The sequence below is a fragment of the Falsiroseomonas sp. E2-1-a4 genome, assembly GCF_051433165.1.
Lineage (GTDB): Bacteria > Pseudomonadota > Alphaproteobacteria > Acetobacterales > Acetobacteraceae > Falsiroseomonas.
In genome coordinates this window covers 110,627-158,300 of record NZ_JBHMFS010000013.1, presented here as the reverse complement: position 1 = coordinate 158,300, position 47,674 = coordinate 110,627, and the positions used below count along the sequence as shown (strand labels likewise).

Genomic DNA, 47,674 nt, shown 5'->3' with positions numbered 1-47,674 from the left:
AGAACAATGTCTCGTCCGAGGCCAGAACCCTGACCACCGGCACCACCGCATCGCTGCGAGGGAGGAGACCGTCGCCGTAGCGGCGGGGGAGAGCATCTAGCGGATCTCTCCGCGTTTTGCAACCCCGCCTTTCCGGCGCCCCGACCAGAACCGTGTGGCTCGTCGTCGGTGGGGGGCTTCTACGGCCCAGGACGGGGGGAGTCAACACGGGGTCGTACATGGCGTCACATGGCTGCCATAACTCCCAACCCCTTGACATTGCTGCCGACGTTACATTGCCGATCCGCCTTTTCGGTTGACTTGCCGGCCCGTCCCCAAGAAGTTCCCCGCCGGGACCACTCGGGACATGACAACAGTATGATTTCCAACCTGCGCCTCGCCCTTTGCCTTTGCGCCGCCTTTGCGGTCCCTGCGGCGCACGCCACGGCATTGGAGCCTCCTGCCGAGGCGCAGCGAATCGTCACCGTGGAACCTGGCGATACGCTGGGGGGCCTGCTCGGGGATGCAGGCGTCGAAGCCGCGGAGGCAAATGCGGCGATCGCCGCCCTTACTCCGGTGTTCGAGCCGCGCCGCCTGGCCGTAGGGCAGGAGGTCGGGCTGCGACTGGATGCGGATAACATCCTTATCGGCCTCGAGATCGAACCGCGCCCCGGCCATACCATTGCCCTGCAACGCCAGGATGAGGGATGGGCGGTGCAGGAGGTGGTGACCCCTCGGCTGCGGCACCTCGCGCGCGTCGATGCGGAGGTCTCCAGCGGCGTTTTCTCCGCCCTCACCCGCGCCGGCCTGCCCGCGCCGCTCACCCATTCGTTGATCCGCGCCCTGTCGCATGAGGTGGATTTCCAGCGAGACCTGCGGCCGGGCGACCAGGTCTCGGTCGCTTTCGAAAGGCTGCGCGGGCCGAATGGCGACCTGCTCGGTCATGGCCAGCTGCATTATGCGGCGCTCAGCCTGTCGGGGCGTCTGCTTGAGGTCTGGCGCCATGCCGGGCCGGACGGCAATGTCGCCTGGTACCGCGCTGATGGGCGGCCGCTGCGCGCCGGCTTCATGCGGACCCCGCTGGACGGCGCCCGCCTGACCTCCGGCTTCGGCATGCGGCGCCACCCGATTCTGGGCTACAGCCGCCGCCACACCGGGCTGGACTTCGCCGCCCCCACCGGCACGCCCATCTTCGCGGCGGCCGACGGTACGGTGGCCTCCGTGCGATACGAACGCGGCTATGGCCGCACCGTGCGGCTGCAGCATCCGGGCGGGGTGGAGACCGTCTATGCACATATGTCGCGCTTCACCCGCGGGCTGCGGGCCGGGGCGCGAGTGCGGCAGGGCGCGGTGATCGGCGCGGTGGGCTCCACCGGCATGTCGACCGGCCCACATCTCCACTACGAAATCCACATTGCCGGGGTGCCGCAGAACCCCGCCCGCGTGGCGCTTCCGGGCGGCGCCCCGCTGCGAGGCCGCGAACTCACTGCTTTCCAGAACAGCCGGCTCGCCCTGGGCCAGCATCTGGCGGCCCTCACCACCAGCACCACCGAGGTCGCGCTGGCCGCCGACTGAGCCCCGCTCAGTCGCCGCGCGCCAGGCTTTCCTCCAGCGGTGTCTCGGGGGAAAGCCGGCTGGGCAGCAATTCGCCGCGCCGTTCCAGCAGCGGGTGCGCCACCATCGCGAAATGCGCGCCGATCCGGCGCAGGTCGCGCACCGCATCCAGCAGCAGCCCGGCCGCGGCGCCGCCCTCCGCCGCGCTGCGGTCCGCCGCCTCCGCCATCCGGGCCAGGGCCAGACGCTCGGCCTCCCGCAGCGCCTCCTTTTCCCGCACCAGGCGGCGGGCGGCCTCGGCGTCTTCCCGCATGAAGACCGCGACGGCGAGGCGGAGCTGCGCCTGCAGGCGCAGATGCAGCGCGGCCAGCTCGGCGGCGATCTCGGCGGGCAGCACCAGGCCGCGGCGCAGGCGTTTGGTCGCCAGCCCGCCCAGGTCGCGGTCCAGCACATCCCCCGCATGTTCCAGGGAAACGGCAAAGGCGCGGATCTCGGCCAGGCGCCGTGCTTCCTCCTCCCCCAATATCTCCGGCGGAATCCGGGCCAGGTAGAACTGCACCTGGCGATGCAGCCGATCCACCACGTCATCCAACCGCTTTGCCGCCTTGGGACCCTCGCGGGTGCCGTCCTGGAAAGCGGCGGCGGAAGCGGCGAGCATCGCCTCCACCGCATCGGCAATCCGCAGCACCTCCCGCGCGCCATTCGCCAGGGCCACCGGCGGGGTCTCCAACGCGCCAGTGTCCAGATAGCGGGCGGCGCCGGCATCCTCCGCCTGCGGCCGGTCCGGTACCCAGCGCTGCAGCAGGCCGGCCAGCGGGCCGAGCAGCGGCCAGGCCAGCAAGGCGGTGCCCAGGTTGAAGGCCAGGTGCGCCTGCGCCGCCGTAAGGGCCGTCACGCTGCCCAGCAGGGTCGCGGCCTGCGGCAGCAGCGCCAGCACGATCGCCGCCCCCACCACCCGATTCGCAAGATTGCCGAGCGCCACGCGCAGCCGGGCGCGGTCTGGCCCGGCCTCCCCCATCGCGGCCAGCAGCGGGTTCAGCGCGCTGCCGAGATTGGCGCCCAGCACCATGGCGATGCAGGCCTCCGCCCCCACCGCGCCGGACGCCGCCAGCGCCGCGATGAACAGCATGGCCGCAACCGAGGAATGCGCCGCCCAAGCCAGCACCGCCGCCACCAGCAGGTTGGGCAACGGCATCGCAGCGATCGCCCCCAGCACCTGGCGCAGCGCCGGCGAGGCCTCGACCGGCGCCATCGCCTGCCCGATCAAATGCAGGGCGGTCAGCATCAGCCCGAGCCCGATCGCGACCCGCCCGAGATCCCGCACCCGCCCCGCCGCGCCGCGCCGGAAGCTGACGACGCCGCCCAGGATCAGGGCCGGCGCCAGGAAGCCGGTCGGGAAGGACAGCACCAGCACGATCAGCGCCGTGCCCAGATTGGCGCCCAACATGCCGGCCAGCGCCGGCGCCAGCGCCACGCCCGCGCCGGCCGCGAAGCTGCCGAGCATCAGCGCCGTCGCGGTGGAGGATTGCAGCGCGGCGGTAATCGCCAACCCCGCCAGCACCGCCCGCCCGCGCCCGCCGAGGCCCACGCCCAGCACATGGCGCAGCCGCATCCCGAAGCCGCGCTGCACGCCGGACTGCACCATGTGCAGCCCCCACAGCAGCAGCGCAGCATGACCGGCCAGTTCCACCAGTAGCAGCGCCTGCAACAACGGATGCACCTCCAACGGAAAGCGGATGTCATAAAACTGCAATAATGCAGATTAGACCCCTCCCCGCCGGTTTCAAACAGCCATCGCGGCCTTCGGTTCAGGATCACCGCCTCGGGATGTGATGGATCTTCCGTAACCCCTTCCCACCGAAGCAGGCGGCGTCCATCTTGCGCTGATGAACTGGACCCTCATCCTCGGCGCCGTCGGCTGCCTCGCTGCCTGCATGGTGGCGGCCTCCTCTGGCGCGATCTTCAAGCCGGGGGCCTGGTATGCCGGCCTTCGCAAGCCCTGGTGGAACCCGCCGAACTGGCTGTTTCCGATCGCCTGGTCGCTCCTGTTCCTGATGATGGCGGCAGCCGGCTTCCTGGTGTGGCGAGAGGATGGTCTGGGCCTGCCAATGCTGGTCTGGGCCGGGCAGCTCGTGCTGAATTCGGGCTGGTCGGCGGTGTTCTTCGGCCTGCGCAAACTGGGCTGGGCGACGATCGAGGCCATTGTGCTTTGGGCCGCCATCCTCGCCTGCATCCTGCTGTTCGCGCCGATCTCCGCCACCGCCGCCTGGCTGATGGTGCCCTATCTGGCCTGGGTCAGCTTCGCCGTTTTCCTGACCTACACGATGTGGCGGCTGAACCCCGGGCCGCACCCGGTGATGCGCCGCGACGAGGTCGGCAACCTGACCCAGCGGGCGGAGATGTAGCTGTCGGGTTGCTCGGCACCACGCCGGCGATTGCTCTACCTCAGCGCGCGGCGCGCCCTGGTGCGGGCCGGGGCGGCGTGTGGCGCCGGATGCTGCCATCCCGCTGCGGCACGACGATGGGCGCCACCTCCACCCGCGCCGTGCCGCTGCGCCGCATACCCAGCTCGGTGGCGGTGCGCGGGCTGACATCGATGATCCGGTGGCGCGATCGCGGCCCTCGATCCTCGATCCGCACCCGAGCGGACTGCCCGGTCGCCAGATTCGTCACGCGTGCGATGGTGCCAAGCGGCAGGGTGCGGCTGGCGGCGGAGTTGGAGCGCGCATCGAAACGCGACCCATTGGCCATGCGCCTGCCGTCGAAACGGTGATGGTAGAAGGACGCCTCGCCCCGCTGGATGCGGCCGGAGGTATCATCACCGGGCCGGACGCTTTCGGGCCGGGCGCTTTCCGGATTCGCCGCGGCGGGAACGGCGCAGAGCAAGGCCACCCCCGTCAGCGCCGAGAGCCATTTCGTTGGACCGCACATCGAAACCCCCTCGCTGCTGTCACCGAACAGGACGCGAGGCGGCCGCAAGGGTTCCGTCAGTCCGCCCAGTACAGCCGGTCCGGGTTGTCCACCGTCACCCGGCGGATCAGCGTCGGGTCATCCGTCATCGCGCCGAGCAGATCCACCAGATCGCCATCATTCGGCATGTCGCCCGCAATGTTCGGGTGCGGCCAATCGGTGCCCCACAGGCAGCGATCGGGCGCCGCCGCCAGTAGCGCCTGGGCGAAGGGCACCGAATCCAGGAAGGGCGCACCGGCCGAGGAAACCCGCTCCGACCCGCATATCTTCACCCAGGCCAGGGGGTTCTTCATCAACTCCAGAAGCTGCCGGAAGGCCGGCTGCGCCACGCCGTCCTTCGCCTTCACCCGGCCCATATGATCGATGACGAAGGGGATTCGGATGGCGGCGATGGTCTCCGCCATCGGCACGATGTCCTGCGCGTCCAGGTGCAGCACCACATGCCAGCCCAGCGCCTCGCATTGCGACAGCACGCGCTGGAAGACCTCCATCTCCGGCATGCCGCCCAGGTGGCGGACGAAGTTGAAGCGCACGCCGCGGATGCCGCCTTCATGCAGCCGGGCGAGTTCCGCATCCGTCACGCCCTTCTCCACCACCGCGACGCCGCGCATGGTGCCGCCGGACCGGGCAATGCCGTCCAGCGTCACCGTCATGTCGCTGCCGTGGCAGGAGGCATGGACGATGACGGCGCGGGAGATGCCGAGCTTGCGGTGCAGCGCCACCAGCCCCTCAAACGGTGCATCGGGCGGCGTGTAGGCGCGGTCCTCCGCGTAGGGGAACACGGCGCCCGGGCCGAAGACGTGGCAATGCGCGTCGCAGGCGCCGGGCGGCAGCACCAGGCGAGGGGCGCGGGTATCCGGGTCCGGGCCCTTGCAGGTGGGAATCTCTTTCTTCACTGACGGGGAATCCCTGCCTTCTCAATCACTTCCGTCCAGCGTGCGGTGTCGGCGCGCAGCAGTTCGCCCATCGCCGCCGCCGTGCCGCCGCGCGGCTCCACGCCCACCTGGGTCAGCGCCACGCGCAATTCGGTGCTGCCCAGCGCCTCATTCACCGCGGCGTTGAGGGCGGTAATGGCCTCGGGCGGCGTGCCGGTGCGGGCGACCAGGGCGTTCCAACTGGCGACGTCGTAATCCGGCACCCCGGCCTCCGTCAGCGTCGGCACATCCGGCAGGTTCTCCGCCCGCGTCGCGGAGGTCACGGCCAGCACGCGCAGCGCGCCGGCCCGGATCTGGCCCATGATCGGGCCGCTGATCTCGAAGGCCGCATCCACATCGCCGCGGATCACCGCCGTGGTCAGCGCCGGCGTGGCGGGGAAGGCGATGGTCTCGAACTGCGTGCCGGAGCGAATCTTGAACAGCTCCGCCGACAGGTTCTGGGTGCTGCCCGCGGTGATGCTGCCGATGTTCAGCCGCCCCGGATTGGCCCGCAGCCGCGCCAGCAGCCCGGCAATATCCCGGTCCGGCGAATTCGGCGCCACCACGATGGCGATGGGAAAGGCGCCCATGGTGACCACGGGGGCGAAATCCGTCAGCGGATCGAAGGGCAATTGCCGGAACAGCGCCTTGCTGATCGCGGTGCCGTTGGAGGCGACGAGCAGCGTATGCCCATCCGCCGGGGCAGCCATCAATTGCTGCCCGGCGACGATGCCGCCGGCGCCCGGGCGATTGTCGATCACCACCGGCTGGCCCAGCCGTTCGGCCATGCGCTGCGCCACCGCCCGCGCCGTGAGGTCCGCGACCCCGCCAGGCCCGAACGGCACGACGATGCGGATCGGGCGCTGCGGCGCCCAGGCCGAGGGGGCGGATTGCGCGCGGGCGGTGCCGATTGCCGGCAGCGCCAAGGCGGCGCCAAGGGCGGCGCGGCGGGTGAGGTGCATCATGCGCCTATTCATTCGTCACATTGGCGCGGCGGATCACGTCGCCCCAGCGCACACGCTCCGCGATGATCAGGTCGCGGAACTGCTCCGGCGTGCCCGGCGCGGCATCGGCGCCCTCGGCGGCCAGGCGCGGCTTCAGCTTCTCGCTTTGCAGCGCCCGCGTGCTGGCCTGGTTGATGCGGTCGATGATCGGGCGCGGGGTGCCGGCGGGGGCCACCAGCCCATACCACTGCACCGCATCGAAGCCCGTGACGCCCTGCTCATCCAGCGTCGGGATATCCGCGGCGCTGGACAGCCGCGTCAGGGAGGAAACGCCGATGGCGCGCAGCAGGCCGGCGCGCACCGGCGGCAGGATGGGCGGGCCGCCCGTCATCGTCATGTCGATCTGGCCGCCGATAAGGTCGTTCATCATCGGGCCGGTGCCGCGATAGGGCACATGCACCAGCTCGATCCCCGTCGCCAGGCAGAAGGCCACCACGGCGGTATGCGCGGCGGATCCGTTGCCGCCGGAGCCATAGGTGATGGTGCCCGGCGCCGCCTTGGCGCGGGCGATCAGCTCCTGGACATTGGTGATCGGCAGCTTGCGCGTGTTCACCGCCAGGATGTTGGCGACATTGGCCACCAGCACGATCGGCGCGAAGGAGGTGACGGTGTCATAGGACAGGTTGCGGTAGAGGGACGGGTTCACCGCCAGAGTGCCGATATGGCCCATCATCAGCGTGTAGCCATCCGGCGCCGCGCGCGCGACGATCTCGCTGCCCAGCGTGCCGCCGGCGCCGGCGCGATTTTCCACCACGAAGGGCTGGCCGAAGGCTTCCTGCAATTCCGCGCCCATGGCGCGGGCCAGGATGTCCGTGCTGCCGCCGGGGGTGAAGGGCACCACCAGCCGCACCGACCGTTCGGGCCAATTGCCCTGGGCGTGCAGGATGCCCGGGGTTGCAAGAATGGGTGTGGCGAGCAGGCCGGCGCCGGCGAGCAATGCGCGACGTGGCAGATGCGGGCTGGTCATGGGGTTTCCTCCGCTTGGATCAGCGCGCCTTCGCGCGTCAATTCGTTGATTTCCTGGTCCGACAATCCGGCCTCGGCCAGCACGTCAGGCCCCGCGGCGCCGAGGCGCTGCGCGGCGGGCAGGCTCGGTGCCATGCCGCCGGACAGAATGTTGGGCGCGCCGATGGCGAAGGTCGCACCCTCGGTCGGGTGCTCCTCCTCCCGCACCATGCCGGTGGCGCGGAGGTGTGGGTCGGTCAGCAGGGATTCGAGGGTGTTGTAGGGCATCGCCGGCACGTCATGCTGGGTGAACAGCGCAAGCCATTCGGCGGTGGTCTTGCCCACCAGCGCGGTGGCGCGCAGCGCGAAGTATTCCTTGGTATGCGCGGTGCGGGCGGCGACCTTGCCGAAGCGCGGGTCCTCGATGAGTTCGGGGCGGCCGATGGCGCGGAAGAAGCCATGCGCCTGCGCGTCGGTGTTGGCGGAGACGGCGATGAAGCCGTCCGAGGTCTTCAAGGGCCGCGCCTCCGGACTCAGCACCCGCTGGTCGCCCGGCGGGCCAAGCGCCGGGCGGAAGGACATCGGGCCGAGATGTTCCTGCAGCACGAAGGCCGCCATGTTCTCGAACATCGGGATTTCGAGGCTCTCGCCGCGCCCGGTCTTTTCCCGCCGATACAGGGCAAAGCCGATCTGCTGGGCGGCGATCAGGCCGCAGACATGGTCGGCGACCAGCATCGGCACATAGCGCGGCTCACCGGTGCTGGCCTCGAAACAGCCGGCGATGCCGGAGACGCCCTGGATGACCGTGTCGTAGGCCGGTTTGCCGGCATAGGGGCCATCGGTGCGGAAACCGACGATGGAGCAATGGATCAGCCGCGGCAATTTTTCGGCCATGGTCACCGCATCCACGCCGAGCCGCTTCTGCGCCTCCGGCCGGATGTTGGTCACCAGTATGTCGCAGCGCGCCGCGATGCGCGCCAGCACCGCCTTGGCGCGCGGATGCTTCAGGTCCAGGCAGATGGAGCGCTTTCCGCGGTTGAAGTTCAGGAACTTCCCCGCCATGCCCGGCGTGCGTCCCTTGCCGCCGAGCTTGCGCAGCAGGTCGCCCTCCGGGCTTTCCAGCTTAATGACCTCCGCCCCCTGTTCCGCCAGCACCCCGGTGCAGACCGGGCCGACGACGACGGAGGACAGGTCCAGCACGCGCAGCCCATCGAGCGGCCCGCTCATCCTCAGACGAGCTCTTCGAGGGCCTGCGGGAACAGGCGCATATAGGCCTCGCCATGGACCATCGGCTTGCCGGAATTGCGGCCGCCCTGCATGCCGCGATTCAGCGCGACACGTTCGTAATAGGCCCAGAGGTGCTTCTGCGCCGGCAAGCATTGGAAGGCCTTGAACTTGGTCTCCCAGACCTCGGAGATGTTCAGCAGCACATCCGGCTTGAAGTCGCATTGCTCGGGCTGGTGCGGCTCGAACAGGAACATGGCGGGGGCGGAATAGGTGTAGTCCGCCTGCGGCTTGTGGCCCATCGCCTGGGCGATGATGCGCGCCTGTTGGGCGAAATGCGCGGCGTCCGGGTGGTCGAAGTTGTACGGGTCCTTCAATGCATGGCTCAGCACGAAACTGGGGTTCAAATCCCGGAAAATGTCGATGGCGCGGTCGAGCATCGCGGGCGTGTTGACCAGCGGATAGTCGCCGGCATCCATGAACTCGATCTCGGCGCCGAGCACGGCGGCGGCCGCCTCGGCCTCCGCCTTGCGGCCGGCCTTCACGGATTCCAGCGTTGCGCCCTTCTCCTTCCAGGCGAACTGGCTTTCGCCGCGCTCGCCATAGGACAGGCAGAGGATCTTCATGCGGTAGCCGCGCTTGGCATGCAGCGCGATGGCGCCACCGGCGCGCCAGACGAAATCGCCCGGATGGGCGGTGATGACGAGACCGGTTTTTTGCATGTGATTCCTCGGGGCTGGCACGGTTGGGCCGGAGAATGGCCCCCGCCGCCGGATGCGACAAATGGAAAGAACGGCGTGACTATGCCCTTTTGTGCATACCGTCAGCGCCGGGCGGCCGCTCCGCGGCCTTGGCGCACGGAATGCCCGTCTCAAGCGGCAGGCGCCACCTTGTCCTTCGGCCGCGTCCGGAAATGCCGGCGCAGCAATGCCAGCATCGCCTCCGCCGCCGGAGACAGCGGCACCCCGCGGCGGGACACCACGCCCAACCGCCGCAGCACCCCCGGATCGCGCAGCGGCACCGCCACCACGCCGGCAGACCCGCTGGCATCAACCGCCAGTCGCGGCACCACCGCCAGTGCCAGGCCGGATTCCACCATGCTGATGGCGGTGGCCAAATGCTGCACCTCATACCGCCAATCCATCGCATCCCGCCTGGCGCCCAGCGCCTCGTCCAAAAGGGCGCGGTTGCCGGTATGGGGCGCCACGCGCACCATCGGGCGGCCTTCCAGATCGGCCCAGGACAGATGCGGGCGGGTCGCGAACTCATGCGCGGCGGGGCAGGCGACGACGAAGGCCTCGGTCAGCAGCGGCACGATATCCAGGTCCCACCGATTGGCCGACACGATGGTGATGCCGAACTCCGCATCGCCGCGCGCCACGCCATCGGCGATCTCGCTGGCCGAGTGATCGAAGACTTTCACCATCACCGCCGGATGGGTCCGCGCGAATTCCACCAGCAGGCGCGGGATGTGGTGCACGGCGATGGTCGGCAGGCAGCCGATGGTCACCGATTCCTCGCCCCGCCCGGCGCCGGCGCGCAATTCGGAGAGCACCGCGACCAGCGCCTCCACCGGCCCCCGCGCCCGGCCTGCCAGTTCCAGGCCTGCCGGCGTCAGCGTCACCTGCCTGGTGGTGCGCGCCAGCAGGCGGCAGCCCAGCGCTTCCTCGAATTTGCGGATGCGATGCGACAGCCCGGTCTGTGACAGGTTCAGATGCGCCGCCGCCTTGCGGAAAGACCCGCGCTCCGCGATCGAGAGAAAGGCTTCCAGCCCGAGGAAATCGACCGCCATCTCAGGCCGTGCGCCCCTGGTCGAGCACGATGCAGATCTGGCCCGCGTCGATCGTCACGTCCCAGACCAGCAGCGGTTCCCAGCAGGGCTCCGCGGTGGCGCGGCCGGTGCGGATATCGAAGCGGCCGGCATGGGCGGCGCATTCCACCTCATCACCCAGCACGCGGCCCTCACCCAGATGGCCCGGCCCGTGGCTGCACGCATTCTGCGTGACGAAGAAAACGCCGCCGAGGTTGAACACCGCGAAGTCGCCCTCCGCCGTTTCCACCTTGCGGCCCTCGCCTTCCGGCACGTGGGTGGTCGGGCACAGGCGCAGCATCACTCCGCCGCCGGCCGCAGCCGCCCCGGCAGGGCGAGGCCGGTCAGGTCGCTCACGCGCGAAAAACCGCGCCGGGTGCAGAAGGCCTCAAGCCCCTCCAGCACGCCGAGCATGGCGTTCGGACTCACAAAACTTGCTGTGCCCACCTGCACCGCGCTGGCACCGGCCATCAGGAATTCAACCGCATCCTCCGCGCTGGCGATGCCGCCCACGCCAATCACCGGAATCCGCACCGCCTGCGCGCATTGCCAGACCAGGCGCAGCGCAATCGGCTTGAAGGCCGGGCCGGAAAACCCGCCCATCCCCGCGCCCAACTTCGGCGCCATCCGCTCGATGTCGATGGCGAGGCCCAGAATTGTGTTGGCCACCACCACCGCATCCGCCCCCGCCTCCTCCACCGCCCGCGCGACCGCGGCGATGTCCGCCGTGTTGGGCGACAGCTTGGCCCAGAGCGGCAGCGCGCAGGCCGCGCGCATGGCGGCGATGGCAGCGCCGGCGGAGTGCGGGTGCATGGCGAAGGCGCGGCCATCCTCCTCCAGATTGGGGCAGGAAATGTTGGCCTCGATGGCGGCCACGCCGGGTGTCGCCGCCAGCCTGGCCGCCGCTTCGGCAAAGGCCGCCACTGAATCGGCTGAGAGTGAGGCCACCAGCGGCGGCGTGAAGCGGCGCCATTCCGCCATCGCGTGCTCGCAGAAATGCGCCAGCCCCTTGCCAGGGATGCCGATGGAATTCAGCACGCCCGCCTCGGTCTCGCACAGGCGCGGCAGCGGATTGCCTTCCCGGTACTGCGGCGTGACGGATTTGGTGACCAGCGCGCCGAGCCGGTTCAAGTCAAACACCTGCGCCAGTTCCGGCCCGAAAGTGCCCGACGCCGGCATCACCGGATTGGCCAGCACCAGGCCACCGATGCGGACCGCCATGTTCACCATGCCAGCGCCGCCTGCAGGTCGAAGACCGGCCCCTCCGCGCAGACGCGCAAATTCTGCACCTGCCCATCTGGCGCCCGGATCTGCCGCACGCAGCAGAAACACATGCCGAGGCCACAGCCCATCTGCTGTTCCAGCGCGATCTGCCCGGGAATGCCATATTCGGCCGCCAGCCGTTGCAGCAGCAGGAACAGCCGGTTCGACCCGCAGGTGAACACGGCATCCGGCCGCGCCGCGCCCGCGAACTGCGCCCGCAACAACGCCTCCACCGCCGGCACCGCGCTGCTGCCGTCGCTGTCGAACACCGCGGTGATGGCGGCGCCGGACTCACCGGAAAATTCCGCGGCCATCAGGTCTTCCGGCGCCTGCGCCGACAGCACCGCCTGCACCGCGATGCCCCGCGCCGCGGCGGCTTCCGTAAGCGGCGCCAGCGTGGCGAGGCCGACGCCGCGCGCCAGGATCAGGATGCGCCGCCACCCCGGCTCCAGCCGGAACCCCTGCCCCAACGGCCCGAGCAGCGACAGCCGGTCCCCCACCCGCAGCGCCGCCAGCGCCGCCGTACCGCGGCCCTTCACATGCAGCAGGAAGCCGAGATTTCGGCCCGCCCCGCAGCGCCAGATGCTCATCGGCCGCCGCAGATAGGGGCCATTGCCTGCCCCGTCCCGGCACAACAGGTGAAAGAACTGGCCCGGATGGCTGGCGGCGGAAAGCTCGGGCGCGTCGAGCAGCAGCCGGTGGTAGCGGCGCCCGACCGGCGTACTGTCCACCACCCGCGCCGCCGCCTCCACCACCGGATGCATGCCGCGTTACCGCAGCAGGCTGCGGTTGCGCCGTGGCGTCGGCCCGCGGAAGCGCGCGGAAGGCGCCTCCCCCAGCCCGAAGCGCAGCCCGAGCCGGCGCAGCCGCGCCTTGCGCCAGGCCAGCGCCGCCAGCGCCAAATCCCCGATCGCCATGCCCTGCAAGACCGCCAGCACGTTCTGCGAGGCGTCGCCCCGCCCCGGCGCCAGCCCCGCCGCCACCAGCCCGAGATCCGGCCCCACCTTCCGCGCCAGCGCCATTTCCGTGGTCGCGCCGCTGGTGATCCAGGCCCCCAGATTGCCGCCGGGCCGGCTGAAATCGGTGCTGTCCACGAAGAACGCTCCGGCCCAGCCGAGCACATCCGCATCCACATCCGCCTGCCCCAGCGCGACCAGCGTGGCGCCCGGTTGCAGATCGGCCGCGCGGATCACCGGCGCCTCCGCGCTGCTGACGGTGATGACAAGCCCGGCCCGGGCCGCAGCCTCCGCCGGGCTGGCCGCCGGCAGCACGGCAAGGCCGCCCTTGTGGCCGGCGCAGAAGGCCTCCACCGCCTGCGCCCGCCGTGCCGCGACATGCAGCGTGGTCAGGCCCGGCAGGGCCAGGGCCAGCGCCGCCGGCAGGTGGCCCGCGATGCGGCCGGCGCCGATCACCGCCGCATCCGTCACGCCCGGCGCCACCAGCAGCTTGGCCGCCAGCGCCGCCGTGCTGGCGGTGCGCAGCGACCGCAGCCAGGACGCCTCGATCAGCGCGAGCGGCTGGCCCTTGGTGTCCGCCATCCAGAACCAGTCTCGCGCCGCCTCGCCTTCCGACAGCAGGCGGAAGCCGGCCAGCCCCGATTCCGGCAGCACGGCGCCCTTCACCCGGAACTGGGCGCCTGCCGTGGCAAGGCGCAGGCTGGGCGGGTCGGACAGCACCTGGCGGGCTTGGCCGTATTCGCGCCAGGCCTCCTCAACCGCGTCCAGCGCCTCCTCCGGAGCGACCAGCCCCTCGGCTTCGCCGGCTCGGAGGATGAGGAAATCGTCGTTGTCCATGCGGCGCCCGGCCCAGTGTGCGCCGCGATGGTGGGGCGGCGCGGGCGGAATGCCAAGGGCTTATGGGTTGCCACCTGCGCCACCCTGGGCAAGCCTGCCGGCATGGATCGTATAGCCCCCGACCTTGCCGATCTGGCCCGCCGCATCTTCGAGGACCTGCGCACGGCGGACCATGACGGCACCGGCATCACGCGGGAGACCTACAGCCTGGCCGAGACGGCCGCGATGCGGCGGATCGAGAAGCTGGCGCTGCAAGCCGGGCTGACCACGGAATGGGATGCCGCCGCCAACCTCCACATCACCCTGCCCGGCACCGACCCGTCCCTGCCCGCCGCCGCCTGCGGCTCGCACCTGGACAGCGTGCCACAAGGCGGCAATTTCGACGGCACGGCAGGGGTGATCGCCGGGCTTCTGGCGCTGCTGGGCGCGCAACGTGCAGGCCCGCGCCTGCGAACCCTGATGCTGCTGGTGCTGCGGGGGGAGGAGAGCGCCTGGTTCGGCCGGCCGTACCTCGGTTCCTCCGCCCTGTTCGGCGCCTTCGACCCGAAATGGCTCGACCTGCCCGGCCTGCAGGACTCCGCCCGGACGCTGCGCGACGCCATGGCCGGTGAGGGCGCGGATACCGCCGCCATCGCGGCCCGCCAGAAGCTGCTGGACCCCGCGAGGATTTCCCATTTCGTGGAACTGCATATCGAGCAGGGGCCGGTGATGGTGGCGCGCGGCGTGCCCGTCGGCCTCGTCTCCGGCATCCGCGGGAACTTTCGGCACCCCGCCGCCCGCTGTGTGGGGGAGGCCGCGCATTCCGGCGCGGTGCCGCGCTGGCTGCGGCGGGATGCGGTGCTGGGGGCGGCGGACCTCGCCATGCGGCTCGACGCAAGCTGGCGCACGCTGTTGGAGCGTGGCGAGGATCTGGTGATGACTTTTGGCATCTTCACCACCGACCCGCGCGAACACGCCATGACCCGCGTGCCCGGGGAGGTGCGCTTCAGCCTTGAGTATCGCAGCGAGAGCGAGGCGACGCTGGCGGATTTCCTCGAACTGGCGGAATCGGAAGCCGCTGAGATCGCGCGCGAGCGCCGCGTGCGGATCGAGCTCGGCCCAGCCGTCCGCACCCCGCCCGCCGTGATGGACCCGCGGCTGCTGGCCCTGGCGCAGCGGCTTTGCACGGAAGGCCAGATGCCGCATGAGGTGCTGGCCAGCGGCGCCGGCCATGACGCGGCGATCTTCGCCAACGCCGGCGTGCCCAGCGCCATGGTCTTCGTCCGCAACGAGCACGGCAGCCACAACCCGCGGGAGGCGATGGAGATGGATGATTTTCTCGAAGGCGCCGCGGTGCTGCAGGCCCTGCTGCTGCACGGTGCGGAGGCCGTTTCACGATGACCGGGATGGAGCAAGAGATCGGCCGCCGCACGGCGCGCATCCTGCTGGACACCGGCAGCATCCTGCTGCGGCCGGATCGGCCCTTCATGCTGTCCTCCGGCTGGGCCAGCCCGGCCTATCTCGACATGCCGCGCGCCCTGTCCTTTCCCCTGGCACGCCGCGCGCTGCTGGCAGGCGCCGAGGACCGCATCCTGGCGGAAGTCGGCTTCGATGGCTTCGACGCGGTGGCGGCCACCGAGCAGGGCGGCATCGCCATCGGCGCCATGCTGGCCGAACGTTTTCATCTCCCCTTCGTCACTGTCCGCAAGCGGGCGCAGGGTTTCGGCGCGGACGCGCATATCGAAGGCGCGCTGCGGCCCGGCGCGCGCACGCTGCTGGTCAGCGATGTCACCACCGATGGCCGCAGCAAGGCCGGCTATTCCCGCGCCCTGACGCGGGCGGGGGCGGAGGTCACGCAAATCTTCGTGCTGTTCAAATGGGGCATCTTCGACCGCGTCGTGACCGACATCGCCGATGTCGGTGCGAAGTTGTTCGCGCTGGCCACCTGGGAAGACGTGCTGCCCGAGGCCGAAGCCCGCGCCGCCCTGCCGCCCGCGGCGCTGGCCGAGCTGCGCCGCTACCTGGCCGACCCCTTCGCTTGGTCCGCCGCCCATGGCGGGCTGGCGGCGCCGGGTTAGGTCAGGCGGCCAGTTCCACGCCGGAGACGACGATCAGAGCGCCGCAGCGCAACGTCTCCCGCAAGGCGGTCCAGGCCATCGCCATTTCCGCCAGCGGTGCCGGCGCCAGACTCACGGTGAGCCTTGCGCCAGATGGCATCTCCAGCACCGGGCTGCCATGCAGCACGGCCAGCGCCGCACCGAGCGCGGCCTGGGCTGCCAATTCGTCCCCATCCTCCGCCGTCAGCAGGTAGATCAGCTCCAGCCCCAGGCCGGGCCGGGCGGCGCGGGTGCCGTCCGGGTCGAAGCCGAGCGGCCGGTTATTGGCCAGCCGTGCATCCGGGCGCAGATGCAGCAGCCGCAGCGCAATACCCTCCGCCCCCTCCGCCGGGGAGAGCATGACCGGGCGCGAAGGCTGCACCCGGTCCCGCAGCAGCGCCACCAGCGCGGCGGAGGCCTCGGCGATGGAGGTGGTCTTGTCCTGGCCTGTCATCGCCCTGTCTCCGCCGTACTGTGGGATGCTGTCTGGATCAGCGACGCATGCGGACGTGGCGCAGTTCCAGATCCTCATTCGCCCGCAGCGGCAGTTCCGCCACCGTGTCGCGCACGGCGAAGATCTGCGGCTCCTGGTGCAGCGGGATCATCGGCAGCAGTTCCTGGAACCGCGCCCAGTACTGGCCCGCCAGGTCCTGCCGCTTCGCCTGGTCCGTCTCCACCGCGATCTGGCGCAGCAATTCGGCCATGCGGTCATCCTGGAAGCCGCCCCAGTTGAAGGACCCCTCGCCCAGCAATTCGCGGCCCGGATTGGTGATGTCGAAATTCCCGGGCGTCCAGCCGAGCAGGTAGAACATGTATTCCTTGTTCGCGCCGCGTTGCAGGAAGCGGCCGAAGGGAATGCTCTCCAGCCGCGCCTGGATGCCGACGCGCTGCAACATGCCGACGGCGGCCTGGCAGATCGCCTCGTCATTCACGTAGCGGTTGTTCGGGCAGCTCAGCGTGATGGCGAAGCCGTTCGGGAAGCCGGCTTCCGTCAGCAGGCGGCGCGCGGCGGCGGCATCGAAGGGCAGGCGCTGGTTCTGCGCCTCGACGAAGCCGCTGATGGCGGTGCCGATCGGCAGGCCGGAGGCGACGGTGGCGTTGCGCAGGATCACCCGCGTGATCGTGCCCATGTCGATCGCCTGGTACATGGCACGGCGCACGCGCACGTCGCGCAGCGGGTTCGGCGTGCCCGGCGCATCGGCATTCTCGGCGCGGTTCACGTCGAAGGCGAAGTAGATGGTGCGCGCCGTGGGGCCCTGGATCAGCCGCAGGCCCTGCGCCTGGGATACGCGCGGCACATCCTGCAACGGCACATGGTACATCGCGTCCAATTCGCGCGACAGGATGGCGGCGACGCGGGTCGGCGCGCTGGCCACCGGGCGGAACACGGCGCGGGTGATGCCGTGCTGCGCCTGGTCCCACCAATCCGGATTCGGCACCAGCACGGTGCGCTCATCCGCCAGGCGCTCCGTCACCCGGAAGGGGCCGGTGCCATTGGCGTTGAGCTGCGGGAAGGTGCTTGTCGCACCCGGCTGGCCGGCGCGCGCCACGGCCATGGCGTTGTTCGCCTCGATCCACACCTTGGACGTGATGAAGAACAGCGTCAGATCCTGCAACAGGATCGGGTTCGGGCCGCGCGTCTCGAATTCCACCGTGTGGTCGTCGATGGCCCGCACCGCGGCGACCGACTGCACGACATAGGCCATGTCGTTCTGCTTCACACGCTCCGCCGCGTGCACCACGTCGGCGGCCGTGAAGGCCTCGCCGCCATGAAACTTCACGTTGCGGCGCAGGTGGAAGCGCCAGGTGGTGGGGGAGGTCATCTCCCACCGCTCGGCCAGGGCCGGGGAGAGCGCGCCATTCGGCTCGCGCCGCACCAGCGGCTCATACACGTTGGACTTCATGGCGTTGGTGACGCCATGGTTGTTGGCGTGCGGGTCGAGGCCGAGGATGTCGTTGGCGGTCGCCCAGGTGAAGGTGGCGGCCTGCGCGGCTGGCGCGGCGGCCAGCATCGGGCCGGTGATCAGCGCACCGAACGCCAGCGCGCCGAGGGCGCCGCGCAGCGTCATGCGGGTGGTTGTACGCAACATTGTGCCTTTGTTCCCTGTCTTGGCAGGGCGGCAGGATGGGCGAGCCACCCGCATTCTGTCCAGCGCATCACTGTTGCCGCGATGCAGCATCGCAGGGGGGTTCAGCCCGGCGATCGGTCCAGGAAGCGCTGCATCACCTTTTGGGACGCGCCGTCACTGAACGCCTCCCGGTGCAGGCGGCGGGCGGCGGCGAAGGTGTCGTCGAAGCCGGGCTGAGTCACCTCCCGGAACCGCTGCTTGTTCAGGCGGAAGGCGAGCTTCGGCTTGGCCGCCAGCTCGGCGGCGATGCGCAGCGCGGTGGGGCGCACCTGATCCGCCGGCACCAGATGGTGCAGCAGGCCCAGGCGGTGGCATTCCTCCGCCTCCATCATCCGGCCGGTCAGCACCAGTTCCGTCGCGCGCGACAGGCCGAGCATCTCGCGGATGATCCAGAAGCCGGTGGCGCTGACGATGCCGGAATTGATCTCCGGCTGGCCCATCTTCGACCCGGCATGGCCGACGCGGATGTCGCACAGCAGCGCGACCTGGAAGGCGGATCCGGCGGCCAGGCCGTTCAGCGCGCAGACCATCGGCTTGTCGAAGGCGCGGATGGCGCCGTACAGCGCGCGCCATTCCTCGATCCAGCCCTCGGCGCGGTCGCCGTCGAAATTCTTGCCCTCGTTCAGATCCTGGCCGGCGCAGAAGGCGCGCTCGCCGGTCCCGGTCAGCACCACGGCCTGCACCTCCGCATCCGCTGCGGCGTCCGCCAGCAGCGCCAGCAGCCGCGCGCGCATCGGCGCGTCCCAGGCGTTCAGGCGCTTCGGGCGGTTCAGGGTGATGATGCGGAGGCCGGATTCGGTGGTGGCCAGCACATGGTCTTCGGCGGTCTCGGACATGTTGCTCCTGCCTGGCGGCGGCGTTACCCAAGCGGATAGCCGCAATCAGGGTGCGATCAAAGTGTCCGAGGGCTTTCTTGAATTGCTGCGGGCGGCGGTGGCGGCGGAGCCGGAGCGCGTCTTCGCCCGCACGGCGGAGGCCACGCTGACGCTTTCGGCCCTGGATGCGGACAGCGATGCGCTGGCCGCCGGGCTGCGCGCGCGCGGCGTGGCGCGGGGGGACAGGGTGGCGGCGGTGCTGCCGAATGCGCTCGAATCCCTGGCTCTGATCTTTGGCATGGCCAAGGCCGGCATCGTCTGGGTGCCGCTGAACCCGCAGCAGACCGGCGCCGGCTTGCAGCACATCCTGTCCCTGACCCGGCCCAGGCTGGTGCTGCGGGAGGGTGAGGCCGCGGGGCTGCGCGCCCCCGGCGGCTTCCACGAGGCGCCGCCCGGGCCGGCGGAGGATTTCGCCATCTGCACCACCTCCGGCACCACCGGCCCGCCCAAGGGCGTCCGCGTCTCCCACCGCATGCTGCGCCTGGCGGGCGAGGGCGTGGCACTGGTGGCGGATGCGCGGGATGGCGATGTGATGTTCATGTGGGAACCGCTGCACCATATCGGCGGCGTGCAGATGGTGGTGCTGCCGCTGCTGCGGCGCGCGGTGCTGCATCTGGTGCCGCGCTTCAGCGCCAGCCGCTTCTGGGGCGAGGTCATCGCCGCGGGCGCCACGCATCTGCACTATCTCGGCGGCATATTGCAGATCCTGCTGAAGCAGGACCCCTCGCCGGCGGAGCGCGCCCACAACATCCGCACCGCCTGGGGCGGCGGCTGCCCGGCGGAGCTTTGGCCCCAGGTGCAGGCACGCTTCGGCATGGCGCTGCGCGAATGCTACGGCATGACGGAGGCGTCCTCCTTCTCCACCTTCAATGCGGATGGAACGCCGGGCTCGGTTGGCCGCGCCATGCCGTGGTTCGAGGTTTCGGTGGTGGACGAGGCGGCCCAGGCGCTGCCGCCCGGCATCCGGGGCGAGATCGTGGTCCGCGCCAGGGAGAGGCTGGCGCTGACCCAGGGCTACCTCGACAACCCGGAAGCCACGGCGAAGGCGCTGCGCGACGGCGCGCTGCATACCGGCGATTCCGGCAGCCTCGATGCCGCCGGCAATCTGTTCTTTCACGGCCGCATGACCGACAGCGTGCGGGTGCGGGGGGAGAATGTGGCGGCGTGGGAGGTGGAGACCATCGCGAGCCAGCACCCCGACGTGGCCGATTGCGCCATGATCGGTGTCGCCGCCGAGATCGGCGAGCAAGAGATCAAGCTGTTCCTGCAACCGCGCGCGGGCGCCACACTGGATCTGGCCGCCTTCGATGCCTGGCTCGCCCCGCGCCTCGCGCGCTACCAGCGCCCCCGCTACCTGGCGCTGGTGCAGGAATTCCCGCGCACGCCGAGCCAGCGCATCCAGAAATTTGCGCTACCGACCGGCAAGGGGGATGGCCTCGACACGCGCAGCTGACCGCAAAGCGAAGAAATTAAAAAAGGCTTATCGTTTTTGCGTTCACTGTCGGATCGATCCTGTTGTCGCGCGATCGTGATGTGGCGCGGTGGAGCAACCCGAGCCCGATACGGCACGTTCCTGCCATCATGCCGCAGTGCCGCATGCGCGCTGCCATCTGCAGGAATGCAATCGATGACTGAGCGTGAATTAGACCAGAAAATGGCGGAATTGGACCGCCTGCTGAATGACCCCGAAACGCGCATGGACCCGCACAAGGTCTGGGCGCTTCTGGCGGAGATCAGCCGGCAGACCATGTCCTCGGCCATCGCCCCGGGCCGTTCCGGCGGCATGGGTTCGGCGACGCGCGCGGCGTAGCCGTCAGGCCTTCCGCGCCGCGATCAGGAATTCGCGGTTGCCTTCCGGCCCCAGCAGCGGGCTGGCCTCGACGCCCAGCACCCGCCAGCCGGGCAATTCGCCCCACCAGTGGCGGATGCCGGCGCAGACGCTGTCATGCACCCGAGCATCCCGCACCACGCCGCCCTTGGCGACATTCGGCCCGACCTCGAATTGCGGCTTTATCAGCGCCACGGCCCAGCCGCCCGGCGCGACAAGCCCGAGCGAGGCGGGCAGGACGGTCCGCAGGCCGATGAAGCTGGCATCGCAGACCACGGCGTCCGGCGCTTCGGGGATGTTGGTCGTGTCGATGTAGCGGGCATTGGTCCGCTCCATCACCACCACCCGCGGGTCGTTTCGCAGCTTCCAGGCGAGCTGGCCGTGCCCGACATCCACGGCAAACACCTTCGCCGCGCCATTGTGCAGCAGCACATCGGTGAAGCCGCCGGTGGAGGCGCCGACATCCAGCGCGGTGATCCCGGCGCAATCCAGCCGAAAATGCGCGATGGCATGGGCCAGCTTCACCCCGCCGCGGGATACCCAGGGATGGTCCTGGCCGCGCACCTCAAGCGGCTGGCCCTCCTTGATGAAATCGCCGGCCTTGGTGACCCGCGCCTCGCCGGAGAACACCTTGCCGGCCAGGATCAGCGCCTGCGCCCGCGTGCGGCTTTCCGCCAGGCCCCGATCCACCAGGGCCTGGTCCGCGCGCTGCTTCGGGGTGCCGCCCATCAGGCGGCGAAACGCGTGAGGGCGGTGCGGTCCACGGTAATGCCCAGCCCCGGCCCCTGCGGCACCCGCACGACGCCGCCGGCAAAACCGATCGGCTCCGCCAGCAGCGCGTCCCGCACCGGGTGCGGGGAGCGGTCCAGCTCCAGCAGCGGCGGGCGGGGGAACAGGCCAGGCGGGTTGTCCGGGATCACCGCCAGCAGGTGCAGGGACGCGGCCAGCGCCACGCCGGTGCCCCAGACATGGGGGTTGATCCGCACGCCGAAGGCATTGGCCATGTCCGCGATCTTCTTCAGTTCGGATATGCCGCCACAGGCCGCCACATCGGGCTGCAGGATATCCGCCACGCGCCGCGTGATCATGTCCCGGAAGCCCCAGCGGGTGAAGCTCGCCTCCCCGCCCGCGACCGGAATCGGCTGGCCGCGCTTCACCTCCAGATAGCCGTCGAGGTCCTCCGGCTGCACCGGCTCCTCGAACCAGCCGATGTCGCAATCGGCGACGGCGCGGCCGAAGGCGATGGCGGCCGGCACGTCATAGGCATGGTTGCAATCCACCAGCAGCCCGACGTTCGGGCCGATGGCGTGCCGAAAATCCTTCGTCAGCGCGATATCCTCTGCCAGGCTCCAGCCCGTCTTCAGCTTGAGGATGGAAAAGCCATCCTCCAGCCGCGCTTCCGCTTCCTCCGTCAGATAGCCAAGATGGTCGGGGCGTTCGCGGCGGTAGAAGCCGGTGGCATAGGCCTGCACCTCGGTCCGCAGCGGCCCGCCCAGCAGCTTGTGCACCGGCAGGCCGAGCGCCTGGCCGGCAATGTCCCACAACGCGATGTCGAGTGCCGAGATCGCCTCGATCACCAGGCCGCGCTGACCGTGGTCGCGCAGCCGGTTGTACATCGCCTGCCACAGCGCCTCTCGCGCCATGGCGTCCTGGCCGACCAGCAGGGGGGCGAGCCAGGCGCAGATCGGCGCGGTCAGCTCCGGCGGCCCGAAGGCCTCGCCCCAGCCGACGATCCCGTCCTCCGTCACCACCTCCACCAGCATGGCCCCGCGCCGGCGGTACCAGGCCTGGGAATAGGCGAAGGGCTCCGCCAGATCCGCCATCAGCACATGCGGCGTGACGGAGCGGATGCGGGTGGCGCGCATCAGGCGCGCGCCGGCTCGGCCTTGGCGTGCTCCATGCCCAGCGCGGCCTGTGCGGTGGCGACGATGTGCCGCGCGTTCAGCCCGGCGTGGTCGTACTGCACCTTCGGCGCGGCGTGGTCGATGAAGGTGTCCGGCAGCACCATCGGCCGGAATTTCGTCTGCCCGTCCAGCAGGCCCTTCCACAGCAGATGATGCGCGACAAGGCTGCCGAAGCCGCCGACGGAGCCTTCCTCGATGGTGATCAGCACCTCATGGTGCCGGGCCAGCTGCTCCACCAGTGCGGTATCCAGCGGCTTGGCGAAGCGGGCATCGGCCACGGTGCAGGACAGGCCCTGCGCCGCCAGCTCATCCGCCGCCTTCATGCATTCGGCGAGCCTGGCGCCATAGGACAGGATGGCGACCGTATTGCCCTCCCGCAGCACCCGCCCACGGCCGAGTTCCAGCGGCGTGCCGCGTGCCGGCAGGACCAGGCCGAGGCCCTCGCCGCGCGGGTAGCGGAAGCCACTCGGCCGGTCGTCGATCTGCGCGGCGGTGGCCACCATGTGCATGAGCTCCACCTCATCGGCGGCCGCCATCAGCACCATGTTCGGCAGGCAGCCGAGATAGGCGATGTCGAAGCTGCCGGCATGGGTGGCGCCATCCGCCCCCACCAGCCCGGCGCGATCCATGGCGAAGCGCACCGGCAGGGATTGCAGCGCCACGTCATGCACCACCTGGTCGTAGGCACGCTGGAGGAAGGTGGAATAGATCGCGACGAAGGGCTTCAGCCCCTCCGTCGCCATGCCGGCGGCGAAGGTAACCGCGTGCTGTTCGGCGATGCCCACATCGAAGCAGCGCTTCGGGTATTTCTTGGCGAAGGCATCCAGCCCGGTGCCCGCGGGCATCGCCGCGTTGATGGAAACCACACGCTCGTCGGCGTCTGCCTCCGCGATCAGGGCGTTCGAAAAGACCTTGGTGTAGCTGGGGGGGCCGGGCGGGGCCTTGGCCTGTTCGCCGGTGATGACGTTGAATTTCTGGACGCCGTGATACTTGTCGGCGCTCGCCTCGGCCGGGGCGTAGCCCTTGCCCTTCTGCGTGACGACATGCAGCAGGATCGGCTGGTCTTCCTCCGCATCGCGCAGGTTCCGCAGCACCGGCAGCAGATGGTCCAGATCGTGGCCGTCGATCGGGCCGACGTAATAGAAGCCCATTTCCTCGAACAATGTGCCGCCGGTCAGCAGGCCGCGGGCGAATTCCTCCGCCCGGCGCGCGGTGCGCTCGATCGGGCGGGGGAAGCGCTTGGCCAGCCGCCCCATCAGGTCGCGCACGGACAGGAAGGGGCGGGAGGAGATCAGCCGCGACAGATAGGCCGACATCGCACCCACGGGCGGCGCGATCGACATGTCGTTGTCGTTCAGGATGACGATCAGCCGCGCCTTGGCCGCGCCGGCATTGTTCATCGCCTCATAGGCCATGCCGGCGGACATGGAGCCATCGCCGATCACGGCGATGACGTGCCGCTCATCGCCCTTCAGCTCGCGGGCCATCGCCATGCCGAGGCCGGCGGAGATGGAGGTGGAGGAATGCGCCGCGCCGAACGGATCGTATTCGGATTCCGACCGCCGGGTGAAGCCGGACAGGCCGCCTTCCACCCGCAGGGTGCGGATGCGGTCGCGACGGCCGGTAAGGATTTTGTGCGGGTAGGCCTGGTGGCCGACATCCCAGATCAGCCGGTCGCGCGGCGTCTCGAACACCGCATGCACCGCGACGGTCAGTTCCACCACGCCGAGCGAGGCGCCCAGATGCCCGCCGGTCTGGCTGACGGCGTCGATCGTCTCGGCGCGCAACTCCTCCGCCAGTTGCTTGAGCTGCTCCCCCGAATAGTTGCGGAGATCGGCCGGTGTGCGGACGCGATCGAGCAGCGGGGTCACGGGGGGCGCCATGGTTGTCAGCTCTTCCTCTCGATGGTGTAGGCAGCCAGATCCCGCAACAGGTCGGCACGATCACCGAAGCTGTCCAGATGGTCCCGTGCCTGGGCCACCAGCCGTTCCGCTTGCATGCGGGCCCTCTCCAGCCCCAGCAGGCCGAGCAGCGTGGCCTTGCCGGCTTCCGCGTCCTTGCCGGTGCGCTTCCCGGTTTCCGCCGCGCTGGCGGTCGCGTCCAGTAGATCATCCGCGATCTGGAACGCCGCGCCGATATCGCGCCCGAAGGCGGCCAAAGCATGGCGCTGGGCGGAGGGCGCCTTGCCGAGGATGGCGCCGGCTTCCGCCGAGAATTCGATCAGCCGCCCGGTCTTGAGCAATTGCAGCCTTCCAACCTGGACCTCGTCCAATGGTTCCGCCGCGGATTCGGCCAGCATGTCCAGCATCTGCCCGCCGCACATGCCGCGCGCGCCGGCGGCCTTGGCCAAGCAGCGCACCAGCTCGATCCGCACGGCGGTATCGGCATGGGTTTCCTCATCCGCCAGCACCCCGAAGGCCATCGCCTGCAGCGCATCCCCGGCGATGATGGCGGTGGCCTCGTCGAAGGCCTTGTGCACGGTGGGCTTGCCGCGGCGAAGGTCGTCATCATCCATCGCCGGCAGATCGTCATGCACCAGCGAATAGGCGTGCAGCATCTCGATGGAAGCCGCGACACGCAGGGCAGCCTGGCGGGAGACGCCGAATTGCCGCGCGCCCTCCAGCACCAGGAAGCCGCGCAGCCGCTTGCCGCCGCCGATCACGGCGTAGCGCATGGCCGCCAGCAAGGGCGCCTCCGGCCCTTCGGCCTGGGGCAGGATATGGTCGAGGGTGGCGTCGATCTCGGTGGCGGCCTGGGCGAGCGCGGTTCGCAGCGGGGACATCGGGGCGGTATCGGGCATCAGGCCATGTCACGCAGGCTGGCGGCGGTGCCGGGGGGCGATTCGACGATGGCCTGCACCTTCGCCTCCGCCTCCGCCAGCTTGGACTCACAATGGCGGCGCAATTGGGCGCCGCGTTCATAGGCTGCCACCGCTTCCTCCAGCTTGCCCTTGCCCGATTCCAGGTCTTTCACAATCCCCTCCAGCTCCGCCAGCGCCTCCTCGAAGGAAAGGGAGGCAACGGGCCTTGCCGTGTCAGGCTGAGTTGACATCAGACTTGTCTTCCATGGGAAGGGTAAATGTGGTGGCCGGTTGAACCGCGCCTGTAAAACCCACCATCAGGCGCGCATCAAGGCCCGCACATGGGCCGCCGTGGAAAGCGCCAGCGCCTCCAGATCGTAGCCGCCTTCCAGCAGACTCACCAGCCGCCCGCCGCAATGCAGATCTGCCAGGGCGCAGAGCTTTTCCGTCAGCCAGGCGAAATCCGCCTCCCGCACCCGGAGCTGCGCTAGCGGGTCGCTGGCATGGGCGTCAAATCCGGCGGACACGACGATGAGGTCGGGGGCGAAACTGTCAAGCGCGGGTAACAGCGTGTCCTGCCAGGCAGCCCGGAAGGCAGCGCCATCGGCGCCGGGCGGCAGGGTGGCGTTGAAGATGTTGCCGACGCCGGTTTCCTGCACATCGCCGGTGCCAGGATAGCACGGCCATTGATGGCTGCTGGCGAAGAACAGGGTGGCCTCGGCCTCGAAGCAGGCCTGGGTGCCGTTGCCGTGATGGACATCGAAATCCACCACCGCCACGCGGGTCAGGCCATGCGCCGCCTGGGCGTGCCGCGCCGCCACCGCCGCATTGGCGAACAGACAAAAACCCATCGGCCGGTTCGGTTCGGCATGGTGGCCGGGCGGGCGGGTGGCGCAGAAGACGCGCCGCACCTCCCCACTGCAGACCGCATCCACCGCGGCCACCGCGGCACCGGCGGCGCGCAAGGCGGCCTCGGCGCTGCCCGCGCTCATCAGCGTGTCGCCATCCAGCGCCACACGCTCCTCGCCTTCCGGCCTGATGCCGATGATGGCGTCCACATAGCCGGCGGGGTGCACCCGCAGCAGTTGCTCCACCGTGGCCAGCGGCGCCTCCGCCCGGATCAGCTCGGTGAACTCCCCGGCATCGAGGGCGCGCAGCACCGCGCGCAGCCGGTCCGGGCATTCCGGATGACCCTCCCCGGGGTCATGGCGCAGGCAGGCGAGGTGGGTGAACAGCAGCACGCTCATGGGTCGGCATCGGCCTTCGGGGCTGGGTCTTCGCGCTTCCGCAGGGTGAAGCGGAACTGGCCCTTATCCTCGGAGAAACCGACCAGCGCGTGCCCGGTTTCCGCGGCATAGGCGCGGAAATCCTTCACGCTGGCCGGGTCCGTCGCCAGTACCACCAGCCGCGCGCCGGCAGGCAGCGACCGCAGCGCCTTGTTCGCCTTCAGCACCGGCAGGGGGCAGGTCAGGCCCTGGACATCCAACAGCGTTTCGCTCATCCGCTGAATCCACCACCGCGCGGCCGAAAGGGCAAGCGCGCTTGCCGCGCGGGCCGGCGGGCGCCAATTTGCCTGGCATGAACTGGCGCATCGGCATCGATCTCGGCGGCACCAAGGTGGAGGTGGCGGCGCTGGACCCCGGCGGCACGCTGCGCCTGCGCCGCCGGCTGCCCACGCCCCCCACCTACCCCGAAACGGTGCAGCGCATCGCGGAGATGGTGGCGACGGCGGAGGCCGAAATCGGCGCGACAGCCACCATCGGCTGCGGCATCCCCGGCAGCGTCAGCCCCGCCACCGGCCTGATCCGCGGCGCCAATTCCACCTTCCTCAATGGCCAGCCCCTCGCCGCCGACCTCGCCGCCCGCATCGGCCGCCCCGTGCGCCTGTCCAACGACGCCAACTGCCTCGCGATGAGCGAATTCCACGACACGCCGGGCAGCGGCTTCGCGGTGATCCTCGGCACCGGGGTCGGCGGCGGGCTGGTGCTGAACGGCCGCTTGGTTGAAGGGCGCAACCGGGTGGCTGGCGAATGGGGCCACACCCCCTTGCCCTGGATGACCGCCACCGAATTCCCCGGCCCCGCCTGCTGGTGCGGCCAGCGCGGCTGCATCGAGACCTTTCTGTGCGGCCCGGCCCTGGCGGCGGATGCGGATGGCCCCGGCGCGCGCGATGCCGCTGGCCTGCCCGCCCGCGCCGCCGCCGGCGATGCGGTGGCGCAGGCGGCGCTGGACCGGCATGTGGACCGGCTGGCGCGGGCGCTGGCGGGCGTGATCAACCTGCTGGACCCGGAGGTGATCGTGCTCGGCGGCGGCCTGTCCAACATGGCGCATCTGTATGAGGCGCTGCCCCGCCTGATTCCGCGCCACGTCTTCTCCGACACCTGCACCACCCCGGTGGTCCAGGCCCGGCACGGCGACAGTTCCGGCGTGCTCGGAGCGGCGCGGCTGTGGTGACGCGCCAGGCGATCGCGGACCTGCTTATGGCCGGCGCGGTGGCGCTGATGCTGGTGGCGATGTGGCATCTGCTGCACGCCATGGTCTCAGGGTTTCACGCGGTGCGCGCCGGGCATGGCGGTGCCTGGCTGCTGTGGGATGCGCAGCGCTTCCACGATGCCAGCCGCGCCCCGCCGGCCGCCCAGCCACATGTGCGGGCGGTGACGGCCCGCTTCCGCCGCCTGTGGCCTTGGATGCTGGCGGCGATGGCGCTGGCCATTCCGGCGGCGATCCTGGCGCCCGCCTGATGCCCGCGCCCTGATGCCCGCCCTCTGCCGGGATTGCCTGGCCCGCGACCCGCCCGGCGCCACCTGCCCGGCCTGCGGCAGCCGGCGCATCATCCGCCACGATGCGCTGTTCGACCTGCACATCGCGCACATCGACTGCGACGCCTTCTACGCCAGCATCGAGAAGCGCGACCGCCCCGAATTGCTCGCCCGCCCCGTGATCGTCGGCGGCGGGCGCCGCGGCGTGGTGGCGGCCGCCTGCTACATCGCCCGCACCAGCGGCGTGCGCAGCGCCATGCCGATGTTCAAGGCCCTCGCCGCCTGCCCGGATGCCGTGGTGATCAAGCCGGACATGGCCAAATACGTCGCCGTGGCGCGCGAGATGCGGGAGATGATGGAGGCGCTGACCCCCCTGGTGCAGCCGCTTTCGATCGATGAGGCGGTGCTGGACCTCTCGGGCACGGAGGCGCTGCACCGCGCCCCGCCGGCCGTGGTGCTGGCCCGCTTCGCGCGGGCGGTGGAACAGCGCCTCCGCATAACCGTCTCCATCGGCCTGGCGCCCAACCGCCTACTGGCGAAGCTGACGGCGGAACGCGACAAGCCGCGCGGCTTCGCGGTGCTGGGGGCGGAGGCGGCGGAATGGCTGGCCCCGCAACCCGTGGGGCTGCTGCCCGGGGTGGGGCCGGCGCTGGCGAAGAAACTCGGCGCCGCCGGCTTCACCCGGCTCGGCCAATTGGCGGCGCTGGAGGTGCGGGAGGCCGCGCGGCGCTTCGGCGAGGACGGCCCCAGCCTGGTGGCCCGCGCCCGCGGCGAGGATACGCGCCGCGTGGACCCGGCGCGGGCTGTGAAAAGCATCTCCGCCGAGACCACCTTCGACACTGATCTGCGGAGCCTGGCGGAGCTGGAAGTGCCGCTGTGGCGGCTGTGCGAGAAGCTCGGCCGGCGGCTTTCGGAAAAAGGGCTGGCGGCGGCGGGGGTGGTGCTGAAGCTGAAGACGGCGAATTTCGAAAGCCGCACCCGGACCGTGCGCCTCGGCCGGCCGACGAAACTGCCCGAGATGCTGTTCCGCGCGGCCCAGCCGATGCTGGCCAAGGAGGCGACGGGAGCGGCGTTTCGCCTGATTGGCGTGGGGTCTCAGCCGCTAGCGCCGGGGGATGCGGCGGATCTACCCGATCTGGCGGACCCGGATGCGGCGCGCAGGGCGGACAGGTGGGCGGCGGTGGAGAAGGTGCGGGCGCGGTTTGGCGCGGACGCGGTGATCAGCGGACGGACACTCGGAGGCCGGCGCCGCGATAAGGACTAGCCCGCTCTCAACCGGGCTGCCGCCAGGATCGAGCGACTGAACCAGAGGGCGATTGTCGTGGCATTGCCAATAACGCCAAGTCATCGACATTACGTTCTGGGATTATTTTCACGATGCTTGGAGGCTTTAGCCGGGGTGTAGAAGTCAGGCCTCGGTTAAATCATCCTGTACCCCAAATCCATGCAAAATTTTCTCGACGAAACGGTATGGGGCAGGGCCAAGCATTTATGAATTCCGCGTCGCATGCCTCGCCCCTGCCGCCTCGCGAGATCACATCGCGGCAGGGTGCTGTGCAGATCCTCGGCGATTTGGGCTGGAAGGTTCTGCAGGAGGATCCAGCGCCGAGCGCACCGGTGCAGACCGACCTGGTGCTGGCGCATCCGGCCTATGGGGTGGCTCTACTCGACCTTGAACCGCGCCCTGCCGCCGCCGCGCCTGTGCAGAGACTTCGCGCGAGGCTGCGGGCCATCGGCTTCCGTAGGTTCTGCCCTGGCGGCCTGCCGGTCATCCACTTGACGCTGAGCGAGCGTGACATGTGGCGCCTGCTGCTGACGCTCGACCATGCCTTTGCCAAGGAGCCGGCGATTGCGCAGACGGGCGATCGGCAAGGGCTGCGCTGGATGGGCCAGGTGCGACAGGCCCTGTTGCCCGAATCTGCCGCCCTGCAGCCCGACGCTGTGGAGGAGCCGCCGGCGCAAGCGACCGCACAGCCCGCAGATGCCCCGCCCGCCGATGTCGCCGCCGAGATCGTCGCGCTGCTCTCGGGCGCGGATGAGCATGTGGCACCGCCGCCGCCCCCGCCGCCGCAGCGCGCGCGGTCCTACCGGCTTCTCGTGCCGATCTCGGGGCTTTCGCTCCTGGCCCTCGGCGTGGCTGGCGCCTGGCTCTATGCGCCGCCCACCACACCGCTGCCGACCGCGGCCGGCATGGCGTTGGCTTCCCAACCTTCGGCGGCTGCGCCCGCCATCGGGTTTCAGGCCGAAGCGCCACCGCGTGACGAGCCTCGTCTTGCCCTGACGGCCGAGTCCCAGGCCGCGGCCGGGTCGGGTGCGTCAACGCCGGGCGACCTGGTCTTCCGCCAGGCCCATACAGTCGGAGAGACACAGCCGGACGCCTCCCCGACAGCCGATGGCGCCGAGGTGGCGGCCGCGGCAGCGCCGCTGCCCGTTCCATGGATCGGCTTCAGCGAAGCAGCCGTGACCGCAGCGGCGGAGGAGGTCCTTGATCCGCCGCTGCTGATCGTTCCGACTGCGGCTTCCCCAAGGCCCGCCGACCCGGCCCCGAGCGGTGCGGACACGCCTGATCAGGCTGCCCAAGTGGCAGAGGCTGCGACGCCACCACTTTTCGCAGAGCAAGCCGCGGAAGAAGTCGCCGCCGCACCCATGCCCTTGGTGCTTTCTCCCACCCCCTCCGGCAGTGCGGCCACGGACGCCGATGCCGTGATGCAGGCTGGGCTTGCCGCTGAACCCGCCCCCACCATGGCGGCGGAGGCCGTTGCGCCGCCGCCTTCTCCACCGATGGCAGAGCCGGAGGTGACGCCACCCTCCGTGAATCCTGTCGCGGCAGAGGGCGACGTTGCGCCTGCCCCGCCCTCAACCGGGGCAGAGTCGCCGACCGTGGCGCTGCCAGCGGCCCCTGACACGATCGAGACCCTGGCGGGTCCGGCGGAGAGTTCCCCGGCAGCCGGCGCCGAAGCCGTGGAACCGTCGCCGCTGGCGGATATGCCGCTGGCGGAGATGCCTGTGACGGAACACGCCGAAGCCGTCGCGCCGCCCACCCCCAGCAGCGGGCCGGCACCAGCCCTACCGGAGGACGTGGCTGCAAGCCCGCCCGCGGCGCCCGTGGTGGCAGATATTCCGGACGAGGCCGTCCCCTTCGCGCCGGAGCTGGCGGGGCTTGCGCCGCCCAGCGTGGCGGCACCTGAATCGCCTGGCCCGCAGTCGGCCGCGCCCCTGGCGGCCGAACCCCCCGCCCCGGCCCCGCCAGCCGAGGCTGCGCCGCCGCAGCCCACGGCCCTGGTGCCCGAGCCTGTGCCACCCGCCCCCGTCGCAGCGCCCCGCGAGGAGCCGCCCTTTCCCCCGAAGGCCGGCAAGCCGGGCACGCCATGGCCCGCCGCGCAGGCCAAGCCGCGCGTAGCGCCGCCGCCTGCGCCCGATCACGTGGCACCGGTGCCCGCACCCTCGGCGATCCCACCGCCGGTGACGTCTGAACCCGTGGTCGCCATGCCAGCGCCACCCGCCCCCGCGGACGCGCCAGCCGAGGCGCCGGCACCCGCGGACTCGGCACCCGCGGACTCGGCACCGGCGGATCCGGCACCGGCTGATCCGGCACCGGCGGAAGCCACCGCCCCGATCCCCGAGCCACCCGCCGCACCGGCCGTCAGCGCGGTGCCAGCTCCGGCACCCAGCCAGGCGCGCGACCCGCCCCCCGCCGAGGCGGCGCCGCAACCCGTCGCGCGGCTTGATCCGGCGGTTGTGGCGCTGCTGATTTCACGTGGGAATGAGATGCTGGCGCGCGGCGATATCTCCGCCGCCCGGCTGCTCTATGCCCGCGCCGCCAGCGCCGGCAGCGCCGCCGCCGCCACCGCCATGGGCCGCAGCTTCGACGCGGCGGTGCTGGACGGGCTTGGCGTGCGCGGCATCCGCCCGGATCCGGAGCAGGCCGCCCACTGGTATCGCCGCGCCCGCGAACTCGGCACCGCGCGGCCATGAGGGCCACGTGACACCCCCCAAGGCAGGAGTTTTGGAATGACCGGCATTTTCGGGATCGGCCTGGCGCGGCGCAACCTGCTGCTGGGGCTGGCGGGCGGGCTGGTAGCGCCCGCCGCCCTGGCGCAGCCGATGCCGGGCAATTCCGTCGCGCGGCTCAACGCCATGTCGGCGCGCGCCAATGCCGGCACGGTCGGGCTGATCGCCGGCGGGGTGGACGGCACCTATATCCGCATCGCGGCGGATCTGGCGGCGGTGCTGGACGATGGCGACCGGGTGCGGGTGATCGCGATGATCGGCCGCGGGTCCGTGCAGAACATCGCCGACATCATGGTGCTGCGCGGGGTGGACCTCGGCATCGTGCAGTCCGACGTGCTGGCCTTCGCGCAGCGCGAGAGCCTGTTCCCCTCCGTCGAACGGCTGATCCAGTATGTCTGCAAGCTGTATGACGAGGAGATCCATATCCTCGCCCGCCCGGGCATCGAGAGCGTGCGGGACCTGGCGGGCCAGCCGGTGAATGTGGATTTGCGCGGCAGCGGCACGGCGATGACCGCCTCCCTCGTGCTCGGCGCGCTGGGGATCCAGGTGCAGGAGCAGAACGCGCAGCAGGATGTGGCGCTGGAGCGGTTGCGGCGCGGGGAGATTGCGGCGCTGGTCTATGTGGCCGGCAAGCCGGCGCGGCTGTTCACCGGCATCCGCCCGGATGAGGGGCTGCGCCTGCTGCCGCTGCCGGCCGAGGCGGCGCTGCTGGAGACCTACCTGCCTGCCCGCTTCACCCAGGCCGACTACCCGGCCCTGGTGCCGGAAGGCGGGATCGACACCATCGCGGTGGGCGCGGTGCTGGCCGCCTATGCTTGGCCCTCGGGGTCCGAGCGCCACCGCAAGGTGTCCCGCTTCATCGCCGCGCTGAACGCCAATTTCGACGCCTTCCTGCGCCCGCCGCGGCACCCGAAATGGCGCGAAGTGAACCTCTCGGCGACGGTGCCGGGGTGGACGCGGTTCGAGGCGGGGCCGGGGTAGACTCGAAAGATCTTGCTGCTGACCAACTGGGGCATAATTTCAGCCCAGATGGTCGGAGGCTTGGCGCCATGCTCACCAATTACGATGCGAAGGCGGTGGCCGAGCTGATGGGCATCGCCTTTGTGCGTGACGCGGAGACTGCGGGCCCGGATGCGGGCGCGGAGGGGGATTTCGTCATCACCTCTGCGACGCCACCATGCAGGTGGTCGAGGCCTGGGCGGACCGCACGCTGGTGGCTTTCGGTACCCCCGGTCGCAGGAGCAACTTGCTGTCCGGCCAGCGCACCGTCTCCCTCCCCTCCCCCGCCCTGATCGAGAAGGCGGTGGAACGCGGGCTGCCGCGGCAGGCGCTGCGGCAGGTGGCGGAGAGCTTGGCCGGCGGCGACAAGGCCCGGGCGGCGTGCCTGGAATGGGGCGTGGTGCCGAAGACGACTCTGGAACGCCGAATGACGCAGCTTTCGCCCCAGGAAAGCGAGCGGACGGAACGGGTGGCGCGGCTGTTCGTCCATGCCCGGCGTGCGCTGGGGACGGAGGCGGAGGCGCGGGAGTTCATGACCGCGCCACACCCCGCGCTGGACGGGCGCAGCCCGGTGGATGCGGCGCGCAGCGACCTCGGCACGCGGCGGACGGAACAGGTTCTGAACGCTCTGGAATACGGGCTGGCGCTGTAGCCGCGTGCGGCTTTGGCGCATCGTGACCGGGCCGCACCCGATCTGGTCGGGTGAGGGCGCGAGGCTGTTGGGGCAGCGCTGGAATCCCCCCGGAATGGCCGCGATCTACACCGGCACCAGCTTTGCGCTGTGCCTGGTGGAGGTGCTGGTCCACGCCAACCGGAAGTCTCCGCCGAGTGCGGCGCGCTGCGTGGTGGCGGAGGTGCGGGAGGGGGTTTCGCGGGAGCGGTTCGACCCGGGGCAGCATCCGGGGTGGGATGATCCGTTTGAGACCTCGGTGGCGCCGGCGTTCGGCGGGGCGTGGCTGCGGGAGGGAAGGTCGGCGCTGCTGATCGTGCCGGCGGTGGTGACGGGCGGGCGGGGTGAGAATGTGGTGGTGAATCCGGGGCATCCGGATTCTTCCCGAATTGTGGTGGCAGTGGAGGAGGCGGTGGTGATGGATCCACGGATTTTTGGCAGGTGAAGGAAGACTTCACCCCGACCTGGCAGCCTCTGAACCGCTCGGTATCGCGTGATTTCCCGATCATCAGCTGGGAAGGAGCACGTCATCCACCGAGCGTCCACTCAAGGCGAAACTTCCAGTTGACAGACTCGCCGCTGGTTGACATATATCGATAATCGCCCATCCCAGCGCCGAAGGTGTGCCAGATGCCGGATAAGCAGTTTCCATGGGAGTACCATCCCGATCTCACGGCTGAGCGGCTAACAATCGTCGGCAGTCTGATCGCTGACGGTCGCGAGCGTGCCGTAGAGCTCTTTGATGAGGCGGCTGGTGATAGCAACTGGACACTCGGAACTCGGGCGTTCGAGTTCGGGCGAAAGCGCATAATCTGGGCGGCCGAGAGCGGTAGCCACCCCTGGCTTAATGTTATTGACCCATCGCTTCAGCTGATATTTCTAGTTGGGCAAATTCCCATCCGAATTTACAAGGGCGACGCGGAAGATCCAACGCCACGGACGCTGCGTCAGCCTTACAGTGAGCTTCGGCAGCTGAGCCTCCTTTTTCCAGGGCATGACGAGGGAGGCGATCTGGCCTATCGATTCGCGGTAGAGACAGACTTTGACGGAAGCGTGCTTGCTGTAAAATTCGTTGGTCTCCGGAACGAAACGGCCATTCTTAATTGGCAGGTCCCGATCGATCGCGAAACTATTGCTCTAGGCTCTCTGGGCCGACCTGCGACCGAAGCAGTTGAGCTTGCGCCACCAACGGTGGAGGTTCGACGTGCCGCCGCCAGAAAGAAGGGCACTTAACCCTAGCATATTTATACGCACTTGAGACTAGGACTTTACAATGAGCGGAAAGCATTCTTTCCAGGGCGAGCGGCTACGCTTGGCGCGAGTCGCTCAGGGGTTGACGCTGGACGAGCTGGGCGGACGTGTTGGCGCAACCCGACAGTATCTGAATCAAATTGAGCAGGGAACAAAAATTCCAACAGAAGAGATGGGCGAGGCCTTGGCGGCAGCGTTGGGCGTAACACCCATCTTTTTTGCCCTCCCATTCCGAAATGGAATTCGCCCCGAGCAGTGCCATTTCCGCAAACAGCGTACAACGCCGGTCTCCGTGGTTAGTCAGGTTCTTGCTCGGGGAACGGTGCTAGAAGGTTTTGTGTCTGCTCTTGATCTTGAAGTTAATCTTCCAGAGGTGTCCTTTCCTGAATCACAGGCGGCAGATATATCCGATGCTGAAGACGCCGCGCTGGAGGCTCGCCGTCACTGGGGCTTAGGCTCAGGGCCTATCTCAAACATGATGCGTGTTGTCGAAAACGCCGGAGCTGTTGTTAGCTTTTTTGGAGGCGTATCCGAAAGAGTTGATGCACTCTCTATCGACCGTAATCGTCCCATGATTATTCGAAGCGAGGCGAAGCCATCCGCCTGCCGGCTCCGCTTCGATCTAGCTCACGAAGCGGGGCATTTGATAATGCATCGCGGCATCGAGACTGGCGACAAAGTAACTGAGGATCAAGCCAATCGGTTCGCCAGCGCTTTTCTGCTGCCTCGCGCGCAGTTTATTCATGAATTCCCACGAGGTCGGTTCCTAAATTGGCCTGCTATTTTTGGTCTGAAGCTACGCTGGAAAGTGGCTGCTGCGGCAATCATCCGACGTGCATTTGACCTGAGAATTATCACTGCTGATCAATATCGCACAGGCCACATCCACCTAAGCAAGACTGGGCAGAAAAAGATGGAAAACCTCGATGATGTTATTCCGCTCGAGCTGCCCGAACTTCTCCCCGCCGCACTAGCCAAACTTGAAGAAGCGTACCCGGGGTCTGTACGTCGCATGGCTTCCGAGATCGGGCTGGAAGATGGGATGTTCTTTAATGTTTCCGGTCTGCAGCTGCCTGCGCTCAAAGAGCATTCGAGCAACGTAGTCCAATTACACAGGCATTAGCCTATGCGCCCGAAGCCATCATCGCTTTAATTTATTGATGACCCCCGAAAAGTCCTTCCCCCCACCCCCCTCCTCCACAAACCGCCGGTACACTTCCAGCGCCTTCTCCCCTACCGGCAACTCCACCCCCGCCGCCTGCGCCGCCCCCACCGCCAGCCCCAGATCCTTCAGCATCAGGCTCGCCGCAAACCCCGGCGCGTAGCCCCTGTTCGCCGGGCTCCCCGGCACCGGCCCCGGCACCGGGCAATAGGTCGTCAGGCTCCAGCTCTGCCCGGAAGACTGGGAGGCCACATCGAACAGCGCCTGGTGCGAAAGCCCCAGCTTCTCAGCCAGTATGAAGGCCTCGCAGGTCACCAGCATGGTCGCCGCCAGCATCATGTTGTTGCAGGCCTTGGCCGCCTGCCCCGCCCCCGCCGCGCCGCAATGAATCGCCGTGCGCCCCATCACCCGCAGCAGCGGCTCCACCGCCGCGAAGGCGGCCACGTCGCCGCCGACCATGAAGGTCAGCGTCCCGGCCTCCGCCCCCATCACCCCGCCGGAGACCGGCGCATCCAGGAAGGCGCGGCCGCTTTCCGCCGCCAGGGCGCGGGCCGTCGCCACGTCGATGGTGGAGCAATCCACCAGCACCGCATCCGCTGGCGCCGCCGCCGCCACGCCGCCGGTGCCCAGCAGCGCGTCCCGCACCTGTGGCCCGGCGGGCAGCATGGTGAAGATGAACGCGGCCCCGCGCGCCGCCGCCGCCGCACTCTCCGCCGGCAGGGCGCCGGGCACCGCTTCCATGGCGGAGGGGGCCAGGTCGAACACCGCCACCGCGTGCCCCGCCTGCACCAGGTTGCGTGCCATCGGCGCCCCCATATTGCCGAGGCCGATGAAGCCGATGCGCGCCATGGCGGCGTTCCCCTTTCTGAATCCCCAAATCTGGGTCCCCGAAACGCTACGCCGGGTGCAGCGCCACGTCACCGGCCGCCACCACGAGGCGCCCGCAATCCTGCACCGGGGCGCCGGGGCGGCTGACGAAGGGCAGGGCGCGGAAGGTCGCAAAGCAGTGGTGGCCGGTGAAATGCTGCACGGCATAGCCGCGGCGGTTGTTGTGGAAGGCGATATGCGGGTTGGCCGCCAGCAGCGCCGCCGTGCCGCGCCGCTGGTCGCTGCCATCGCCCTCACTGCTGATCGAGGTGGCGGTGAATTCGCAGGCCAGCGCCGGCCCCTCCGGCTCCGCCGCCACCGTCGCGGCATAGGCGCTGTGCACATCGCCGGACAGCACCACCACATCCCTCGCGGCGCGTTCGTGCAGCCCGTGCAGCAGGCGGGTGCGGGCGGCGGGGTAGCCATCCCATTTGTCCATGCCGATGGCGCCATTGGCAAAGGTTCGGGCGAACATCGGCACCTGCTGCGCCAGCACCTGCCAGGTGGCGGGGTGGGCGGCAGCACCCTCCAGCAGCCAGGCTTCCTGTGCCGCGCCGAGCATCTGCGCCTCCGCCCGCGCCACCTCCGCGCAGGGCGGCTTGGTGCCGTCGCCGCAGGGCTGGTCGTCCCGCGCACCGCGCGTGTCCAGCAGGTGCAGCGCCACGTGGCGGCCGAAGCGGAGGCGGCGATGGGCGCGGATGCGCGGCCCCTGCGGCAGCGCGCTACGGCGCACCGGCATGTGCTCGTACCAGGCCTGGAAGGCGGCGGCCTTGCGGAGGTCGAAATCCAGGCCGCGCTCGCCCCAGCCGCCCACATCGCCGGTCCAGTTGTTCGCCACCTCATGGTCGTCGAAGGTCACGGCGAAGGCGTGCGCGGCGCTGGCGGCGGCCAGGTCCGGGTCCAGCCGGTACTGCGCGTGGCGGGTGCGGTACTCGGCCAGGCTGAAGGTCTCGCCGCCCGCATGGCTGCGGATGGTGGATCGCCCGGCGGAGAAGGCGCCGACCGGGCGGGTGGCGTATTCGTAGATGAAATCGCCATAGTGGAAGACGAGGTCCACCTCCTCCCGCGCGATGTGCCGCCAGGCGGTGAAGAAGCCGTGCTCGTAATGCTGGCAGCCGGCGGTCACCAGGCGCAGATGGGCCGCGGCCTCCGGCAGGGGCGCGGTGCGGGCGTGGCCGGTGGGGCTTTCCTGGCCGTGCAGGCGGAAGCGGTAGAAATGGGGGCGCTGCGGGCGCAGGCCCTCAACCTCCACATGCAGGCTATGCGCCCATTCGGGGCGGGCGATCGCCTGGCCGGCGGCGACGATGGTGCGGAAGCCGGGATCCTCCGCCACCTCCCACGCCACCTCGACCGGCTGCAGGGGCATGCCGCCATCGGGGGCAAGGGGGTCCGGTGCCAGGCGGGTCCAGATCACGAAACCGTCCGGATGCGGGTCTCCGGCGGCGACGCCGAGGCGGAAGGGGTCGCCCGTGAGCCGTGGTTGGGCCAGCAGGCGAGGCGAAAAAACCGGCCCCAGCGCCGCCAGCCCGGCGAGGCCAATGGCGCCGCGCAGCAGGCCACGGCGGGACAATTCGGCCAGATCTCGCCGCACCGATGCCATACCGACTCCACCTTCCCGCGTCGCAATGGAAGCTGTGCGGCGGCGCGGGTGTCTCGGCAAGGGGTGGGTCGGCCATGAGTCAGGCGGGTGGCAGCGGGACGCGGGCTGGCCTATGCAAAGCGGCCATGGCACCCCCTCGCATCCTTCCCCTGCTGCTGCTGCCGGTCCTGGCCCTGGCCGCCTGCCGCCCGAGCTATTCGCCGGACGACTACGCCACTGCCGCCGTGCAGCAGATGAACCGCGTGGAGCAGGCGGTGATCATCGGCCGCCGCCAGGTGACGGTGACCGCGGATGGCAATACCGGGGCTGCCACCGGCGGGGCCGCGGGCGGCATCATGGGCTCCCAGGCGCCGGGCGGGAACATGGCGGGCGCGATCGGCGCGGTGGGCGGCGCGCTGGTCGGCGGGCTGTTCGGCGCGGCGACGGAACGCGTGGCCGGCAGCACCACGGCGGTGGAATACATTGTCCGCAAGACCAATGGCGAATTGCTGTCGGTGACGCAGCGGGATGAGGTTGCGCTGGTGATTGGCGAGCGGGTGCTGGTGATCGCCGGCGCCCAGGCGCGGATCGTGCCGGACTATACCCAGCCGGTGCCGGATGAAGCTGACCGCAGCGCGACGCCCACTACCCTGCCGCCTTCCGTGCCGCAGGCCGCGCCCGCGCCGCCGCCCCCGCCCGTGCCGCAGGCCGCGGAACCGCCAGCGCCGCCGGCACCGCGGCCGATGGGCGAGGCACCGCCCCCCGGCTCGCCCGCCCCAGCGGAGGCCGCCCCCGAGGCGGAACCCCTGGCCGCCCCGCCCGCCACCACGCCGTAGGTTCCTGGCACGCGGCTTGCGCTGCGGGGTGCATGACACGCTTTGCCCTGATCCTCCTTCTCCTCCTGCTGGTAATCCTTCCCCCGGGCACCGCCCGCGCCGAGGCTGGCCTGCTGTGTCGCGCCGCGATCCAGGCAGCCGAACGCGAAGCCGGCATTCCGGCGCATCTTCTCACCGCCATAGGCCGGGTCGAATCCGGCCGGCGGGACCCGGAGACCGGCGCCTTCCACCCCTGGCCCTGGACCATCAATGCCGAGGGGCGTGGGCAGTTCTTTGCCACCAAGGCGGCAGCCATTGCCGAGGTGCAGGCTCTGCAGGCCCGCGGCATGCGCTCCATCGACATCGGCTGCATGCAGGTGAATCTGCGCCACCACCCGGAAGCCTTCGCCAATCTGGAGGCCGCCTTCGACCCGCAGACCAATGCCCGCTACGCCGCGCGCTTCCTGACCGAGCTGCATGGCCGCACCGGGGATTGGACCCGCGCCGCCGCCGGCTATCATTCCATGACGCCGCAGCATGCCGAACCGTACCGCGAGAGGGTGCTGGCCGCCTGGGCGCGGGAACAGGGCCAGCCGCACCCGCCGGTGGCGATGCCGGCCGCGACGGCGCGTGCCGCTCCGCCCGCGGTGCCGCCCGGCTCCGGCGGCGGCGGCCTGTCCAATGGGGCGGAGCGGGCCGCCATCATCGCCGCGCCCTCCGGCACGGTCGGGCGTGGGCTGGATGCCTATCGCAGCCTGCCCGTCCCCATCGCCGGCCGCGCCCGCGGGCTGCTGATGTCCCGCCGGTAACCTACTGTTCAGGTCGGAGATGTAACGTCCCGGTCGGCCCGGTTTCTCGAGACGAGATGCGCCGGCGGCATGGAGCGCCTGATGTCCCTGCGGTTCAAGATCATGTTTCCCGTCTTCCTCCTTGGGCTGGGCCTTGTGCTGCTGCTGGGACAGGCCGGCCTCGCCGCCTGGCAGGCGATGCAGTTGGCGGACCGTCAGCTGCGGGCCGAATCCCAGGTGGCAAGGCTGGTCGAATCCGGCATCTCGCTCGCGGTGGAGCGCGGCACAACCAACGGCATCCTGACCAATCCGGCCGCCGCCCCGGCCGCCGCCTACGCCACGGCACGTGCCGCTCGCCAGTCGGCTGAGGCGGCACGGGATGCGGTACTGCCCGCCTTGGCGGGCCAGCCGGTTCTCGGCCATGCGCTGGCCCGGCTGGCCGAAACGCGCAGCCAGGTCGCGGCGCTGCGCGCCGCGCTGGATGCGGCAGGCGGCCAGCAGACATCGGAACTGCCCCGCCCCGCGGCGTGGTTTCCCGCCACCACCGCGCAGATCGACGCCATCGCTGCGCTGCGCCACGGCATCGAGTTGGCGACCACCGGCGCGGCCGGCCAGCGCGCCCTGCTCGCCGCGCTGCGTGCTGCACTGGCGGACATCGCCGAGCAGGCGGGCCGCGAACGCGGGCTGATGAACGGGCTGATCGCGCAGGGCCGCGCACCGACCCCCGCCGAGCACCGCGCGCTGGGCGGCAACCTGGCGCGCGCCGCGGAAGGCTTTGCCACCGCCGCGAACCTCGCCAACGGCCTGCCTGATGCCGTGGCTGCGTCCCTTGCCGCCGCCCAGGCCACCTGGCGCGATGCGCTGGCGCCCCGGCGCAAGGCGGTGCTGGACGCAGCCGATGCCGGCGGCGCCTATCCCATGACGCCCGCCGAGTGGTTCGCCGAATCAACTCGCGCCATCACGGCCGTGGTCGCCGCGCAGCGCGCCGCCAGCGCCGCACTGGCCGAGGTGGTGGCCGCCGAACGCGCGGCGGATGCCCTGCGGCTCTGGCTGCATGCCGCCGCGTTGCTCGGCGGCCTTCTGGTGGCGGCGGGTGCGCTTGTCTTCCTGGGCGGCAGTGTCGCCCGGCCGTTGCGGCGCGCCATGCAGGCGCTGCGCCAGGTCTCGGAAGGACAGCTTGACCAACCCATCGCGCAGCGCCGCGCCCCCGGCCACCGCGGCGGGGATGAGGTGGATGGCGTGCTGGCGGCGGCGGAGGCGCTGCGCCATGTCGCGCTCCGCGCCCGCGCCACCGAGACGGAGGCCGAGGCGCAACGCCAATCGGCGGCGCAGGACCGGGCTCACGCCATGCGGGAGATGGCCGATCGCGTGGATGGGGAGGTGCGCGGCGCCGTGCAGATCGTCTCCGACCGCATGGCACGGCTCCGCCAGGGTGCCGATGCGGTCAGCAAATCCGCCAGCGTGATCGCCCAGGACAGCGCCACCGTCGCCGCCGCTGCCGAGCAATCGCTGACCGCTGCGCAATCCGTCGCCGCGGCAACCGAGGAACTCACCGCCTCCATCGGCGAGATCGCGCAGCAGGTCGGCCGTACCGCCACCGCCGCCCGCAACACCACCGATCTCGGCCGCCGCGGCGCGGAAACCATCGCCGGGCTGGCCGCCGCCGTGGGCCGTATCGGCGGCGCCGCCTCGCTCATTGCCGATGTCGCGGCGCGCACCAACCTGCTGGCGCTGAACGCCACCATCGAGGCGGCGCGCGCCGGGGAAGCCGGCAAGGGTTTCGCCGTGGTCGCCAGCGAGGTGAAGCAGCTGGCCACCCAGACCGCCCGGGCGACGGAGGACATCGCAAGGCAGCTGACGGAGGTGCGGCAGGCCACGGAAGCGGCGACACTGGCCGTGAACGACATCGCCGGTTCGGTCGCCGAGGTGGATGTGGCCGCCAGTGCCATCGCCCAGGCTGTGGAGGATCAGGCCACGACGACACGGGAGATCGCCGGGATCATCGCCCAGACCGCCGATGCGGCGCGGGAGGTGGCGCAGCGTATCGCCGGCGTATCCCGCGAGACGGCGCGCACCGACGCCCTGCTGACCGCCGTGCGCGCCGACACCAACAGCGCCGGCGAGGCGGTGACGGCGCTCAGCGCCAACCTGGTGCATGCGGTGCGCACCGCGACGCGGGAGACGGATCGCCGCATCGCCCGCCGCCACGCTTCCAGCGCCGCCGCCCGGCTGGTGCTGGGCGCGACGGAGACTTCCGGTCGGCTGATCGACATTTCGGAGGCCGGGCTGGCGATGGCCTGCGATGCCACCCCCGCCATCGGCAGCCGGCTGCGGGTGCTGGTGCCGGAGTTCCGCATCGATGCGACGCTGGTCGTCGTAGGCGCGGGCCAGGGCGCCGTGCGCGGCAGCCTGGAAGGGCTATCCGCCGCTGCGCGCGAGCAGATCTCGCTGCTGGCGGAAGCGGCGGACAGCCCGGCTCAAGCGGCGGCCTGAGCCGTATCCGGCGCCAGCGGCCGCAACTCCAGCCCATCCTCGCCGGCGCTGACACGCACCACCGTGCCGTCATGCAGCGTGCCGGCGAGCAGCAGATCCGCCAGCTTGTCCTGCAGGCTGCGCTGGATCACGCGCTTCAGCGGCCGGGCGCCATAGCTCGGGTCGTAGCCGGCTTCCGCCAGCCATTCCCGCGCGGCCTCGTCCAGCTCCAGCGTGATCTTCCGATCCTCCAGAATGCGCTTCAGGCTGCCGAGCTGGATATCCACGATGGAGGCCATGTCCGCCCGCGCCAAGCGGCGAAACAGCACCACCTCATCCAGCCGGTTGAGGAATTCCGGCCGGAAGCGGTCCCGCACCGCCCGCATCACCGCCGGCCGCGCGGCCTCGATATCCGAGGTCTCGGGTAGCTCCGCGATCGCCTGGCTGCCGAGGTTGCTGGTCAGCACGATGATGCAGTTGCGGAAATCCACCGTGCGGCCCTGGCCGTCCGTCAGGCGGCCATCATCCAGGACCTGCAACAGGATGTTGAAGACGTCGTCATGCGCCTTCTCCACCTCGTCAAACAGGATCACCTGGTAGGGGCGGCGGCGGATCGCCTCGGTCAGCGTGCCGCCTTCCTCATAGCCCACATAGCCGGGCGGGGCGCCGATCAGCCGGGCGACGGCGTGCTTCTCCATGAATTCGGACATGTCGATCCGGGTCATGGCGCGCTCATCGTCGAACAGGAAGTGCGCAAGGGACTTCACCAGTTCGGTCTTGCCGACGCCGGTCGGGCCGAGGAACAGGAAGCTGCCAATGGGCCGGTTCGGGTCCTGCAACCCGGCCCGCGCCCGGCGCACGGCCTTGGCCACCGCCTCCAGCGCCTCCTCCTGCCCGACCACCCGCTTGCGAAGCTGGTCTTCCATCTGCAGCAGCTTGGCGCGTTCGCCTTCCAGCATCTTCTCGACCGGAATGCCGGTCCAGCGGGAGACGACAGCGGCGATCGCTTCTTCCGTCACCGCCTCATTCACAAGCCGCGCATCGCCATCCCCGGCTTCCGCCAGCTTCTTTTCCAACTGAGGAATAACGCCGAAACGTAGCTCCGACGCCTTGGCCAGGTCGCCGCGGTTCTGCGCCAGGTCGAATTCCGTGCGTGCGTGGTCAAGCTGTTCCTTCAGCTTCTGGCTTTCCACCACAAGCGACTTCTCCGCTTCCCAGCGGCTCGTCATCTCGCCGGAGCGTTCCTCCAACTCGGAAAGCTCCTTCTCCAGCTTCAGCAGCCGATCCTTGCTGGCGCCGTCGGTTTCCTTGCGCAGCGCCTCACGCTCGATCTTCAGCCGCATCAGGTCGCGGTCGAGCGCGTCAAGCTCCTCCGGCTTGCTGTCCACCTGCATCCGCAGGCGGGAGGACGCCTCATCCATCAGGTCGATGGCCTTGTCCGGCAGGAATCGGTCCGTGATGTAGCGATTGGACAGCGTGGCCGCCGCCACCAGCGCGCCATCCGTGATGCGGACGCCGTGGTGCAGCTCGTACTTCTCCTTGATGCCGCGCAGGATGGAGACGGTATCCGTCACGCTCGGCTCACCCACCATCACCGGCTGGAACCGCCGTGCGAGGGCCGCATCCTTCTCCACATGCTTGCGGTATTCATCGAGCGTGGTGGCACCGACGCAATGCAGCTCACCCCGCGCGAGCGCCGGCTTGATGAGGTTCGACGCATCCATCGCGCCATCCGCCTTGCCCGCGCCGACCAGCGTGTGCATTTCGTCGATGAACAGCACGATGTCGCCGGCGGCCTCCTCGACCTCCTTCAGAACGCCTTTCAGGCGCTCCTCGAACTCACCGCGATACTTCGCGCCGGCCACCATGCTGCCGAGGTCGAGCGCCATGACCTTCTTGTTCTTCAGCGCCTCCGGCACGTCGCCGCGGACGATGCGCAGCGCCAAGCCTTCCACGATGGCAGTCTTGCCGACGCCGGGCTCACCGATCAGCACCGGGTTGTTCTTCGTGCGGCGGGCCAGCACCTGGATGGTGCGACGGATTTCCTCGTCGCGTCCGATCACCGGGTCCAGCTTGCCCTCGCGCGCCAGCGCGGTCAGGTCGCGCGCATACTTTTTCAGCGCTTCGAACTGGTCCTCGGCGTTCTGGCTGTCCACGGTGCGGCCCTTGCGGAGCGTCGCGATGGCGGCTTCCAGCTTCACCGCATCCGCATTGGCGGCGCGCAGCGCGCGGCCGGACGGGCCATCGCTCGCGGCGAGCGCCACCAGCAGCCGGTCCTGCGCCACGAAGGCGTCGCCCGCCTTGGTCGCGGCCTGCTGCGCGGCATCCAGGACCCGCACAATGTCAGGGGTGAATTGCGGCTGGCCGGCGCCGGCGCCCTGCACCTTGGGCTGGCGGCCGATCTCGGCATCCACGGATTGCTTGGCCACGGCGGGGTCGCCACCGGCGGCGCGGATCAGCCCGGCGGCCGCACCCTGCTCGTCATCCAGCAGCGCCTTCAACAGATGCTCGGGCGTGACCCGCTGGTGGAATTCGCGGATTGCGATGGTCTGCGCCGATTGCAGGAAGCCACGGGCGCGGTCGGTGAATTTCTCGATGTCCATCCTGATGTCCCTCTCGTGAGCGGACTGCGACGCCCCCCGCCCCCGATCGGGCAGCGGAGGGATCGCATGTGTCACTGATGTGGTAAGCGAGGGCGCGGTGCTTCAAGGGCTTTCGGCATGCGTGTTGAACGGATTTCCCGCTACCCGGTGAAGGGTCTGTCGCCGGAGGTGATGGAGGAGGTGGCGCTGACCCCCGGCCAGGGCCTGCCGCATGACCGGCGCTTCGCCTTCGCCCAGGGCGACAGCCCCTTCGACCCGGCAGCCCCCGTCTGGCTGCAGAAGCGGCATTTCGCGTGCCTGATGGCGAATGCGCGGGTCGCCGCCATCCGCTCCGCCTACGACCCCGCCACCAATACGCTGCTGCTGCAGGCCAGGGGCATGGAAAGCCTGGAAGCCGCGATCAACACGCCAGAGGGGCAGGATGCCGCCGCCGCCTGGATGACAGCGTATCTGGGGCCGGAGGCGCGCGGCGCGCTGCGCTTCGCCGAAGCCCCGGGCCATGCCTTCACCGATATCGCCACCAAGGCGGTCTCGATCATCGGCCTGGCCTCGGTGCAGGACCTTGGCGCCCGCTTCGGCATGGCGCTGGACCCGCTGCGCTTCCGGGCCAACATCCTGTTCACCGGCGCCGTACCCTTTGCCGAGTTCGACTGGATGGGCCGGGAGATCCTGCTGGGTGGCGCCCGCCTGCGCGTGTTCAAGCGCACCCAGCGCTGCGCCGCGACCGAGGTGAACCCGGCGACGGCCGAACGCGATGCAGAGCCACCGAAATGGCTGCGGGAGGCCTTCGGCCACGCCGATCTCGGCATTTATGCGGAGGTGATCTCGGGCGGGCACGTCGCGCTGGGCGATGCGCTGGGGCCGGTGCAGGCCGACCTGCTGGGCTGAAGGGCCGGGCACCAGAGCGCCCGGCCAGCGCGATCAATCGTCGCGCTCGTCCCGCTGGTCCGGCCCGGCATCGTCCCGGTCACGGTCCCGATCCTGGGCCCGATCCTGGTCCCGATCCTGGGCCCGCTCATGGCCATTTCCGTTCTGGTGCGCGTAGGGCGTGGATTGGGCGACGCCGCCCTCGCCCTGCTCCGCCTGCCCCTGCTCCCCGCCATCCTGGTCCTGGCCCTGGTAACGGCGCTGCGGCGGGTAGGGCTGCCCGCCCTGCTGCTGCTGGGTCGCCTGGCTCATCGCGTTCAGGATGCGGAAGTAATGCTCGGCGTGCTGGAAGTAGCTTTCCGCCATCACGCGGTCGCTGGCCCCGGTCGCATCGCGGCCGAGTTGCAGATACTTCTCGAAAAGCTGCTGCGCGGTGCCGCGCAGGCGCATATCCGGGCCGTTGCTGTCGAAGATATGGTTGCGGTTCATCGGCTGATGACCGCCGCCACCTCCGCCACCCCCGCCGCCGCCGCCACTCTGGCGATACGGCCCACCGCCGCCGCCGCCCCCGCCACCATGGCGATTGCCGCCACGGCCGCGCATGCGTTTCATGTTCATCGGTATGGCGTTCGCCGTCTCGCAATCGCGCCGCCGGAGCAGGGGAAGCCCCTGCCGGGAACGCGGGATTATCGGGTTGCGTCGTCGCGGCAGGCCTTCATGCGACGGGGGCCAAACCGGACCCGTATCGTCGCGCTCGCCCGGCCGCTTCTGCCGGCGGTGGGGGGCCTCGCCCCTCTCCGCAGCGGTAACTTAATCCCGCGGAGCCGGAGCGACAAACGGTTTTTTTGCAAGAATCAGTGCGCGTTCCACGCCACCGAGGTCTTTTCGGCACCCGAGCAGCCGCAACCCAGCCTCCTGCGCCAGATTCTCCACCGCCGCGCGCTGGCCCTGGCCGAGTTCCAGCACCGCGATTCCACCCGGCACCAGCAGGCGTGGCAGGGCTGTGGCCAGCGCGCGATAGGCGTCGAGGCCATCCGCCCCGCCATCCAGCGCCAGCCCCGGCTCATGCCGCGCCACTTCCGGCATCAGCCCGGGGATGGCGGCCGATTCGATATAGGGCGGGTTGGACAGCACCAGGTCGAAGCGGGTTTGCAGGGCGGCATCCCAGTCCCCGGCCAGGAAGGCGGCACGGTCGGCCAGCCCATTCTCTCGCGCATTCCGCGCGGCCAGCGCCGCGGCCGCCGGGTCCCGGTCCACGCCGATGCCGAAGGCGGCCGGGCGTTCGGCCAGCACCGCCAGCAGCAGGCAGCCGGTGCCGGTGCCGAGGTCCAGCACCCGCAAGGGCGCCGCCGCATCCGGCAGCACCTCCAGCGCCGCCTCGACCAGCGATTCGGAATCCGGGCGGGGGATCAGCGTGGCTGGTGAGACGGCGAGGTCCAGCGTCCAGAAGCCCTGCCGGCCCAGAATATGCGCCATCGGCATATGCGCCAGCCGGGCCTTCAGCGCAGCGCCAAAACGCGCCACGGCTTCGGACGGCACTTTCGCACGGGAATCGCGCAGCAATTGCTCCGGTGTGGCGCCCATGGCGTGCCCGAGCAGCAACCGGGCTTCCAGGCGGGGGCTCTCGATGGCAGCGGCCCGCAGCAGCTGGCCGGCCTGGCAGAGGAAGGCGCCGACCGTCTCGCCGGGTTCGCAGGCGGTCATTCGCCCTCGGCGGCCAGGCGGGCGGCCTCATCCTCCGCGGTCAGGGCGCCGATGATGTCC

At 70.1% G+C, this 47,674-nt stretch carries 47 protein-coding genes (1 of these 47 only partly in view); 19 read left to right on the top strand and 28 right to left on the bottom strand.

What is annotated here, in order from left to right:
* Positions 1–357 precede the first annotated feature (357 nt).
* Complete coding sequence (locus ACFHNC_RS15695; protein ID WP_437170168.1) at positions 358–1,554, top strand: M23 family metallopeptidase; 1,197 nt, start codon at positions 358–360, stop codon at positions 1,552–1,554.
* A gap of 7 nt (positions 1,555–1,561) precedes the next feature.
* On the opposite strand, the gene ACFHNC_RS15690 is transcribed toward ACFHNC_RS15695, so the two are convergent.
* Positions 1,562–3,244, bottom strand: coding sequence for a Na/Pi cotransporter family protein (locus ACFHNC_RS15690; protein WP_437170167.1), 1,683 nt, complete (start codon positions 3,242–3,244; stop codon positions 1,562–1,564).
* A gap of 175 nt (positions 3,245–3,419) precedes the next feature.
* Between ACFHNC_RS15690 and ACFHNC_RS15685 the strand changes: the two genes are divergently transcribed.
* Positions 3,420–3,938: a TspO/MBR family protein gene (locus ACFHNC_RS15685; protein ID WP_437170166.1), complete on the top strand. Its 519-nt coding sequence runs from the start codon at positions 3,420–3,422 to the stop codon at positions 3,936–3,938.
* Between the two features lie 40 nt (positions 3,939–3,978).
* Here the strand turns inward: ACFHNC_RS15685 and ACFHNC_RS15680 are convergent, their stop codons facing one another.
* The 11 genes from ACFHNC_RS15680 to ACFHNC_RS15630 all read right to left on the bottom strand — a co-directional run bounded on the left by ACFHNC_RS15680 (position 3,979) and on the right by ACFHNC_RS15630 (position 13,456).
* Complete coding sequence (locus ACFHNC_RS15680) at positions 3,979–4,464, bottom strand: septal ring lytic transglycosylase RlpA family protein (protein WP_437170165.1); 486 nt, start codon at positions 4,462–4,464, stop codon at positions 3,979–3,981.
* Between the two features lie 56 nt (positions 4,465–4,520).
* On the bottom strand, positions 4,521–5,399 hold the full coding sequence (locus ACFHNC_RS15675) for an amidohydrolase family protein (protein ID WP_437170164.1): 879 nt from the start codon (positions 5,397–5,399) through the stop codon (positions 4,521–4,523).
* The gene (locus tag ACFHNC_RS15670; protein WP_437170163.1) at positions 5,396–6,382 is read right to left on the bottom strand and encodes a Bug family tripartite tricarboxylate transporter substrate binding protein; all 987 of its coding nucleotides are present in this window, start codon (positions 6,380–6,382) and stop codon (positions 5,396–5,398) included. The genes ACFHNC_RS15675 and ACFHNC_RS15670 overlap by 4 nt, the downstream gene beginning before the upstream one ends.
* Positions 6,383–6,386: 4 nt before the next feature.
* Positions 6,387–7,388, bottom strand: a complete 1,002-nt coding sequence (locus ACFHNC_RS15665; RefSeq protein ID WP_437170162.1) for a Bug family tripartite tricarboxylate transporter substrate binding protein — start codon at positions 7,386–7,388, stop codon at positions 6,387–6,389.
* Complete coding sequence (locus ACFHNC_RS15660; RefSeq protein WP_437170161.1) at positions 7,385–8,593, bottom strand: CaiB/BaiF CoA transferase family protein; 1,209 nt, start codon at positions 8,591–8,593, stop codon at positions 7,385–7,387. The genes ACFHNC_RS15665 and ACFHNC_RS15660 overlap by 4 nt, the downstream gene beginning before the upstream one ends.
* A 2-nt stretch (positions 8,594–8,595) precedes the next feature.
* Complete coding sequence (locus ACFHNC_RS15655) at positions 8,596–9,312, bottom strand: PIG-L deacetylase family protein (protein WP_437170160.1); 717 nt, start codon at positions 9,310–9,312, stop codon at positions 8,596–8,598.
* 149 nt (positions 9,313–9,461) lie between these two features.
* On the bottom strand, positions 9,462–10,382 hold the full coding sequence (locus ACFHNC_RS15650; RefSeq protein WP_437170159.1) for a LysR family transcriptional regulator: 921 nt from the start codon (positions 10,380–10,382) through the stop codon (positions 9,462–9,464).
* 1 nt (position 10,383) lies between these two features.
* Positions 10,384–10,701 (bottom strand): non-heme iron oxygenase ferredoxin subunit, encoded by a 318-nt coding sequence (locus tag ACFHNC_RS15645; RefSeq protein ID WP_437170158.1) that lies wholly within the window; start codon positions 10,699–10,701, stop codon positions 10,384–10,386.
* Positions 10,701–11,630, bottom strand: a complete 930-nt coding sequence (locus ACFHNC_RS15640) for a dihydroorotate dehydrogenase (RefSeq protein WP_437170157.1) — start codon at positions 11,628–11,630, stop codon at positions 10,701–10,703. The genes ACFHNC_RS15645 and ACFHNC_RS15640 overlap by 1 nt, the downstream gene beginning before the upstream one ends.
* Positions 11,624–12,427 (bottom strand): dihydroorotate dehydrogenase electron transfer subunit, encoded by an 804-nt coding sequence (locus ACFHNC_RS15635; protein WP_437170156.1) that lies wholly within the window; start codon positions 12,425–12,427, stop codon positions 11,624–11,626. The genes ACFHNC_RS15640 and ACFHNC_RS15635 overlap by 7 nt, the downstream gene beginning before the upstream one ends.
* Positions 12,428–12,433: 6 nt before the next feature.
* Positions 12,434–13,456, bottom strand: coding sequence for a hypothetical protein (locus tag ACFHNC_RS15630; RefSeq protein WP_437170155.1), 1,023 nt, complete (start codon positions 13,454–13,456; stop codon positions 12,434–12,436).
* Positions 13,457–13,558: 102 nt separating this feature from the next.
* Here ACFHNC_RS15630 and ACFHNC_RS15625 point away from each other — a divergent pair, with 102 nt between their 5' ends.
* Positions 13,559–14,836, top strand: coding sequence for a Zn-dependent hydrolase (locus tag ACFHNC_RS15625; protein ID WP_437170154.1), 1,278 nt, complete (start codon positions 13,559–13,561; stop codon positions 14,834–14,836).
* Positions 14,833–15,513 (top strand): orotate phosphoribosyltransferase, encoded by a 681-nt coding sequence (locus tag ACFHNC_RS15620; RefSeq protein WP_437170153.1) that lies wholly within the window; start codon positions 14,833–14,835, stop codon positions 15,511–15,513. The genes ACFHNC_RS15625 and ACFHNC_RS15620 overlap by 4 nt, the downstream gene beginning before the upstream one ends.
* A 1-nt stretch (position 15,514) precedes the next feature.
* On the opposite strand, the gene ACFHNC_RS15615 is transcribed toward ACFHNC_RS15620, so the two are convergent.
* From ACFHNC_RS15615 to ACFHNC_RS15605, 3 genes are all read right to left on the bottom strand, one after another.
* Complete coding sequence (locus ACFHNC_RS15615; protein ID WP_437170152.1) at positions 15,515–15,985, bottom strand: Pvc16 family protein; 471 nt, start codon at positions 15,983–15,985, stop codon at positions 15,515–15,517.
* A gap of 37 nt (positions 15,986–16,022) precedes the next feature.
* Positions 16,023–17,621 (bottom strand): ABC transporter substrate-binding protein, encoded by a 1,599-nt coding sequence (locus ACFHNC_RS15610; protein ID WP_437170151.1) that lies wholly within the window; start codon positions 17,619–17,621, stop codon positions 16,023–16,025.
* A gap of 101 nt (positions 17,622–17,722) precedes the next feature.
* The gene (locus ACFHNC_RS15605; protein ID WP_437170150.1) at positions 17,723–18,496 is read right to left on the bottom strand and encodes an enoyl-CoA hydratase/isomerase family protein; all 774 of its coding nucleotides are present in this window, start codon (positions 18,494–18,496) and stop codon (positions 17,723–17,725) included.
* A gap of 61 nt (positions 18,497–18,557) precedes the next feature.
* Here ACFHNC_RS15605 and ACFHNC_RS15600 point away from each other — a divergent pair, with 61 nt between their 5' ends.
* Together ACFHNC_RS15600 and ACFHNC_RS15595 are read left to right on the top strand one after the other, a co-directional pair.
* A complete protein-coding gene (locus tag ACFHNC_RS15600) occupies positions 18,558–19,988 on the top strand; it encodes a class I adenylate-forming enzyme family protein (protein ID WP_437170149.1) in 1,431 nt (476 codons plus the stop codon).
* 174 nt (positions 19,989–20,162) lie between these two features.
* Positions 20,163–20,345 carry a hypothetical protein gene (locus ACFHNC_RS15595; RefSeq protein ID WP_437170148.1) on the top strand — a complete coding sequence of 61 codons (183 nt, stop codon included), beginning with the start codon at positions 20,163–20,165 and terminating at the stop codon, positions 20,343–20,345.
* Between the two features lie 3 nt (positions 20,346–20,348).
* Here the strand turns inward: ACFHNC_RS15595 and ACFHNC_RS15590 are convergent, their stop codons facing one another.
* The 7 genes from ACFHNC_RS15590 to ACFHNC_RS15560 all read right to left on the bottom strand — a co-directional run bounded on the left by ACFHNC_RS15590 (position 20,349) and on the right by ACFHNC_RS15560 (position 26,568).
* The gene (locus ACFHNC_RS15590; RefSeq protein ID WP_437170147.1) at positions 20,349–21,092 is read right to left on the bottom strand and encodes a TlyA family RNA methyltransferase; all 744 of its coding nucleotides are present in this window, start codon (positions 21,090–21,092) and stop codon (positions 20,349–20,351) included.
* Positions 21,092–22,228 carry a mandelate racemase/muconate lactonizing enzyme family protein gene (locus ACFHNC_RS15585; protein WP_437170146.1) on the bottom strand — a complete coding sequence of 379 codons (1,137 nt, stop codon included), beginning with the start codon at positions 22,226–22,228 and terminating at the stop codon, positions 21,092–21,094. Before ACFHNC_RS15585 ends, ACFHNC_RS15590 begins: the two co-directional genes overlap by 1 nt.
* A complete protein-coding gene (dxs, locus tag ACFHNC_RS15580) occupies positions 22,228–24,150 on the bottom strand; it encodes a 1-deoxy-D-xylulose-5-phosphate synthase (protein ID WP_437170145.1) in 1,923 nt (640 codons plus the stop codon). Before dxs ends, ACFHNC_RS15585 begins: the two co-directional genes overlap by 1 nt.
* A gap of 5 nt (positions 24,151–24,155) precedes the next feature.
* Positions 24,156–25,067: a polyprenyl synthetase family protein gene (locus tag ACFHNC_RS15575; protein ID WP_437170144.1), complete on the bottom strand. Its 912-nt coding sequence runs from the start codon at positions 25,065–25,067 to the stop codon at positions 24,156–24,158.
* A complete protein-coding gene (locus ACFHNC_RS15570) occupies positions 25,067–25,318 on the bottom strand; it encodes an exodeoxyribonuclease VII small subunit (RefSeq protein ID WP_437170143.1) in 252 nt (83 codons plus the stop codon). Before ACFHNC_RS15570 ends, ACFHNC_RS15575 begins: the two co-directional genes overlap by 1 nt.
* Before the next feature lie 66 nt (positions 25,319–25,384).
* The gene (locus ACFHNC_RS15565) at positions 25,385–26,314 is read right to left on the bottom strand and encodes a histone deacetylase family protein (RefSeq protein ID WP_437170142.1); all 930 of its coding nucleotides are present in this window, start codon (positions 26,312–26,314) and stop codon (positions 25,385–25,387) included.
* A complete protein-coding gene (locus tag ACFHNC_RS15560; protein WP_437170141.1) occupies positions 26,311–26,568 on the bottom strand; it encodes a sulfurtransferase TusA family protein in 258 nt (85 codons plus the stop codon). The genes ACFHNC_RS15565 and ACFHNC_RS15560 overlap by 4 nt, the downstream gene beginning before the upstream one ends.
* Positions 26,569–26,645: 77 nt before the next feature.
* Between ACFHNC_RS15560 and ACFHNC_RS15555 the strand changes: the two genes are divergently transcribed.
* The 9 genes from ACFHNC_RS15555 to ACFHNC_RS15515 all read left to right on the top strand — a co-directional run bounded on the left by ACFHNC_RS15555 (position 26,646) and on the right by ACFHNC_RS15515 (position 35,880).
* On the top strand, positions 26,646–27,521 hold the full coding sequence (locus ACFHNC_RS15555; RefSeq protein ID WP_437170140.1) for an ROK family protein: 876 nt from the start codon (positions 26,646–26,648) through the stop codon (positions 27,519–27,521).
* Positions 27,518–27,808 (top strand): hypothetical protein, encoded by a 291-nt coding sequence (locus ACFHNC_RS15550; protein WP_437170139.1) that lies wholly within the window; start codon positions 27,518–27,520, stop codon positions 27,806–27,808. The genes ACFHNC_RS15555 and ACFHNC_RS15550 overlap by 4 nt, the downstream gene beginning before the upstream one ends.
* A 13-nt stretch (positions 27,809–27,821) precedes the next feature.
* Positions 27,822–29,090, top strand: coding sequence for a DNA polymerase IV (locus ACFHNC_RS15545; protein WP_437170138.1), 1,269 nt, complete (start codon positions 27,822–27,824; stop codon positions 29,088–29,090).
* Positions 29,091–29,380: 290 nt separating this feature from the next.
* Complete coding sequence (locus ACFHNC_RS15540) at positions 29,381–31,801, top strand: hypothetical protein (protein WP_437170137.1); 2,421 nt, start codon at positions 29,381–29,383, stop codon at positions 31,799–31,801.
* Between the two features lie 36 nt (positions 31,802–31,837).
* Entirely contained in the window at positions 31,838–32,818 is a 981-nt protein-coding gene (locus tag ACFHNC_RS15535; protein ID WP_437170136.1) for a TAXI family TRAP transporter solute-binding subunit, read from the top strand.
* A gap of 196 nt (positions 32,819–33,014) precedes the next feature.
* Entirely contained in the window at positions 33,015–33,488 is a 474-nt protein-coding gene (locus ACFHNC_RS15530) for an antitoxin Xre/MbcA/ParS toxin-binding domain-containing protein (RefSeq protein ID WP_437170135.1), read from the top strand.
* A gap of 4 nt (positions 33,489–33,492) precedes the next feature.
* Positions 33,493–33,951: an RES family NAD+ phosphorylase gene (locus tag ACFHNC_RS15525; RefSeq protein WP_437170134.1), complete on the top strand. Its 459-nt coding sequence runs from the start codon at positions 33,493–33,495 to the stop codon at positions 33,949–33,951.
* 185 nt (positions 33,952–34,136) lie between these two features.
* Positions 34,137–34,739 carry a hypothetical protein gene (locus ACFHNC_RS15520; RefSeq protein WP_437170133.1) on the top strand — a complete coding sequence of 201 codons (603 nt, stop codon included), beginning with the start codon at positions 34,137–34,139 and terminating at the stop codon, positions 34,737–34,739.
* Positions 34,740–34,779: 40 nt separating this feature from the next.
* Complete coding sequence (locus ACFHNC_RS15515) at positions 34,780–35,880, top strand: helix-turn-helix domain-containing protein (RefSeq protein ID WP_437170132.1); 1,101 nt, start codon at positions 34,780–34,782, stop codon at positions 35,878–35,880.
* Between the two features lie 18 nt (positions 35,881–35,898).
* Here the strand turns inward: ACFHNC_RS15515 and mmsB are convergent, their stop codons facing one another.
* Together mmsB and ACFHNC_RS15505 are read right to left on the bottom strand one after the other, a co-directional pair.
* On the bottom strand, positions 35,899–36,768 hold the full coding sequence (mmsB, locus tag ACFHNC_RS15510; protein WP_437170131.1) for a 3-hydroxyisobutyrate dehydrogenase: 870 nt from the start codon (positions 36,766–36,768) through the stop codon (positions 35,899–35,901).
* 46 nt (positions 36,769–36,814) lie between these two features.
* On the bottom strand, positions 36,815–38,386 hold the full coding sequence (locus ACFHNC_RS15505; protein WP_437170130.1) for an alkaline phosphatase D family protein: 1,572 nt from the start codon (positions 38,384–38,386) through the stop codon (positions 36,815–36,817).
* 125 nt (positions 38,387–38,511) lie between these two features.
* On the opposite strand from ACFHNC_RS15505, the gene ACFHNC_RS15500 reads away from it, so the two are divergent.
* From ACFHNC_RS15500 to ACFHNC_RS15490, 3 genes are all read left to right on the top strand, one after another.
* Complete coding sequence (locus ACFHNC_RS15500) at positions 38,512–39,201, top strand: hypothetical protein (protein ID WP_437170129.1); 690 nt, start codon at positions 38,512–38,514, stop codon at positions 39,199–39,201.
* Positions 39,202–39,233: 32 nt separating this feature from the next.
* On the top strand, positions 39,234–39,989 hold the full coding sequence (locus ACFHNC_RS15495; RefSeq protein WP_437170128.1) for a lytic transglycosylase domain-containing protein: 756 nt from the start codon (positions 39,234–39,236) through the stop codon (positions 39,987–39,989).
* An 81-nt stretch (positions 39,990–40,070) separates the two neighbouring features.
* A complete protein-coding gene (locus tag ACFHNC_RS15490) occupies positions 40,071–42,461 on the top strand; it encodes a methyl-accepting chemotaxis protein (RefSeq protein ID WP_437170127.1) in 2,391 nt (796 codons plus the stop codon).
* On the opposite strand, the gene clpB is transcribed toward ACFHNC_RS15490, so the two are convergent.
* Complete coding sequence (clpB, locus tag ACFHNC_RS15485; protein WP_437170126.1) at positions 42,446–45,043, bottom strand: ATP-dependent chaperone ClpB; 2,598 nt, start codon at positions 45,041–45,043, stop codon at positions 42,446–42,448. The genes ACFHNC_RS15490 and clpB overlap by 16 nt on opposite strands.
* 117 nt (positions 45,044–45,160) lie before the next feature.
* On the opposite strand from clpB, the gene ACFHNC_RS15480 reads away from it, so the two are divergent.
* Entirely contained in the window at positions 45,161–45,931 is a 771-nt protein-coding gene (locus ACFHNC_RS15480; RefSeq protein ID WP_437170125.1) for an MOSC domain-containing protein, read from the top strand.
* Positions 45,932–45,964: 33 nt separating this feature from the next.
* On the opposite strand, the gene ACFHNC_RS15475 is transcribed toward ACFHNC_RS15480, so the two are convergent.
* From ACFHNC_RS15475 to prfA, 3 genes are all read right to left on the bottom strand, one after another.
* Positions 45,965–46,399 carry a DUF4167 domain-containing protein gene (locus ACFHNC_RS15475; protein ID WP_437170124.1) on the bottom strand — a complete coding sequence of 145 codons (435 nt, stop codon included), beginning with the start codon at positions 46,397–46,399 and terminating at the stop codon, positions 45,965–45,967.
* A gap of 321 nt (positions 46,400–46,720) precedes the next feature.
* Entirely contained in the window at positions 46,721–47,614 is an 894-nt protein-coding gene (gene prmC, locus ACFHNC_RS15470) for a peptide chain release factor N(5)-glutamine methyltransferase (RefSeq protein WP_437170123.1), read from the bottom strand.
* Positions 47,611–47,674 carry the 3' portion of a peptide chain release factor 1 gene (prfA, locus tag ACFHNC_RS15465; protein ID WP_437170122.1) on the bottom strand. It continues 992 nt past the right edge of the window, so 64 of the gene's 1,056 nt are visible here — the last part of the coding sequence; its start codon lies beyond the right edge, outside the window; its stop codon occupies positions 47,611–47,613. The genes prmC and prfA overlap by 4 nt, the downstream gene beginning before the upstream one ends.

What these genes read in the sequence shown, in the direction of transcription:
- ACFHNC_RS15490 (WP_437170127.1), top strand. Translation starts at nt 40,071, where the DNA reads ATGTCCCTGCGGTTCAAGATCATGTTTCCCGTCTTCCTCCTTGGGCTG.
- ACFHNC_RS15620 (WP_437170153.1), top strand. Translation starts at nt 14,833, where the DNA reads ATGACCGGGATGGAGCAAGAGATCGGCCGCCGCACGGCGCGCATCCTG.
- dxs (WP_437170145.1), bottom strand. Translation starts at nt 24,150, where the DNA reads ATGGCGCCCCCCGTGACCCCGCTGCTCGATCGCGTCCGCACACCGGCC.
- ACFHNC_RS15560 (WP_437170141.1), bottom strand. Translation starts at nt 26,568, where the DNA reads ATGAGCGAAACGCTGTTGGATGTCCAGGGCCTGACCTGCCCCCTGCCG.
- ACFHNC_RS15590 (WP_437170147.1), bottom strand. Translation starts at nt 21,092, where the DNA reads ATGGGCGGCACCCCGAAGCAGCGCGCGGACCAGGCCCTGGTGGATCGG.
- ACFHNC_RS15630 (WP_437170155.1), bottom strand. Translation starts at nt 13,456, where the DNA reads ATGGACAACGACGATTTCCTCATCCTCCGAGCCGGCGAAGCCGAGGGG.
- ACFHNC_RS15655 (WP_437170160.1), bottom strand. Translation starts at nt 9,312, where the DNA reads ATGCAAAAAACCGGTCTCGTCATCACCGCCCATCCGGGCGATTTCGTC.
- ACFHNC_RS15640 (WP_437170157.1), bottom strand. Translation starts at nt 11,630, where the DNA reads ATGGTGAACATGGCGGTCCGCATCGGTGGCCTGGTGCTGGCCAATCCG.
- ACFHNC_RS15650 (WP_437170159.1), bottom strand. Translation starts at nt 10,382, where the DNA reads ATGGCGGTCGATTTCCTCGGGCTGGAAGCCTTTCTCTCGATCGCGGAG.
- ACFHNC_RS15585 (WP_437170146.1), bottom strand. Translation starts at nt 22,228, where the DNA reads ATGCGCGCCACCCGCATCCGCTCCGTCACGCCGCATGTGCTGATGGCG.
- ACFHNC_RS15645 (WP_437170158.1), bottom strand. Translation starts at nt 10,701, where the DNA reads ATGCTGCGCCTGTGCCCGACCACCCACGTGCCGGAAGGCGAGGGCCGC.
- ACFHNC_RS15555 (WP_437170140.1), top strand. Translation starts at nt 26,646, where the DNA reads ATGAACTGGCGCATCGGCATCGATCTCGGCGGCACCAAGGTGGAGGTG.
- ACFHNC_RS15565 (WP_437170142.1), bottom strand. Translation starts at nt 26,314, where the DNA reads ATGAGCGTGCTGCTGTTCACCCACCTCGCCTGCCTGCGCCATGACCCC.
- ACFHNC_RS15545 (WP_437170138.1), top strand. Translation starts at nt 27,822, where the DNA reads ATGCCCGCCCTCTGCCGGGATTGCCTGGCCCGCGACCCGCCCGGCGCC.
- ACFHNC_RS15605 (WP_437170150.1), bottom strand. Translation starts at nt 18,496, where the DNA reads ATGTCCGAGACCGCCGAAGACCATGTGCTGGCCACCACCGAATCCGGC.
- ACFHNC_RS15615 (WP_437170152.1), bottom strand. Translation starts at nt 15,985, where the DNA reads ATGACAGGCCAGGACAAGACCACCTCCATCGCCGAGGCCTCCGCCGCG.
- ACFHNC_RS15635 (WP_437170156.1), bottom strand. Translation starts at nt 12,427, where the DNA reads ATGCATCCGGTGGTGGAGGCGGCGGCGCGGGTGGTGGACAGTACGCCG.
- ACFHNC_RS15680 (WP_437170165.1), bottom strand. Translation starts at nt 4,464, where the DNA reads ATGTGCGGTCCAACGAAATGGCTCTCGGCGCTGACGGGGGTGGCCTTG.
- ACFHNC_RS15665 (WP_437170162.1), bottom strand. Translation starts at nt 7,388, where the DNA reads ATGACCAGCCCGCATCTGCCACGTCGCGCATTGCTCGCCGGCGCCGGC.
- ACFHNC_RS15670 (WP_437170163.1), bottom strand. Translation starts at nt 6,382, where the DNA reads ATGATGCACCTCACCCGCCGCGCCGCCCTTGGCGCCGCCTTGGCGCTG.
- ACFHNC_RS15685 (WP_437170166.1), top strand. Translation starts at nt 3,420, where the DNA reads ATGAACTGGACCCTCATCCTCGGCGCCGTCGGCTGCCTCGCTGCCTGC.
- ACFHNC_RS15595 (WP_437170148.1), top strand. Translation starts at nt 20,163, where the DNA reads ATGACTGAGCGTGAATTAGACCAGAAAATGGCGGAATTGGACCGCCTG.
- ACFHNC_RS15625 (WP_437170154.1), top strand. Translation starts at nt 13,559, where the DNA reads ATGGATCGTATAGCCCCCGACCTTGCCGATCTGGCCCGCCGCATCTTC.
- prmC (WP_437170123.1), bottom strand. Translation starts at nt 47,614, where the DNA reads ATGACCGCCTGCGAACCCGGCGAGACGGTCGGCGCCTTCCTCTGCCAG.
- ACFHNC_RS15535 (WP_437170136.1), top strand. Translation starts at nt 31,838, where the DNA reads ATGACCGGCATTTTCGGGATCGGCCTGGCGCGGCGCAACCTGCTGCTG.
- ACFHNC_RS15610 (WP_437170151.1), bottom strand. Translation starts at nt 17,621, where the DNA reads ATGTTGCGTACAACCACCCGCATGACGCTGCGCGGCGCCCTCGGCGCG.
- ACFHNC_RS15480 (WP_437170125.1), top strand. Translation starts at nt 45,161, where the DNA reads ATGCGTGTTGAACGGATTTCCCGCTACCCGGTGAAGGGTCTGTCGCCG.
- ACFHNC_RS15660 (WP_437170161.1), bottom strand. Translation starts at nt 8,593, where the DNA reads ATGAGCGGGCCGCTCGATGGGCTGCGCGTGCTGGACCTGTCCTCCGTC.
- ACFHNC_RS15505 (WP_437170130.1), bottom strand. Translation starts at nt 38,386, where the DNA reads ATGGCATCGGTGCGGCGAGATCTGGCCGAATTGTCCCGCCGTGGCCTG.
- ACFHNC_RS15520 (WP_437170133.1), top strand. Translation starts at nt 34,137, where the DNA reads ATGCCGGATAAGCAGTTTCCATGGGAGTACCATCCCGATCTCACGGCT.
- ACFHNC_RS15500 (WP_437170129.1), top strand. Translation starts at nt 38,512, where the DNA reads ATGGCACCCCCTCGCATCCTTCCCCTGCTGCTGCTGCCGGTCCTGGCC.
- ACFHNC_RS15695 (WP_437170168.1), top strand. Translation starts at nt 358, where the DNA reads ATGATTTCCAACCTGCGCCTCGCCCTTTGCCTTTGCGCCGCCTTTGCG.
- ACFHNC_RS15575 (WP_437170144.1), bottom strand. Translation starts at nt 25,067, where the DNA reads ATGCCCGATACCGCCCCGATGTCCCCGCTGCGAACCGCGCTCGCCCAG.
- ACFHNC_RS15570 (WP_437170143.1), bottom strand. Translation starts at nt 25,318, where the DNA reads ATGTCAACTCAGCCTGACACGGCAAGGCCCGTTGCCTCCCTTTCCTTC.
- clpB (WP_437170126.1), bottom strand. Translation starts at nt 45,043, where the DNA reads ATGGACATCGAGAAATTCACCGACCGCGCCCGTGGCTTCCTGCAATCG.
- ACFHNC_RS15530 (WP_437170135.1), top strand. Translation starts at nt 33,015, where the DNA reads ATGCAGGTGGTCGAGGCCTGGGCGGACCGCACGCTGGTGGCTTTCGGT.
- mmsB (WP_437170131.1), bottom strand. Translation starts at nt 36,768, where the DNA reads ATGGCGCGCATCGGCTTCATCGGCCTCGGCAATATGGGGGCGCCGATG.
- ACFHNC_RS15515 (WP_437170132.1), top strand. Translation starts at nt 34,780, where the DNA reads ATGAGCGGAAAGCATTCTTTCCAGGGCGAGCGGCTACGCTTGGCGCGA.
- ACFHNC_RS15475 (WP_437170124.1), bottom strand. Translation starts at nt 46,399, where the DNA reads ATGAACCGCAACCATATCTTCGACAGCAACGGCCCGGATATGCGCCTG.
- ACFHNC_RS15495 (WP_437170128.1), top strand. Translation starts at nt 39,234, where the DNA reads ATGACACGCTTTGCCCTGATCCTCCTTCTCCTCCTGCTGGTAATCCTT.